General features: G+C 34.9%; 56 protein-coding genes and 3 tRNA genes (1 of these 59 running past the window's edge). 40 read left to right on the top strand and 19 right to left on the bottom strand.

Annotation, left to right across the window (positions count from 1 at the left end; translation table 11 throughout):
• The 15 genes from V7P73_RS00785 to V7P73_RS00715 all read left to right on the top strand — a co-directional run.
• Positions 1-1,516: the 3' portion of a hypothetical protein gene (locus V7P73_RS00785; RefSeq protein WP_333850630.1), read on the top strand. The gene continues 38 nt to the left of window position 1, outside the view; 1,516 of the gene's 1,554 nt are visible here — the last part of the coding sequence; the start codon falls outside the window, past its left edge; its stop codon occupies positions 1,514-1,516.
• A gap of 5 nt (positions 1,517-1,521) precedes the next feature.
• Positions 1,522-2,592, top strand: coding sequence for a formimidoylglutamase (locus V7P73_RS00780; RefSeq protein WP_333850629.1), 1,071 nt, complete (start codon positions 1,522-1,524; stop codon positions 2,590-2,592).
• 4 nt (positions 2,593-2,596) lie between these two features.
• Entirely contained in the window at positions 2,597-3,604 is a 1,008-nt protein-coding gene (locus V7P73_RS00775) for a glycosyltransferase family 2 protein (RefSeq protein WP_333850628.1), read from the top strand.
• Positions 3,605-3,624: 20 nt separating this feature from the next.
• Positions 3,625-4,734, top strand: a complete 1,110-nt coding sequence (locus tag V7P73_RS00770) for a glycosyltransferase family 4 protein (protein ID WP_333850627.1) — start codon at positions 3,625-3,627, stop codon at positions 4,732-4,734.
• A 31-nt stretch (positions 4,735-4,765) separates the two neighbouring features.
• Complete coding sequence (locus V7P73_RS00765; protein ID WP_333850626.1) at positions 4,766-5,650, top strand: polysaccharide biosynthesis/export family protein; 885 nt, start codon at positions 4,766-4,768, stop codon at positions 5,648-5,650.
• A complete protein-coding gene (locus V7P73_RS00760) occupies positions 5,650-8,136 on the top strand; it encodes an exopolysaccharide transport family protein (RefSeq protein ID WP_333850625.1) in 2,487 nt (828 codons plus the stop codon). Before V7P73_RS00765 ends, V7P73_RS00760 begins: the two co-directional genes overlap by 1 nt.
• Before the next feature lie 177 nt (positions 8,137-8,313).
• A complete protein-coding gene (gene porG / locus V7P73_RS00755; RefSeq protein WP_333850624.1) occupies positions 8,314-9,105 on the top strand; it encodes a type IX secretion system protein PorG in 792 nt (263 codons plus the stop codon).
• A gap of 4 nt (positions 9,106-9,109) precedes the next feature.
• Positions 9,110-9,856: an isoprenyl transferase gene (locus V7P73_RS00750; RefSeq protein WP_333850623.1), complete on the top strand. Its 747-nt coding sequence runs from the start codon at positions 9,110-9,112 to the stop codon at positions 9,854-9,856.
• 33 nt (positions 9,857-9,889) lie between these two features.
• Complete coding sequence (gene bamA / locus V7P73_RS00745; protein WP_333850622.1) at positions 9,890-12,424, top strand: outer membrane protein assembly factor BamA; 2,535 nt, start codon at positions 9,890-9,892, stop codon at positions 12,422-12,424.
• Positions 12,425-12,446: 22 nt separating this feature from the next.
• Positions 12,447-13,082, top strand: a complete 636-nt coding sequence (locus V7P73_RS00740) for an OmpH family outer membrane protein (protein ID WP_333850621.1) — start codon at positions 12,447-12,449, stop codon at positions 13,080-13,082.
• A gap of 34 nt (positions 13,083-13,116) precedes the next feature.
• Positions 13,117-13,617, top strand: a complete 501-nt coding sequence (locus V7P73_RS00735; protein WP_333850620.1) for an OmpH family outer membrane protein — start codon at positions 13,117-13,119, stop codon at positions 13,615-13,617.
• 72 nt (positions 13,618-13,689) lie between these two features.
• The gene (locus V7P73_RS00730; protein WP_333850619.1) at positions 13,690-14,175 is read left to right on the top strand and encodes an acyl-CoA thioesterase; all 486 of its coding nucleotides are present in this window, start codon (positions 13,690-13,692) and stop codon (positions 14,173-14,175) included.
• Complete coding sequence (gene rfbD, locus V7P73_RS00725; RefSeq protein WP_333850618.1) at positions 14,172-15,041, top strand: dTDP-4-dehydrorhamnose reductase; 870 nt, start codon at positions 14,172-14,174, stop codon at positions 15,039-15,041. Before V7P73_RS00730 ends, rfbD begins: the two co-directional genes overlap by 4 nt.
• On the top strand, positions 15,034-15,714 hold the full coding sequence (locus V7P73_RS00720; RefSeq protein WP_333850617.1) for a hypothetical protein: 681 nt from the start codon (positions 15,034-15,036) through the stop codon (positions 15,712-15,714). The genes rfbD and V7P73_RS00720 overlap by 8 nt, the downstream gene beginning before the upstream one ends.
• A gap of 158 nt (positions 15,715-15,872) precedes the next feature.
• Positions 15,873-17,243, top strand: coding sequence for a tetratricopeptide repeat protein (locus V7P73_RS00715; protein WP_333850616.1), 1,371 nt, complete (start codon positions 15,873-15,875; stop codon positions 17,241-17,243).
• A gap of 284 nt (positions 17,244-17,527) precedes the next feature.
• Here V7P73_RS00715 and V7P73_RS00710 read toward each other — a convergent pair whose 3' ends face one another.
• The 3 genes from V7P73_RS00710 to V7P73_RS00700 form a co-directional block, all read right to left on the bottom strand.
• On the bottom strand, positions 17,528-18,409 hold the full coding sequence (locus V7P73_RS00710) for a DMT family transporter (protein WP_333850615.1): 882 nt from the start codon (positions 18,407-18,409) through the stop codon (positions 17,528-17,530).
• A complete protein-coding gene (gene aat, locus V7P73_RS00705; RefSeq protein WP_333850614.1) occupies positions 18,406-19,053 on the bottom strand; it encodes a leucyl/phenylalanyl-tRNA--protein transferase in 648 nt (215 codons plus the stop codon). Before aat ends, V7P73_RS00710 begins: the two co-directional genes overlap by 4 nt.
• Positions 19,054-19,137: 84 nt before the next feature.
• Positions 19,138-19,518, bottom strand: a complete 381-nt coding sequence (locus tag V7P73_RS00700) for a DUF3127 domain-containing protein (RefSeq protein ID WP_312423055.1) — start codon at positions 19,516-19,518, stop codon at positions 19,138-19,140.
• Positions 19,519-19,687: 169 nt separating this feature from the next.
• Here V7P73_RS00700 and V7P73_RS00695 point away from each other — a divergent pair.
• From V7P73_RS00695 to V7P73_RS00685, 3 genes are all read left to right on the top strand, one after another.
• Positions 19,688-19,769 (top strand) — tRNA-Leu (locus V7P73_RS00695).
• Positions 19,770-19,808: 39 nt separating this feature from the next.
• Positions 19,809-19,884 (top strand) — tRNA-Gly (locus V7P73_RS00690).
• 5 nt (positions 19,885-19,889) lie between these two features.
• Positions 19,890-19,973, top strand: a tRNA-Leu gene (locus V7P73_RS00685).
• A gap of 122 nt (positions 19,974-20,095) precedes the next feature.
• On the opposite strand, the gene ypfJ is transcribed toward V7P73_RS00685, so the two are convergent.
• From ypfJ to V7P73_RS00660, 5 genes are all read right to left on the bottom strand, one after another.
• Positions 20,096-20,944 carry a KPN_02809 family neutral zinc metallopeptidase gene (gene ypfJ / locus V7P73_RS00680; RefSeq protein ID WP_333850613.1) on the bottom strand — a complete coding sequence of 283 codons (849 nt, stop codon included), beginning with the start codon at positions 20,942-20,944 and terminating at the stop codon, positions 20,096-20,098.
• Between the two features lie 194 nt (positions 20,945-21,138).
• Positions 21,139-21,627, bottom strand: coding sequence for a 6,7-dimethyl-8-ribityllumazine synthase (ribH, locus tag V7P73_RS00675; protein ID WP_333850610.1), 489 nt, complete (start codon positions 21,625-21,627; stop codon positions 21,139-21,141).
• A gap of 3 nt (positions 21,628-21,630) precedes the next feature.
• A complete protein-coding gene (locus V7P73_RS00670; protein WP_333850608.1) occupies positions 21,631-22,335 on the bottom strand; it encodes a tetratricopeptide repeat protein in 705 nt (234 codons plus the stop codon).
• A gap of 80 nt (positions 22,336-22,415) precedes the next feature.
• The gene (locus tag V7P73_RS00665; RefSeq protein ID WP_248874742.1) at positions 22,416-22,952 is read right to left on the bottom strand and encodes an adenine phosphoribosyltransferase; all 537 of its coding nucleotides are present in this window, start codon (positions 22,950-22,952) and stop codon (positions 22,416-22,418) included.
• A 9-nt stretch (positions 22,953-22,961) separates the two neighbouring features.
• Positions 22,962-24,131, bottom strand: a complete 1,170-nt coding sequence (locus tag V7P73_RS00660; protein WP_333850605.1) for an NTF2-like N-terminal transpeptidase domain-containing protein — start codon at positions 24,129-24,131, stop codon at positions 22,962-22,964.
• 257 nt (positions 24,132-24,388) lie between these two features.
• On the opposite strand from V7P73_RS00660, the gene V7P73_RS00655 reads away from it, so the two are divergent.
• From V7P73_RS00655 to V7P73_RS00640, 4 genes are read left to right on the top strand one after another with little or no spacing between them, the layout of a single operon-like run.
• Complete coding sequence (locus V7P73_RS00655; protein WP_333850603.1) at positions 24,389-24,820, top strand: RapZ C-terminal domain-containing protein; 432 nt, start codon at positions 24,389-24,391, stop codon at positions 24,818-24,820.
• Positions 24,821-24,865: 45 nt separating this feature from the next.
• Entirely contained in the window at positions 24,866-25,579 is a 714-nt protein-coding gene (locus tag V7P73_RS00650) for a nucleotidyltransferase family protein (protein ID WP_333850601.1), read from the top strand.
• Complete coding sequence (locus V7P73_RS00645; RefSeq protein WP_333850599.1) at positions 25,576-26,286, top strand: TIGR00730 family Rossman fold protein; 711 nt, start codon at positions 25,576-25,578, stop codon at positions 26,284-26,286. The genes V7P73_RS00650 and V7P73_RS00645 overlap by 4 nt, the downstream gene beginning before the upstream one ends.
• 58 nt (positions 26,287-26,344) lie before the next feature.
• The gene (locus V7P73_RS00640) at positions 26,345-26,818 is read left to right on the top strand and encodes a DUF6702 family protein (protein WP_333850597.1); all 474 of its coding nucleotides are present in this window, start codon (positions 26,345-26,347) and stop codon (positions 26,816-26,818) included.
• 202 nt (positions 26,819-27,020) lie between these two features.
• Here V7P73_RS00640 and V7P73_RS00635 read toward each other — a convergent pair whose 3' ends face one another.
• The 8 genes from V7P73_RS00635 to V7P73_RS00600 all read right to left on the bottom strand — a co-directional run bounded on the left by V7P73_RS00635 (position 27,021) and on the right by V7P73_RS00600 (position 35,873).
• Positions 27,021-27,758 carry a sulfite exporter TauE/SafE family protein gene (locus V7P73_RS00635; protein ID WP_333850595.1) on the bottom strand — a complete coding sequence of 246 codons (738 nt, stop codon included), beginning with the start codon at positions 27,756-27,758 and terminating at the stop codon, positions 27,021-27,023.
• Positions 27,749-28,198: a FixH family protein gene (locus tag V7P73_RS00630; RefSeq protein ID WP_333850594.1), complete on the bottom strand. Its 450-nt coding sequence runs from the start codon at positions 28,196-28,198 to the stop codon at positions 27,749-27,751. Before V7P73_RS00630 ends, V7P73_RS00635 begins: the two co-directional genes overlap by 10 nt.
• A 13-nt stretch (positions 28,199-28,211) precedes the next feature.
• A complete protein-coding gene (gene ccoG / locus V7P73_RS00625) occupies positions 28,212-29,663 on the bottom strand; it encodes a cytochrome c oxidase accessory protein CcoG (RefSeq protein ID WP_333850592.1) in 1,452 nt (483 codons plus the stop codon).
• Positions 29,664-29,786: 123 nt separating this feature from the next.
• Entirely contained in the window at positions 29,787-30,665 is an 879-nt protein-coding gene (locus V7P73_RS00620; protein ID WP_333850590.1) for a cbb3-type cytochrome c oxidase N-terminal domain-containing protein, read from the bottom strand.
• A gap of 21 nt (positions 30,666-30,686) precedes the next feature.
• Complete coding sequence (locus tag V7P73_RS00615) at positions 30,687-30,884, bottom strand: CcoQ/FixQ family Cbb3-type cytochrome c oxidase assembly chaperone (RefSeq protein WP_333850588.1); 198 nt, start codon at positions 30,882-30,884, stop codon at positions 30,687-30,689.
• A 12-nt stretch (positions 30,885-30,896) separates the two neighbouring features.
• On the bottom strand, positions 30,897-33,182 hold the full coding sequence (gene ccoN, locus V7P73_RS00610; RefSeq protein ID WP_333850586.1) for a cytochrome-c oxidase, cbb3-type subunit I: 2,286 nt from the start codon (positions 33,180-33,182) through the stop codon (positions 30,897-30,899).
• Between the two features lie 15 nt (positions 33,183-33,197).
• Positions 33,198-33,383: a cbb3-type cytochrome oxidase assembly protein CcoS gene (ccoS, locus tag V7P73_RS00605; protein WP_074236302.1), complete on the bottom strand. Its 186-nt coding sequence runs from the start codon at positions 33,381-33,383 to the stop codon at positions 33,198-33,200.
• A gap of 111 nt (positions 33,384-33,494) precedes the next feature.
• Positions 33,495-35,873, bottom strand: coding sequence for a heavy metal translocating P-type ATPase (locus V7P73_RS00600; RefSeq protein WP_333850583.1), 2,379 nt, complete (start codon positions 35,871-35,873; stop codon positions 33,495-33,497).
• 95 nt (positions 35,874-35,968) lie between these two features.
• Here V7P73_RS00600 and V7P73_RS00595 point away from each other — a divergent pair, with 95 nt between their 5' ends.
• The 6 genes from V7P73_RS00595 (at position 35,969) to V7P73_RS00570 (ending at position 40,320) form a co-directional block, all read left to right on the top strand.
• On the top strand, positions 35,969-36,682 hold the full coding sequence (locus tag V7P73_RS00595) for a Crp/Fnr family transcriptional regulator (protein WP_333850581.1): 714 nt from the start codon (positions 35,969-35,971) through the stop codon (positions 36,680-36,682).
• An 86-nt stretch (positions 36,683-36,768) separates the two neighbouring features.
• A complete protein-coding gene (gene panB, locus V7P73_RS00590) occupies positions 36,769-37,584 on the top strand; it encodes a 3-methyl-2-oxobutanoate hydroxymethyltransferase (RefSeq protein ID WP_312421307.1) in 816 nt (271 codons plus the stop codon).
• A 55-nt stretch (positions 37,585-37,639) separates the two neighbouring features.
• Entirely contained in the window at positions 37,640-38,413 is a 774-nt protein-coding gene (locus tag V7P73_RS00585) for an alpha/beta fold hydrolase (protein ID WP_333850579.1), read from the top strand.
• Complete coding sequence (locus V7P73_RS00580) at positions 38,413-39,105, top strand: RluA family pseudouridine synthase (RefSeq protein ID WP_333850578.1); 693 nt, start codon at positions 38,413-38,415, stop codon at positions 39,103-39,105. Before V7P73_RS00585 ends, V7P73_RS00580 begins: the two co-directional genes overlap by 1 nt.
• 242 nt (positions 39,106-39,347) lie before the next feature.
• Positions 39,348-39,923 carry an RNA polymerase sigma factor gene (locus V7P73_RS00575; RefSeq protein WP_312421319.1) on the top strand — a complete coding sequence of 192 codons (576 nt, stop codon included), beginning with the start codon at positions 39,348-39,350 and terminating at the stop codon, positions 39,921-39,923.
• Between the two features lie 10 nt (positions 39,924-39,933).
• Positions 39,934-40,320 carry a hypothetical protein gene (locus V7P73_RS00570; protein ID WP_333850574.1) on the top strand — a complete coding sequence of 129 codons (387 nt, stop codon included), beginning with the start codon at positions 39,934-39,936 and terminating at the stop codon, positions 40,318-40,320.
• A 57-nt stretch (positions 40,321-40,377) separates the two neighbouring features.
• On the opposite strand, the gene V7P73_RS00565 is transcribed toward V7P73_RS00570, so the two are convergent.
• Both V7P73_RS00565 and V7P73_RS00560 read right to left on the bottom strand, forming a co-directional pair.
• Positions 40,378-42,648 carry an aconitate hydratase gene (locus V7P73_RS00565; protein ID WP_333850572.1) on the bottom strand — a complete coding sequence of 757 codons (2,271 nt, stop codon included), beginning with the start codon at positions 42,646-42,648 and terminating at the stop codon, positions 40,378-40,380.
• A gap of 287 nt (positions 42,649-42,935) precedes the next feature.
• Positions 42,936-45,713 carry a bifunctional aconitate hydratase 2/2-methylisocitrate dehydratase gene (locus V7P73_RS00560; protein ID WP_442896949.1) on the bottom strand — a complete coding sequence of 926 codons (2,778 nt, stop codon included), beginning with the start codon at positions 45,711-45,713 and terminating at the stop codon, positions 42,936-42,938.
• Between the two features lie 218 nt (positions 45,714-45,931).
• On the opposite strand from V7P73_RS00560, the gene V7P73_RS13950 reads away from it, so the two are divergent.
• The 12 genes from V7P73_RS13950 (at position 45,932) to V7P73_RS00505 (ending at position 57,183) form a co-directional block, all read left to right on the top strand.
• Positions 45,932-46,429, top strand: coding sequence for a DUF2752 domain-containing protein (locus V7P73_RS13950; protein ID WP_442896948.1), 498 nt, complete (start codon positions 45,932-45,934; stop codon positions 46,427-46,429).
• A 14-nt stretch (positions 46,430-46,443) separates the two neighbouring features.
• Positions 46,444-47,112: a WG repeat-containing protein gene (locus tag V7P73_RS00555; protein ID WP_333850570.1), complete on the top strand. Its 669-nt coding sequence runs from the start codon at positions 46,444-46,446 to the stop codon at positions 47,110-47,112.
• Positions 47,113-47,353: 241 nt separating this feature from the next.
• Complete coding sequence (locus V7P73_RS00550; RefSeq protein ID WP_333850568.1) at positions 47,354-49,456, top strand: TonB-dependent receptor; 2,103 nt, start codon at positions 47,354-47,356, stop codon at positions 49,454-49,456.
• 157 nt (positions 49,457-49,613) lie between these two features.
• Positions 49,614-50,282, top strand: coding sequence for a T9SS type A sorting domain-containing protein (locus V7P73_RS00545; protein ID WP_313098667.1), 669 nt, complete (start codon positions 49,614-49,616; stop codon positions 50,280-50,282).
• A 91-nt stretch (positions 50,283-50,373) separates the two neighbouring features.
• The gene (locus V7P73_RS00540) at positions 50,374-51,051 is read left to right on the top strand and encodes a hypothetical protein (RefSeq protein ID WP_333851527.1); all 678 of its coding nucleotides are present in this window, start codon (positions 50,374-50,376) and stop codon (positions 51,049-51,051) included.
• Complete coding sequence (locus tag V7P73_RS00535) at positions 51,023-51,550, top strand: acyl-CoA thioesterase (protein ID WP_313098669.1); 528 nt, start codon at positions 51,023-51,025, stop codon at positions 51,548-51,550. Before V7P73_RS00540 ends, V7P73_RS00535 begins: the two co-directional genes overlap by 29 nt.
• A gap of 66 nt (positions 51,551-51,616) precedes the next feature.
• Positions 51,617-52,549 carry a 2-hydroxyacid dehydrogenase gene (locus V7P73_RS00530; protein ID WP_333850564.1) on the top strand — a complete coding sequence of 311 codons (933 nt, stop codon included), beginning with the start codon at positions 51,617-51,619 and terminating at the stop codon, positions 52,547-52,549.
• Positions 52,550-52,652: 103 nt separating this feature from the next.
• On the top strand, positions 52,653-53,912 hold the full coding sequence (locus V7P73_RS00525) for a serine hydrolase domain-containing protein (protein WP_333850562.1): 1,260 nt from the start codon (positions 52,653-52,655) through the stop codon (positions 53,910-53,912).
• Between the two features lie 202 nt (positions 53,913-54,114).
• Positions 54,115-54,633 (top strand): sigma-70 family RNA polymerase sigma factor, encoded by a 519-nt coding sequence (locus tag V7P73_RS00520; protein WP_333850561.1) that lies wholly within the window; start codon positions 54,115-54,117, stop codon positions 54,631-54,633.
• On the top strand, positions 54,599-55,321 hold the full coding sequence (locus V7P73_RS00515) for a hypothetical protein (protein WP_333850559.1): 723 nt from the start codon (positions 54,599-54,601) through the stop codon (positions 55,319-55,321). The genes V7P73_RS00520 and V7P73_RS00515 overlap by 35 nt, the downstream gene beginning before the upstream one ends.
• Positions 55,322-55,399: 78 nt before the next feature.
• A complete protein-coding gene (locus tag V7P73_RS00510) occupies positions 55,400-56,647 on the top strand; it encodes a DUF4252 domain-containing protein (protein WP_333850558.1) in 1,248 nt (415 codons plus the stop codon).
• A gap of 11 nt (positions 56,648-56,658) precedes the next feature.
• Complete coding sequence (locus V7P73_RS00505) at positions 56,659-57,183, top strand: DUF4252 domain-containing protein (protein WP_333850557.1); 525 nt, start codon at positions 56,659-56,661, stop codon at positions 57,181-57,183.
• Between the two features lie 2 nt (positions 57,184-57,185).
• On the opposite strand, the gene V7P73_RS00500 is transcribed toward V7P73_RS00505, so the two are convergent.
• The gene (locus V7P73_RS00500) at positions 57,186-57,569 is read right to left on the bottom strand and encodes an iron chaperone (protein ID WP_333850555.1); all 384 of its coding nucleotides are present in this window, start codon (positions 57,567-57,569) and stop codon (positions 57,186-57,188) included.
• Positions 57,570-57,671: the final 102 nt, after the last annotated feature.

The raw sequence follows: 57,671 nt of genomic DNA, 5'->3' as shown, positions 1-57,671 counted from the left end.
TCTTGGATTATTGATTTTTTTCAATATTCAGGTGGTTGTGGATTTTGCAGGAAGATATATTTATCCTTTGGATGATGCTTATATTCATTTGTCAATGGCGAAGAATTTTGCTGAATTTCAAACGTGGGGAATTACCCAATATGAGTTTTCTTCCACAACGTCCTCTCCACTTTTTACATTTTTATTGGCGGTTTTGATTAAAGTATTCGGAAACTGGGAGTATCTTCCGTTGATTGCTAACAGTGTAGCCGGAGTTGGATTAATTCTAATTTTTCATCGTTATCTAAAACAGTTTTCTCAAACAACTTATATCATTGTTTTATCTTCAGTCGTTTTATTAATGCCGTTGCATCTTATGATAATGACCGGGATGGAGCACGTTTTTCATACATTAGCGATGATTTTGGTTTTACTCCAATTTCAAAAATATCTTGAAGTTAAAACGCCGAGAAACTTCTCGAATCTTGCTTTGTTTTCTATAATTGCAGTAGGTTTCAGATATGAGAGTTTGTTTTTCATTTTCTTTATTTGCATTTATCTTTTCTTTCTTAAGAGAGATTATGTTATAAGCATTGCTTTAGGACTATTTGCAATCATTCCAGTTGTGGTTTACGGTTGGATTTCAGTGGATCACGGTTCGTTTTTTCTTCCCAATTCTTTAATTTTAAAAGGAAATACAAATGATGGCATTGTTGGATTCTTGACAAGAGTTGCAGGAAATGCCTATCGCGGAATTTCTGTTCTGATATTGGTTTTAATTTTATTAACTCAGATTATCCGATCAAAGAACCAGAAAAGTTTTTCAGAAAAGCTTTCAAAAAACGCCATTCCGATTGTGGTATTTTGTGGATTTGTGATTCATCTTTTATTTGCAAACTTTGGCTGGCTGATTCGGTATGAATCTTATTTAGTTGTGATTATTTTATTTGCAATTACGCCTTTTGTTGATGAGGTTTTTCAGAAGAATTCAATCAACAAAATTCTAAAATTCGGAACCGTTTTTCTTTTATTGATTACACTTTATATGAGATTCGGAACAATGTTGGAAAAACAGCCTATTGCTTCCAAAAACATCTTTGATCAGCAGATTCAGTTAGCAGATTTTCTTCATCACTATTACAGAAATTCAAGAGTTGTAGCTAATGATATTGGCGCAATTACTTACTTCAGTAACATTCATCTTTTGGATACTTATGGTTTGGGAAGTATTGAAGTTGCAAAACTCAGAAAGAACGATCACGGTAAATTTTTGGACAATAAAAACCTTCAGAATTATGTTGCTGAAACCGCAAAAAATCAAATGTTTGATGTAGCTTTAGTGTATGATAGTTGGGTAAAAATGCCGGATTATTTTACAAAAGTTGGAACTTTGACGATTCAGGACAATTATATTTGTGGAGGTACGACTGTTTCTTTTTATTCTGTGCAGGAAGAAAATACGCTTAGACTTAGAAATCAATTGATTGAATTTTCCAAAAAGATACCAAAAGACGTTATTATAAAAATTGTAGATTAGAAATTATGGACTTCGAAGACTTTATTATTGCGCCAAGACAATTCCGAACAGAGAAATGGCAAATCGGAAACAAAATCACGAACGAAATCAAAGAAAATAGTATTGTTCTACTTTTTGTTTCAGATTATCGTGGTGCGAATGGCGATGCAGAAAGTCAGGACTTCACAGGAATCAGAAGAGAGTTTTACAAATTATCACAACTTGATTTCGATATTCCTATTATTGATTTGGGCGATCTGGTTTCCGGAAAAACGCCTCAGGATTCGCATTACATTTTGCAGGAAGTTCTCTCGGCTTGTCATCAAAAAGGCGCGGTTCCGTTAATTATTGGTGGAAGCAATGATTTGGCGTTTTCACTTTTCTCTGCTCTTAATTATCATCAAAAAGATATTAATTACACGCAAATCAGCAATGTTGTTTCTCTTAAAGAAGACGAACAAATCCACGAATCGACTTTCTTAAGCAAAATATTGGGTTCCAAAGATTTCTCCATAAAAAATTATCATCATTTGGGTTATCAGAAACATCTGAACGAAATGGATTCTGTGAAACTCATCAAGGAAGTTCAGTTCGACATCATTCGTTTGGCGGAGATGATGAATTCCACCGAGAAAACTGAACCTTATTTCCGAAAAGCAGATTTAGTTACAATTAATTGTGACGCGATCGAGACTTTTGCCGAAGCTTTTTCTATGAATCCACAAGTGAATGGGTTGAATAGGAGAGAGATTTGTGCTTATATGAAAGAAATCGGGTTGAGTGAAAGACTGAAATCTGTTGGGATTTTCAATTATAATATCTATTCTGATTCTCAGCTTAATCATCAGCTTTTGGCACAAATGATTTGGTATTTGATCGAGGGAATTAATATCCAAAAATCGCATCCTAAAGAAAAATCTTACGAAACTTTTTATGTTCTGATTAATGACGAGCAATACGCCTTCAAAAGAGAGGTTTTCAGCAATCTTTGGTATTTTGGCGAGGATGAGAATATTGATAATTGCATCCCGTGTTCGCGTTCTGATTTTGATGAAGCAAAGAGAGGATTTTTAGGACAGAGATTTACAAGAAATTAAATCAATGAGTTTGGATTCTGACATCAAAGTTTCAATCATCGTTCCGGTTTATAATGTTGAGTTATATCTGGAAAAATGCCTGTTATCATTAGTTAATCAAACTTTGAAGGAAATCGAAATTCTTGTTGTGAATGATGGAAGTAAAGATCAATCTCAACCAATCATTGAGAAATTTCAGCAAGATTATCCGGACAAAATTTTTGGATTTACCAAAGAAAACGGCGGATTAAGCGATGCAAGAAATTTTGGAATTGACAGAGCAAAAGGAAAATATCTAGGCTTTGTAGACAGCGATGATTATGTCTCCGAAACCATGTTTGAAGAGATGTACAATCTTGCCGAAAAACATACTGCAGAATTGGCAATTTGCAATCTTCAAAAGGTTGATGAAAATGGAAATATTACTCAGAAACTAACGCAACTTCCGGATTTTCCAGAGAAAATTGTGTTAGAAAATAACCTTTCTGTTTTTTCTGATATTTCTTATTTTGCCTGTAATAAGATTTTCAGAAGAGAATTATTTCAAGATAAAAGATTCAAAAAAGGAATTCATTTCGAAGATATAGAGTTGATTCCGCAGTTGTTGCTAGAGTGCAAAACTTTGGCATTCACTGCAAATTATCATTATCAATATTTGGAAAGACAGGATTCTATTAGTAAAAGCCATACAACGAAAGGTTTGGATATTTTGAGAGCCGTGGAAACTGTAAGCGTAAATTTTAAGCAAAGCAAGTTTTCTACTCAGACAAAAGCTTTAAAAGCATTTCAAATTCTGGAAGGCGTTTATACTTTTTTGGCATATTTGGCTTTCGTTAAAGATGCTGACGATTTTGATAAAATGTCGCAAGAACTAGATAGTTTTATGAAAAATAGCAGCTTAAAAAATAAAGATATATTGCAATATAAACGGTTTGGTAAGAATTATCTACTATCTTTGCCCCTGAGAAAAAAAATTTATTACATCTTAAGTCTGTTGAGGTTGAGGAAGCTCGTCAGGTTATTGACAAATTAAATAACAAGCCAAAACACTGAATGAATAATAGTTTCGAAACTTTTTTAGAAAGCACCGGAATATCTTTCTTTTACTTTAAGCTGCTCTTCGGCTTTGCATTTTCCTTTCTCATTACTTACATCGCAATACCTACAATCATAAAAATTTCCAGAAGAAAAAATCTGATGGATGAGCCTGGCGCAAGAAGTTCTCATTTGAGAAAAATCCCGAACTTGGGCGGAATTGCTATCTTTTTTTCATTAGGAGTTTGCGCTCCAATCTTTGCATACGAATTATTTGAACGTTACAAATTCTTATTTGCCTCCTTCATTATTCTGTTTTTTGTGGGCGTGATGGATGATATCATGGTTCTGCGAGCTTATAAAAAACTTTTGGCTCAGATATTAGTTTCGGGATTGCTTGTTGTTGGTTCCGATGTTCGTATCACAAGCCTTTTTGGCGTGTTCGGAGTTTATGAGATTAATTATTATGTGAGTGTAGCTTTCAGTCTTCTTACGTTTATTATTTTGATTAATGCTTTTAATTTGATTGATGGAATAGATGGATTAGCAGGTAGTTACACCGTTGTTACAAGTGCTTTGTTCGGAATTAGTTTTTTTAGATTAGGAAGTCATAATGATCCCTTGGTTGTCCTTTGCGGAATCTTAATTGCTGCTTCTTTAGGTTTTTTAGTCTATAATTTGTCCAATAAAAGAAGTAGCAAAATCTTTATGGGAGATACAGGTTCTATGATATTGGGCTTCTTGTTAGCATTTACCGGAATATCTTTTATTGATATTTTTATTGCTAAAAGGGATGATGTGTTTTATCATTTACAATCGGCTCCGGTAATTGCAGTGGCTATTTTGATTTTACCAATTATAGATACGCTTACGGTTATTATTACCAGAATTTATCACAAAAAATCGGTATTCTCTCCGGATAAAAATCATATCCACCACAAATTATTGAATCTTGGATTGACACATCGTAGATCCACCGCTTATATCATTATCTATTATATTTTTATAATTTTGGTAGCTTATTTTTTAAGGCATATAAACATCAATCAATTATTATTAATAATAGTCTCGTTAGGCTTTTTAGGGGCTTATCTTCCGATATTTTTACTCCGATTCAAAAAAGATTAAAATTGTTATATTTTTGCAAAAACAAACATTGATGAAACACCGTTATATTTTTAACATATTTTTATTACTTATCTTAGTTGGATTCTGCTCTTCCTGCATTTCCAAAAAAGATATCAGATATCTACAACCAAGCGAAAGCCTTACAATCAACGAAGAAGGATTGGTTCCTTATAATGTTCCAGAATACAGAATTACAAAAGGTGATATCTTAACTCTTAATGTTGTCACAACACCTAAAGGTGATGCTGCACAATTTTACTCTTCTCTCAACGCATCTGCAGCTGGAGCTAATAATGGCGCACAGGCAGGAGGTGCGGCTGGAGGTCAGACTGGTGGAGGTAATGGTAATGGTAATGGTAATGGAGGGAACGCAACTTTTTATTTTAACGGATTGAAAGTGGATTCTAAAGGTGATGTTAATATTTTTGGAATCGGCTATGTGAAAGCGGAAGGTAGAACCTTGGAAGATATGACCAAAGAGATCCAGGAAAAAGTTAATGACAATTTCTTACAAGGTAAATCAGAAGTTAGACTAAATCTCGATGGGATCAGATACTATATCCTAGGAGATATGGAGACGACAGCAATCACTGGTGAGAAGACGGCATACGTAACACAACTTAACATTATGCAAGCGTTGGCAATGAATGGTGGACTTAACCGTACTGTCGATCGTAAAAACATAATGATTCACAGAAAGTATCCAGAAGGTATAAAGACAGCTAGATTGGATCTCACAAGGGAAGACGCTATGAATTCGCCATACTATTGGTTACAAAATGGAGATATCATTTACCTTAATACCAATGGGAAAAGTATCAATGGATTCGGAAAAGAGCCGCTACAGACTTTGACTACAGGAGTGTCATTGATTACGACGGTGATGTCTATTTATCTAATTATAACTAGATTATAATGATTCCAGATAAAAACGGTAATAACGCACAAGATACAGCGCAGGTTGCTGAAAAAATGGGATCTTTCAGTTTGTTTGATCCTGCCCATTTTGTACAACGAGTTATAAGAAACTGGTATTGGTTTGTGATTCTAGGATTTATAGGTTACTGTATTTCGTATGTTTACAGCAAGTATTATGCGCAGAGAGTTTATTCTTCAAGTTTATCATTAAGTATTTCTAATAATACAGCAAGTTATTTTACACCCAACCAGTCTATCAACTTCATTTGGGGACAAGGCGGGAATCAGGATGGAGTTTATCTGAAGAAAATATTATTGTCAAGAAGCCATAATGAATATTTGGTTAAAAAACTGAATTTAATTACCAATTACACTACAAAAGGATTAATCAAAACAACTTATCTTGATCAGGAAGATAGTCCTGTGTTTTTGGAAATTGACAGAAACCACCTGCAGCAGGTTAATTATCAAATTAGCCTGATACCTAAGGGGAATAATAAATATGAAGTTGTTTTGCCGGAAGAAGGGCAGTCGCCATATTTGTATAATTATGACACGGAAAGTATGGAAGTTATACCTTCTTATCCAAGACCAAAAAACAAAATTTTGGGATTGAATGAATGGTATGAATCTCCTAACCTTAAATTTAGGTTAGTTCAAAATCCAACAGCGAGCAATCTGGGACTAGATAATATTATTGTCACTCTTGTTCCAGTAAATCAGGCCGTTAATGGGATTGTTGGTAGTTTGGCTGTAGAATTTGACAAAGAGTTGAGTTCTATAATGGTAATTACTAAAACTGGCTATAACCTGAACAGCACCGTTAATTTCCTTAATAATTCTGTTCAGGAATTAATCAAAAAAAGATTGCTGGACCAAAATACAGTTGACCAAAATACGGTTGAATATCTTAATGAGAATTTATCATTAATCAGAAAAAAACTGGATTCCAGTGGTACAGTTCTCAACAATTTGAAGATCAACAACCGTCTTTTCGATATGGAAAATATCGATTCCAAAACCTTGGAAAAATTGACGACACTTGAAACTCAAAAAGCAGAGCTGGCTAAAAAAATCAATTCTCTGAATGATATCAGATCTTCTGTAGGTACCAATAACATAGAAAAAATTATCAATCTAAATCTTGCAGGGATTGAGGACGGAAGTTTCAATGCTTCTGTTTCTGAACTGAAACAGCTCTACGCAAAACGCAGAGAAATGGCGCAGATTTATACACCAAATTCAGAGCCGATGCGCGAAATTAATCGATTGATTAATGAAGCCAAATATACTTCCCAAGATGGCTTGAAAAAATATTTCCAAGGTTATAACGACAGACTTGCTGATATCAATGCCCAAATCGGAAAGATAGATCAGGAACTTGTTACGCTTCCTGAAAAACAAAGAATTTTCTTAGATGCCCAAAGAGGATATAAGATTATTGAAAATACGTATAATACTTTGTTAACAGAACAGGCAAAATCTCAAATGCGTGTTGCGACCAATCAAAGTAACCTCAATATTATTGACAGCGCAAAAAATCTTGGACAAGGTCCTATTGCTCCGGATGTAAAGAGTACAAAAATGCAGATTATTGGAGGATTGTTATTGCTTCCTCTTATTTTTCTTCTTCTTGCCGAATTATTGGATAGTAAAGTCAGAAATCTTAAAGAGTTGTTAGCAGTAACTAAAATCCCATTGCTAGGGGTTATTGGCCATAATAGTTATGATAATAATTTAACAGTTTTAGAAGAACCAAAATCTTCCATTTCAGAAGCATTCCGAGCTGTGAGAGCTAACCTCAGATTCTTATTTGATGAAGAACAGAAAAGTAAAGTTATTCTGGTAACATCTTCGATCAGTGGAGAAGGTAAAACATATGTTTCGATTAATATTGCTTCGATTCTCGGGTTAAGCGGAAAGAAAGCAGTTTTGCTGGGAATGGACCTTAGAAAACCAAAGATTTTTGGTGATTTTAAAATCAACAACAAGAATGGAATTTCTAATTATCTCACAGGTCAGGTTGAACTGGAAGAGATCATCAATCACACAAGTATTCCGGGATTGGATGTTATTACTTCAGGTCCCATTCCACCAAATCCTTCAGAATTATTAATGAGTGATAATAACATGAAGTTCATAGAAAGATTGAAAGAAATCTATGAGTATGTTATTATAGATTCGCCACCTGTAGGATTGGTTGCCGATTCTTTTGAGTTGATTAAAAAAGCGGATACTACAATATATGTTGTTCGTCACGAGTATACCGAAAAATATATGTTGAAGATGATTACCGAAAAATACTTCAATAAAGAGATAGCGAATCTGGGGTTGGTTTACAACGATTTTGTTGTGAAGAAAGGTTATGGTTACGGCTATGGCTACGGTTATGGCTACGGCTACTTTGATGAAGATAAAAATTATAAAGAACCAACAATAATAAAAATAAGGAATAAGCTAAAAATGTTTTTTAATAAAAAATAGAAGTCTTTATCAAGGCTTTTATTTTTTTATAGACTATTTTGGGAATAAGTTCGTTTTTATAACAATAAATTATATTTTTTTGTTTTTATTTAACTAAACTTTAAGAAGTTCCTTAATCTAAAAATGTTTTATATTTGCACCAAATTTTTGAGTAATAGACGTTTCAGTATATTGAAAATGAAGAGAGAATTAACCTATGCCCTTGTCGCTATATTTTGTTTTTTGAGTTTTGCAAAAGCTCAGAGACACGAGATTGGGGTACAATTAGGAATGAGTAATCTAGTTGGAGATATCGGGAGAACAAACTATATTCTACAGAAACCTCTGGGAAACGTGTCTCAGAATGGACTTCCTTTTTATGGTGGCGTAATGTACAGAATGAATTTTAATCCTTATCAAACCGTTAGGCTTAATGTGGGATTTAGTAACATTCAATTTGATGATAGATATGCGAAAGAAGATTATCGGAGAATTAGACAACTGAGAGGAACCAACTCGGTGATATCGGCTGATTTACTTTTTGAGTATAATTTCTTACCAGTCAATGATGAGCAGATTAGTATGATAAGTCCGTATATTTTTGCAGGTGTTTCGGGGTTGTATATGGATGCCACAAAAGCAGACTTAACAATCACAAATACAAGCGTAGAAGCGAGATACACACAAGGGAAAGCCTTTACAATGGGACTTCCTTTTGGTGTAGGACTTAAATATAAATTTAATTATAACTGGGCATTGTCTGGGGAGTTCACTTTCCGTCCGACATTCTCAGATCAGGTGGATTATAGTATGTTGAAGGATGGAGATGTGACGGTGAAAAGTTCTCTTGGAAAAGATGATACTGCAATCCTTGTTCAAAAATTTATGGATCAGAGAAATGTTGGCAATTTAAATTCTAAAGATTGGGTTAATTCTGCAACGTTAATTTTGTCTTACTCCTTTGGAAGACCACCTTGTTATTGCAAATAAAGTTATGCAGGACTTAAAAAAGTTAATAAATAAAGATAAATTACCGAAACACGTTGCTGTTATAATGGATGGAAACGGTAGATGGGCAAAATCCAGAGGAGAAGAAAGAACCTTTGGACACAAAAATGCTATCACTGCCGTTCGTAATGTTATTAATGCCTGCAACGAGATTCATATACCGTATCTTACACTTTATACATTCTCTTCAGAAAATTGGAATCGTCCTAAAGATGAAGTAGATACTCTTATGAATCTTTTGTCAGAAACATTATTGTTGGAAGCAGAAGAGATTTTTACTAAAGGATTGAGGATGCATGTCGTTGGAGATATTACCCAACTTCCGGAATTAGTAAGAGATCAATTGCTTAATGTGATAGAATTAACTAAAAATAATGACAAAGGAAATCTGATTTTAGCACTGAATTACGGTTCGCAAAAAGAAATCCTGAAAGCCGTAAAAGAAATTAGTCAGGATGTGAAAGATGGGAATGTAAATGTTGAAGATATTGATGAAAAAATGTTCGAGAATCATCTTTACACCAAAGATTTTCCAGTGGTTGATTTGATGATTAGAACAAGTGGCGAAGTCCGTATCAGTAATTTCTTGCTTTGGCAGATTGCTTATGCAGAACTTCAGTTTTTAGATGTACTTTGGCCGGACTTTACAAAAGATACTTTTTTTCAGTGCATATTAGACTATCAAAATAAAGAAAGAAGATACGGGATGACTAGTGATCAGATTTCTTCATAAAATATATTAGAAAAGAGAACAACTTCAATAAGAATGAAATTAAGATTTATACCCATTATTTTGTTGACAGCTTCAGTGTATTTTCACGCTCAGGTTGTTCCACAGGGTAACAATGCAGAAAGCACAGAACTTGCAGGAAACCAAAAACAAGAGTATGTTCTGAAAGATATCGTTGTAGACGGTGTCAAAAGATACACACCAGCTCAGATTTTGCGTTTTACAGGTCTTGTGAAAGGAGAGAAGTTAGAAATTCCGGGGCAGAGAGTCAGCAATGCTGTCAAGAAACTTTGGGAAACCCAATCTTTTTCTAAGGTTGAGGTCTATATTCAGGATGTTGAAGGGCAAAATGTTGTCCTGCAATTTTCGTTACAAGACCTTAAAGAATTAGGAGAAGTCAAATTCACGGGTAAAGGAATTGGAAAATCCAAGAATGAAAAACTTATTAAGGATAATAACTTGAAGCCAGGAACCAAGATTAATAATAATCTGGTTTCCAGTTTACAAAATAAAATTCCTCAGGAGTATATTGCAAAAGGATTTGCTGATGCAAAAATCAATATTCAGGAAAAAGCAAATGGTACAGATGCTAATCTTGTAGATTGGACCATTGAAGTTGCAAAAGGCAAAAAAGTCAAAATCGATAAAATCGAGTTTGATGGTAATGAAAGTGTATCTGACAGAAAACTTAGAAAAAAAGGATTCAAAGACACCAAGCAGAAAAGATTCTTGTTAGGTATTCTTAAACCTTCCAAATTTATCCAGGATAAATATGATGAGGATAAGAAGAACTTGATAAGTTACTATAACTCCTTAGGTTTTAGAGATGCTACGATTGTTTCGGATTCTGTAACTAGAAACGAAAAAGGTTATAACATCAATGTAAAACTGAATGAAGGTAAAAAATACTATATCGGTGATATCAACTTCATCGGAAATACGACTTTTACTACAGAGTTTTTACAGAAAATTTTAGGCTACAAAACAGGAGATATCTATGACGCAGTAGGATTCAACAAAAAAGTTGGAGAAGACGGCGGAAAAGAAGATGATTCTGATTTGAAGTCCATTTATATGAATAATGGTTTCTTGTTCTCCAACGTTACGCCGATTGAAAAATCGATTAAAGGAGATTCTATCAATTTGGAAATCAGAATTAATGAAGGAGAAAAAGCAACTTGGAACCGTGTAACCTGGTCTGGAAATACTACGACACACGATCACGTAATTTTGAGAGCGCTTAGAACTAAGCCTGGAACATTGTTCGCAAAATCTGATATCAAGAGAACTTACTTCGAATTAGCTGGGATGCAGTTTTTTGATCCTCAACAAATTGGAACAGATGTAAAACCAAATCCACAGGATAACACGGTTAATATGCACTGGACACTTGTAGAAAAAGGTTCTTCTCAGGTGCAATTACAAGCTGGTTATGGTGGAGGGTCATTCATCGGAACATTAGGATTAACGTTCAATAACTTCTCTTTGAGAAACTTTTTGAAGTTCAAAGATTTCAAACCGGTTCCTCAAGGTGACGGACAAACTTTATCACTACAAGCTCAGGCAGGGCAATATTTTACCAATTATGGAGTTTCTTTTACAGAGCCTTGGATTTTTGGGGCAAGACAAACATCATTGAGTGTTGGATTGAATTACTCTAATGTGAATTATTCCTATTCAACGGGGGATCAGAAAATGAATATTTTCTCTGCGACAGCAGGTCTTACAAAATTATTAAGATGGCCAGATGATTATTTCTCTCTTTATACTGGGATACAGTATCAAAGTTATGATTTCAGTAATTATCCATTCTATTTTGGAGATGCGTTGGAGTACAATGGTAGTACAAAATCATTCAGTTTCAATATTGGTTTGAGTAGAAACTCAGCTGGTTTGGATCCTGTTTTTCCAACTTATGGTTCTAATTTAGAAGCGTCTTTGAAGTTTACACCGCCATATTCTTGGTTCAGTAACAAAGATTATTCTACAATGAGTACTTTGGACAAGTACAAGTGGATGGAATTCTATAAAGTGAAGTTAAAAGCTGATTTCTATAACGAAGTTATTGGGAAATTGGTTCTTAGAACTACTGGAGAAATGGGATTCTTGAACGGATACAGCAAAGAATTAGGTCCACCACCTTTTGAAAGATATTATGTTGGAGGTGTAGGTTTATTCAATGGTAGATTTGATGGTAGAGAATTGGTGCCTTTGAGAGGTTATGAAAATGCTTCTTCTACAGGATTCAGTTCATCATCAACTTACGATATCACGCCTTATGGTGGAGCAACAATTTATAATAGATTTGCTGCAGAGTTAAGATATCCAATTTCTATGAACCAAACAGCGAAAATCTTTGTATTAACCTTTGCAGAAGCAGGTAATGCTTGGAATAGTTTCGGAACATACAATCCTTTCAAATTGAAAAGATCTGCAGGTTTAGGTATCAGAGTATCGATGTCAGCATTTGGATTGATTGGATTTGATTTTGCTTATGGATTTGATAAAACATTAGGAAGCTCAGAACCATCAGGATGGCAACAACATTTCTTGATGAACCAACCATTATAAAATAAAATACTATTTTTATAGGATGAAAAAATTAGCATTAATTGTAACAATTCTTTTTGCTACCACACAAATCTTTGCACAGAAGATTGGTGTGGTAGATACAAACTATGTGTTGAGCAAATTGCCTCAGTATAAAGAAGCGGAGAACAGACTCAATACACAGGTGGAGCAATGGCGTTCTGATTTGCAAAAATTACAAGCAGAATATGAGAGAAAAAAAGAAGCTTTTGAAAATGAAAAAGTTTTACTTGTTGGTGATCAGTTAAAGCTAAGAGAAAAAGAAATCGTAGATTTGGAAGCAAGTGTACGTAATACAATTGGTGCAAGATTTGGAACAAATGGTGAGGTTAATCAATTACGTTCTAATTTAACTAAACCTTATCAGGATCAGATATGGAACGCGATTAAAACTGTTTCTACAAAGAATAATTTAGGAATAGTTCTTGATAAAAGTAATAATATTAGTGTGATATTTTTGGATAAGAAATATGACTATACTGATGCTGTTTTAGCGTTATTAGGAAAAACCTTACCTAAATCAGATGAAAAAAATAATGCTGTTCCAAGCTCTGGTAGCAGAGGTAAAGCTGGAGATAAAATGACACCTAGAACACGTGCTCAAAGAAAAGGTGGTGGTATAGAAGCAGTCACAAAATAAAAATTAATATAAATTATAAACATAACTTTTTAAAATGAACAAATTAAGTGTATTATTAGTAGCAGTTGTAACGGTTTTTGCAACAGGATTTGCAAACGCTCAGAAAATTGCTTCTGTAGATGTTAATGCAATTTTCACTTCTATGCCAGAAATGAAAGCTCTTGATCAGCAATTGCAAAATCTGCAAACTGCAAAACAAGGTGAACTAGAAAAGCAAGGAAAGTCTCTTCAGGACTTGATGAAAAAATATCAGGATGAGGCTCCTAAACAAACAGCAGCTATCAATGAGCAAAGAAGCCAAGAAGTTCAGAAACTTCAGGAAAACCTTCAGCAGATGTATTCTGCAGCTCAAAAAGATATCGCAGAAAAAAGAGATGCAGGTTTAGCGCCACTTGAGAAAAAAATCAATGATGCTATCTCTAAAGTAGCTAAAGCAGCAGGTTATGAGTATGTGTTTGATGCTTCTACACCAGCTTTAGTTTACAAAGCAGGAACAGATGCTACACCAGCAGTTAGAAAAGAATTAGGTCTTTAATCAAACTAAGACAATTAATATCTAAAACCGTCTCGTTTCTTTTAACGGGACGGTTTTTTAGGAATAGTAATTATGGAAAAAGAATTCTCATCAAGATTTAAAATCCGTTTTGCAGATTGTGATCCAATCGGGCATCTCAATAATGTCAAATATTTGGAATATATGCTCAACGCAAGGGAAGATCATGTGGAAGAGAACTATGGTTTCACTTATGAGCAATACACAAGAGAAACGGGATGTACTTGGGTTACCATCCAAAATGAGATTGCTTATCTGAAAGAAGTGAGATACAATTCTACAGTTGAGATTACCAGCAAAACAATTGCGATGAATAATATGACATCGGTTGTGGAATTATTGATGAAAGATGAAAATGGTATAGTCCATGCCGTTTTTTGGTTAACAGTCATTTACTTCAATATGAAAACTAGAAAAGCTGAGATGATGTCGGATGAAAGCTTAGAAAAGTTCTCGAATTTCTTGGTTGAAATCGATCACAAAACATTCAAGGAAAGAGTCGGTTATTTGAGACTTCAAAATAAAACAAAATTGTTATGAAAAGAATACTTGTTATAGGAGGAAATGGTCAGTTGGGACATTGTCTGCAAAAGTTAGCACCAAAATACCATGATCAATACGATTTCAATTTTACGGGATCATCCGTTGTAGATATCACGAATTTTGAACAAGTAGATACTGTTTTTGCAGAATATCAGCCGGGTTTTGTGATTAATGCTTCTGCTTATACAGCTGTAGATTTGGCAGAAAAAGAAACTGAAAAAGCGTTTGCGATTAATGCGGAAGGTGTTGGGAATTTGGCTCAGGTTTGCAAGGATAACAATGCAATATTGATTCACGTTTCAACAGATTATGTTTTTGATGGAGAAACTAACCTCAGCTACTCAGAAGATGATTTTACAGATCCCATCGGTGCTTACGGTGCTTCTAAAAGAAGAGGCGAAGAATTAGCTTTGGAAAACAATCCGGAGACTGTGATTATTAGAACATCTTGGTTGTATTCGGAATTCAACAAGAACTTTGTGAAAACAATGCTTCATTTATTTGAAATTAAAGATGAGTTGGGAATTGTAGGTGATCAATTTGGTCAACCAACCAATGCTAATGATTTGGCTGAAGCGATTTTAGAAATCATCGAAGCAAAAAATAAAACCTTCGGAATTTATCATTTCTCTAATTATCCGGAAACAACTTGGTTTGATTTTGCTAGTAAAATAAAAGAATTCTCAGGTTCCAACGTTATATTAAAATCAATCACAACAGAAGAGTTCCCGACGCCGGCAAAACGCCCGAAAAGGAGCACAATGTCTCTGGACAAAATCGAAAAAGATTATCAAATCGAACCAAAACATTGGGAAAATAGCCTGAGAGATTGTGTAGAAATTTTAAAATTAACGAATGCGTAAATTATTATTTTTAATTTCAGTTTTTTGTTTTCAGTTCTTTTATCTTCAGACGGTTATTCTTAACAAAGTTGATAAAACGAATGATAACAAAGACAAAATTTTCTATAAGATATCGGATGTTTCAAAATCAGAGTTTTTAGGAGAAATATTGGTGAATGGATTTTCTAATGATGATGTAAAAATGTTTGGAGAAATTTATAAAAAAGCCAAACAAGTAGGAGCTAATACATTTTCTATGAAACCAATTGAGAGTGTGGATGGAACAATACAAAAGTTTGATCCAGCTTATTATATTCTGAATTTGTATTACACGAATGCCGATGAAATCCCAGATGAGCAGAATGTCGCTTTCCTAATTTCTTCAGCAGACAAAACTCAGAAAATCAATATCGATAACAAAACCACCGACGTGAAGCCAAGAAGCTTTCTTAAACTAAAATTAGTCGATAATGAAGTTATGACAGTTTCTACCCGAAAGTTATTGGGCTCAACGGTAAAATTGTCAGGAAAAGAGGGACAGCAATCTTTGTATTTTTCTTTGTCTAATTTCAAAATTCGTAGTAATGATAGTATCTACGGTGGAGTGAACCTGAAATCCGGAGATATTACAGGATTGGAAAAGTCTTTTGGTATGTTTTTGACTACAATCTATTCTGAACAGAAAAAGGATTAATGTTAATAAATTGTCATACTGAGATAGTTTATTTTCAAAATAAAATTGAGTAACTTTATAAAAGAAGATTTAAGACCGGGCAATTGTAATTCATTTACAGATCTCACATTGCAAAAACAATCTGAGCGGAGCTGAATCTCAAATCTAAATCACACATATTGGAAGAATTTTTTGAAAACGAACTTGCTAAAAAGTTCGAAGAAATGATAGAGAATAATGATGAATTCTATTTCGATACCGAAGAATATATAGAAATTATCATCTATTATCTGGAGCTTGGAGATTACAGTTATGCAGAAATGGCCGTGAATCACGCTCTGAAAATACATCCTAATTCTTTGGAAATCAAAACTAAGCAATTAGAAGTTTTCTTGGAGTTAGAGCGCTACGCGAAAGCAAAAGAATTGATTGATGAATTGCATCAGTCATCTCTGGAAGATACAGACTTTTTGGTTTGTTGTGCTAAATATTATTCCAACCTTGGAAACCCGAAAAAATCAATTGAATATTGTCAGAAAGCTTTGGAACTAGAGGAAGAAGAAAATTTCCTTCACAATTTCATTGCGGACGAATATGTCAATCTAGATGATCCATTCAATGCGCTGAAACATTATACGTCAGCTTTAGAGCACGATCCTTATGACGATTATTCTTTGGAAAACGTAATGGTTTGTTATAGTAAACTGAACCGTCCACAAGAAGCGATAGACTTTCTTAATCAATATCTTGATAAGTTTCCATTCTCGGAAACCGCTTGGTATGAGTACGGGCAGTTTTACTTCAACAAAAAGAATTACGACGAAGCCATCAAAGGATTCGATTATATTTTGGCTATCAACTCAACGGCAGTTGGTGTTTATGCAAACAAAGCATCTTGTTATGAGGCAATGGGCGAGTGGGACAAAGCGATTGAGGTTTATGAAGAAATGCTGGAGTTAGAATATACAAAAGCATTCACATTCTATAAAATTGGGTTGTGCTACAAAGAAGCTAAGAAATTGGTTCCTGCACTCACGTCTTTCCAAAAATCTTTGAGAGAAGATCCTCAGTTTTATTTGGCAATGATGGAGCAGTCCAATATCTACGAAGAGATGGGCAATACCAAAGAAGCGCTTTATTTTGCTCAGGAAGCAGTTGCTCTCAATGTCGGAAATCTCGAATATCAGAAGCGCTTAGCTTTTCTTTACATCACTTGCGGTGAGTATGAAGAAAGTTTGACTTGCCTGAAAAAATTGGTCGATACAGAATCAAGCAGGTTTTACAACTGGTATGCTTATTCGGAAGTTTTGATGTTGATAGGCGAATACGAGGAAGCGATTACAATTTTGGAAAAAGCTTTACAAACGCATCAACGTGCCGAATTATATTATCAGTTGAGTAATTGCTACTTCAACCTGAAAAATGATTCAGAAGGCATTGCTAAGCTGGAAAAAGCATTGGAGTTGGATCCTTCGCTCAGCAAAGATATGCAGCAGAAATATCCCTTCATCAAAGAACAGGTCAAAAAAATAAAGACCAAAAAGAAATAAAAGAAAAGCTCAGATAATTCTGAGCTTTTTATTTTTTAGGAGCCGGGAACCTGCTTTCCACTATATCTTTTGCTCTTCGTTCCTCATCACAAAAGGATGCCGTTACAATCAGGGCTATGGGTTTTGTAATCCAATCAACATTAAACCAAAACCACAATATTGTAATTCCGCAGGGTATCAAACTAATTCTATCTATTTCTTAGCAGAGTTTTATTCCTTTGCGAACCTTAAAAATATTTTCAATAACCTCAATAAGATCTTTGCGCGCTTTGCGTTAAAAAAATTTATGCAGCCTTTGGCTTACTTCTTAAAAATATTAATCCAGCCAAAATAATCAAAGCTCCGACAGATTGCATCGTAGTTAAAGTTTCTCCATCCAAAATTCCCCAAATAATCGCAACAATTGGCATTAACAAAGTTACAGTTGATGCAAATAACGGTGTAGAAATACTCAATAATTTATAATTCATCATCATTGCCAGCCCAGTTCCAAAGATGGATAACATCGCTACAAAACCAAGTCCTTCAAACGTACTTTGATTAAAACTGAAATCATTGAAAAATCCTGAAAATACCAAAGCAATTAATGAAGGTAAAGACAACACAAAAGAAAAAATAAAAGCAGACATCAAAATTGCTGGAACCTCCTGTAGTTTTGATTTTATGGTCGTTGTACTGATAGCATACATTAGAACTGCTAAAACCAGCAAAAGAATAGGGTAGATTTTGATTTCGCCACTTTCACCACTTCCCAAAGCTAAAATACAAGCACCGATAAAACTAATTAAAACGCCAATCATTTGCCTTTTGGTAGTAGAGAACTTCCAAACCAAAGAACCCACAATAATCACGAATATTGGCATCATAGAGTTAATAATTCCAGCAATGCTGCTGCTAATTTCAGTTTCTGCTAATGGAAACAGAAACATTGGAATAAAACTTCCTGTCACAGCAGCCAAGATTAGCCATTTTGTATGTTGCTTCGGAAATTGTTTGATTTTAGTAATAGCGTAAGGCATTAATACAATTCCGGATATCAAAACTCTTAAAGCCCCCACTTCATAAGGATTGAAATGTTCTAAAGATTTTTTTATTAATATGAAGGATGATCCCCAAATCACAGATAATGTGATGAGAAGGATCCATTTTTGTTTTTCAGTATTCAAGGTTTTTGTTGTTTTAAGATATTTAAATAATCAATTTTCGGAATCATTTTTGCGCCTAGACTTTCAAGATGTTCAGAGTGGATTTGACAATCGATAAGTTCCCATTGGTTTTGATATTTGGTCGTAAAATGGATAAAGCCGGCTTTAGAAGCATTGGAAACTTTGGAAAACATACTTTCGCCACAGAAAACATTTCCGACTAAAATTCCATAAAATCCACCAACCAAATTGCCGTTTTGCCAGACTTCAAAACTTTTAGCTTTTCCATAATGGTGAAGTTTTACAAAAGATGCAATGAGTTCTTCATTAATCCAAGTTCCATCTTGTCCTTTTCTTTCTAATGTTTTACAATTTCTCATCACTTCTTCGAAGCATTGGTTTTCTGTAAATTCAAAAACCTCATCTCGCAGAATTTTTCTCATCGATTTTGAAATTTTAATTTCATTTGGGAATAAAACAAATCTCGGGTTCGGACACCACCAAAGAATTTCTTCTCCTTCATTATACCAAGGAAATAATCCAATTTGATAAGCAAACCAAAGTCTTTCTGGTCTCAAATCACCGCCAAAAGCCATTAATCCATCCTCCGAATCATAATGTTCCGGATCTGGAAAAGAAATATCATTAGGATCAAGTCTAAGCATTAGATGATTTTGGGTTTATAAAAAATAATCCCCGCACTTTATTTTAAAATGCAGGGAGATTTATGTGATATTATTCTATTAATATTAGAAAGGCAAATCATCATCTTCATCCTCAGCAAAAACATTTTTGTTTTCTGTTGAAGGCGAATTTTGAGAAGGTGCAGCTTGAGTAGGCTCATTAAAATCGGAAGAAGCATCTTTTTCCATTCTCCATCCAACAATAGAGTTGAAATATTTCACTTCACCTTGTGGACTTGTCCATTCTCTTCCTCGTATGTTGATATGAACTTTCACTTTATCACCCACTTTGTGAGCATTCAACAAATCAACTTTATCTTGAGTGAATTCAATATTAATTGGCTGCGGATACTGTTCTTCTGTCAAAAGAACTAGTTCTTTTTTTTGAAATCCACTTGCAAATGTTTGTAAATCAGAAATTTTCTTTATCGTTCCTGTTAATTCCATATCTCGAAAATGTTTTAAGGTTGTAAAGGTAATAAAAAGTATTGATGTTATTGAAAAAACGGCTGATCAAAAAACTTTAAAAAAATGTTGAATTTATTTTGGAGAGAATATAAAAGAGTTATATATTTGCACTCACCAAAACGAAAGAAAAGGAGTTCTTAAAAATAATGCGGATGTGGTGTAATTGGTAGCCACGCCAGACTTAGGATCTGGTGCTTCACGGCGTGGGGGTTCGAGTCCCTTCATCCGCACAAAGAAAGAATTTCTAAGAAATTAGAAATTTTTTTTATGCGAAAATAGCTCAGCTGGTAGAGCACAACCTTGCCAAGGTTGGGGTCGCGGGTTCGAGTCCCGTTTTTCGCTCCACCGTCGCCCTGGTGGTGGAACTGGTAGACACGCAGGACTTAAAATCCTGTGTCCGCAAGGACGTACGGGTTCAAGTCCCGTCTGGGGTACATAAAAAGACTGTTAATCATTGATTATCAGTCTTTTTTTTTGTTTTTTTCATTAGTGAAGAAAATATAAAAAACCAGCAACTCTTAAAATTGCTGGTTTTTATTTTATAATTTGGATAAATTTATCTTAGTAATGCGCTAAAAGTATCTCCCTGTCTGATATCTCCGGTATTGTAACCTTTCATAAACCATTCTTCTCTTTGTGCAGAAGAACCGTGTGTGAAGCTTTCTTGATTCACGTAACCTTGTCCTCTTTTTTGTATGTTGTCATCACCAACCGCAGCAGCAGCACTCATTGCTTCCTGAATATCACCAGCTTCTAAGAACTTTTCGCGACTATCAGTTTCTTTTGCCCATAATCCAGCATAGAAATCAGCTTGTAATTCGTTAGCGACAGAGATTTTATTGGCTTGTGCTTCGCTTCCACTTTGTTGTAGCTTGCTTACTTGGTTTAATGTTCCCAGTAAGTTTTGAATATGGTGACCATATTCGTGGCCGAGAACATAAGCTACTGTAAATTGTCCAACTTTTGCTCCAAATTTTTGCTGCAGCTCATTGAAGAAACTCATATCCATATAGATAGTTTGGTCTGATGGACAATAGAAAGGTCCCATTTCTGACTGTGCAGTTCCACAGCCTGAACTTGTTATACTTTCAAATAAGACTACTTTTGCAGGTCTGAATTGGATTCCGTTTTCCTGAAAAACCTTTTCCCACGTTTGTTCATTTTCTTTAGCGAGCATACTAACCATTTGACCAATACTAAGTTCTTCTTTGGAAAGTTGTCTCTGTTCAGTCTGTTGTGGTGCAGAAGTACTGTTATTGAGGATGGCAGATGGGTCGCCTCCCAGAAAGAAAACAATGGCTGCAATAATGATAGTTCCTAAGCCACCACCAACTAGCATTCCGCCGCCTCCACCAGAACCACGTCTGTCATCTACATTGTCACTTCTGTCGTTTGTCCATTTCATCTTGTAATATTTTGTGTTTTAAAATTAGGAATTTATTTTTGGATTGAGAAGTTTTTTTAGTGTGCTTTATGCATAGACCTGATGTGAACGGCATCCTTTTTTGCAGCTGGATTTAGCTTTTGGGAAAAGATACAGCACTTCGACTTCGCTCAGCATAAATTACCAGCTGAATTAAGCTCCTAAAAAATTAATGCTTAGAAAGAAAACTTCGTGTTGAAATCTATCATTTTCAATGCAGTAACTGCAGCTTCTACGCCTTTGTTACCAAGATTTCCGCCGCTTCTTGCGATAGATTGTTCTTTGGTATCGTCTGTCAAAACGCAGAAAATTGCTGGTGTATCTGTCAAAATGTTACAGTCTTTAATTCCTTGCGTTACACCTGAACAAACAAACTCGAAATGAGGTGTCTCGCCACGAATCACATTACCAATTGCAATGACTGCTGCGAACTTGTTGGAGCGGCAAAGTTTCATCGTTGCAAAGCTCAACTCGAATGCGCCAGGAACGTAATAGATATGAATGTTTTCTTCTTTGATACCTTCTGCTTTCAGCGTTTCGATAGCGCCGTTGCGAAGGTTGTAGGTTACGAAATCGTTCCACTCAGAAACAACAATGCCGATAGAATATTCATCGGCATTGGTTATATTGAGTGGCTTATAATCTGAAAGATTAGTTGTTGCCATTGTTTAGTAATATTTTGTCATTTCTATGAAAGCGTCAGATTGACCGTTGTCATAATCTTGATATTTCTCTTCAATCACAGAGAAATATTTTTTAGCATCAGCATTTTTCTTAAGTGCCAAAGCCAACATTCCTGCTTTTTTTGTGAAATAATAAGAAGTGTATGCGTCATCTGAAGCTGAAGAAGCTTTGTCTGCCATTGCTAAAGCATCGTCAGCTTTGTTTAGGTTTGATAAACAGTCTGCCATCGCACCATATTTAAGAGCTACCAAAACTTTGTTGCCAGAACTGAATTTGTCTAACAAATCGTAAGCTTTCTGATAGTTTCCTTTTTTGAATTCTATAAGACCAGCGTTGTAAGCAGATAATTTTCCAGCTTTTGTGCTTCCGTATTCCTCGTAAGTTCCTATGAAACCTGGATTTGCAACAGATTTTCCACCTAAAGCCAAATCTTCTTTACCATCTGTCAAATTTTTCTGAGCTGCCAAATAACTTTTTGTAGCTTCCTCATTTTGAGGGCCCAAAATGAACTGCTGGTAACCAAACCAACCAAGAACTGCAACGATAAGAATACCGAAACCGATACTCAACGTTCTTGCATTTTTTTCTAGGAAAGATTCTATGTTCAGTGCCTCTTTATCAAGGTCTCTGAAGAATTCTACAGTTTCTTTTCCTTCTTGTTCGTTCTTTTTGTTATGTGAATCTGCCATAATTTTTTAGTAAATGAAGTGCAAATTTAATGCTTTCCTTTTGATTTGCAAAAACTTATTTTTCTGATGGATGAAATATTTTAATATTGAAGTATCGAATAGACTTCTGAATTAAATTTCTTCAGCCTTTCAACACCATTTAAATCTTTCAAATCAATTAAAAAACTGAATTGTGTAGGGATTGCGCCTTGCTTTGCAACTAATTTTGCAGCTGCTTCTGTTGTTCCGCCTGTTGCCAAAAGGTCATCGTGAATCAAAACACGTTGTCCTTCTTTCAAATGTCCGGTTTTCATTTCGATTTCAGCTGAACCATATTCCAAATCATATTTTTCTCCGATGAAAGGTGGCGGTAATTTTCCAGCTTTTCTGATTAATACAAATGGAACGTCCAAAGCTACTGCAATCGCGATTCCGAAAAGATAACCTCTGCTTTCTATTCCACAAACTACATCAATTTTGCCTCGACTGAAATTAGCCAAATCTGCGATGACTTCTTCATATAATTTTGGTTGAAGAAAAATAGGACAGATATCCTTGAATTGGATTCCCGGAATCGGAAAGTCTGGGATATTGTCTATTGTTTCTTCTAATTTCTTGATTAATTCCGCAGATGCCATTTTTTATTTTTAAGGATTGTTGATTTTGTAAGTAGTGATTTTCCAATTGTTGTTTACAGATTTCAGTCCGTAAGTCACGTTCAGAGAAGTGGTTTTTCCGTTTTTGTCAGTAACATCGTAAGTGACGTTCACGTTTGCAGAATTATCTTTGTTGTAAGGAACTGCAATATTTTTTACGTTGATATTCTTAACCGACCCAAAACCAGAGATTGGATTAGAAAATTTGTCGTAAGAACCCCAATTTGGATTATCAGCAGATTCGTAAGCGGCTTTGAAATTCTGTGAAGACAAATTATTCAGGAATTTTGTAACCGTAGCTTTTGGATCAGTCGTTGCTGGCTTTGGAGCTGGTGGTGACGTTACAATAGTCTCGCCTGTTTGCGGATCAACTGTAGATGTTGAAACCTGAAGTGAATCTGATACAACTGGCGGAGGTGGCGTGTAAAGAGCTTGCCCGTTTACAGCAATTCCTGTTTTTATCATTTGTAGTAACTTCTTCGTTGTCTTAACGCTTAACTTTATATCGATTTTTTCTTCAAAGATTTTCTCTTTCGGAAGTTTAGCATATAAAACAGTGAATCCTCGGAACGAAGGGTCTTGCATCAAGTTTTTAGAAGTAGAAATCTTGTTGCCACCACTAGAAATCTCCATAATGGTTTCCAAGGCTGCACCTTCGAAATCGACCTTTTTTCCGTTGTTGTCTAATAATTGTGGTGTGATAATCAAACCTTTTGAACCGGTTAAACTGTCGCCAGCGATATTTCTAACATTAATACTAAGACTTGCAGCGTCAATATCATTTGGATCTTTTTCAGAAGCAACTGTATTACCAAAAATATTCATCTCGCCAAGACTTGGTGGCGCTGTACTGCTCCAAGTGATTCCGTTTTTCTGAGCAACTTGGTCTGCCAGAGCGAAAATCTCAGCCGTTTTTTTACCATCTAGAAGTTTTCCAAGTGCGGTGATTTCTGCAATATCGCCGTCAGCTTCTACACCAAAAGTTTTAAGAATATACAAGGCTTCGTTGAACTTCACTTGTTTCAATGTTGGTAAGCTGGAAGCCATATCATTGATGCTTTCTTGAAAGCTTTTACGGCTGCTCCCATCAACACTAGTTTTTTTACAACCTATCATAAAGAATAATAAAGTTGCTAAGAGACAGTATTTTATAAATTTCATTCTGTGTGATTTATTTCTAAAAGTAAGGAATATCTTTGATTCGCAAATCTTTATATCAATTAATATGCAAAATTAAATTTTAAAACCACATTGTCACATAGGAAAATTGATTTTTTTAATTAGAGAAAAGAAAATAGTAATATTTTTGGTCTGTCTTTTTTTAAAATTCTCTTATTTAACAAAAAAACTATGTGTCTTTGTGGTTATATTTTTTCAAAGAAAATTAAAAAGGGTAACTTTACGGAAAATTAAAGTTAATGCAGAACAAATTGGTTATTGATATTCACAGTTTTTCTTATAAAAAGAAAGGAATTCCTAAAGATGATTCTGGAAACGGGGGTGGTTTCGTTTTCGATTGCAGAGGAATCCTGAATCCTGGAAGAATTGAAGAATACAAATCTCAAACGGGAAATGATATTGGCGTGCAGGAGTTTTTGGAACAAAAAACAGAGTTTCCGAAGTTCTTTGATTCGGTAAAATCTCTTTTGTCAATCAGTATAGAAAATTATTTAAGTCGAGGTTTTGAGAATCTGCAAATTAATTTTGGTTGCACTGGCGGACAGCATCGTTCGGTTTATTCGGCGATTAAAACTTTGGAATTCATCAAAGAAAAATATCCTGAAGCAGAGGTTAAAATCCACCACGATGAGCAATTACACCTTAATTTGTCATCGATAAATGATAATTAATTTTAAGATTTATCATCCATCATTAATTAATTACCATTTATAAGTATGAAAGCATTAATATTTGCTGCGGGAATGGGAACCCGACTAAAACCTTTCACAGACAATCATCCCAAAGCTTTGGCGCAAGTCAATGGCGTTGCGCTTTTGGAAAGAAATATAAAATATCTCCAGAGTTACGGGATTAATGATTTTGTTATTAATATTCATCATTTTGGAGGACAGATTTTGGCATTTTTAGCGGAGAATGATAACTTCGGCGCTAATATCGAAATCTCCAACGAATCAGAAGAACTTCTGGAAACGGGCGGTGGACTTTTATTCGCCAAAAAATTCTTGGAAAAAGAAAAGACATTCCTGATAATGAATGTTGATATCCTGACAGACCTTAATATTACTAATTTCATCAAGCTTCACGAAATCAAAGGTGGAATGATTACCTTGGCGGTTTCTGACAGAGACAGTTCCAGAAAACTGATGTTCAATGATAAAATGTTTTTGAAAGGCTGGAAAAACCTTACTACAAACAAAAAGACTGTTGTTGGCGGGATTTTCAAATTAAGAGAATTGGCGTTCAGTGGTGTACATTGTGTCAATTCTGAGATATTTGAGAAGATGACAAGAACCGGAAAATTCTCTATTATGGACGAATATATGGACCTGATGAAAGAAGATATCATCATTGGTTATCAACATACAGCGAACCTGATAGACGTTGGAAAACCAGAATCAATTAATGAAGCAGAAAGACTATTCAAATGACACAACAAGACGAAGATAAAAGATTACAGGAAAGTCTGAGACAAAAGACTTGGGACGAAACAATTACGAAAGACAGCTGGATGGTTTTCCGAGTGATGTCGGAATTTGTAGATGGTTATGAGAAAATGGCGAAAATTGGACCTTGTGTTTCTATTTTCGGTTCTGCAAGGTTGAAAGAAGACAGCTATTATTATAAAATGGCTTCTGACATCGCACAGAAAATCACAGAAATTGGATTTGGTGTCATCACTGGCGGTGGACCTGGAATAATGGAAGCCGGAAACAGAGGCGCCAGCGGACAGGGAAAATCTATCGGTTTGAATATCGAATTGCCTTTCGAACAACATTTTAACCCTTATGTTGACAAAGGTTATAATATCAATTTTGATTATTTTTTCGTTAGAAAAGTAATGTTTGTTAAATATTCTCAAGGTTTTGTAGTAATGCCTGGGGGTTTTGGAACATTGGATGAGTTGTCAGAAGCTTTGACCTTAATTCAAACCAATAAAATAGGGAAGTTCCCCATCGTTTTGGTTGGAAGCGAGTTCTGGAGCGGATTGTTGGATTGGTTCAAAGAAACTTTGTTGAAAGAAGGTTTGATTGCAGAAAAAGACTTATTACTTTTCAGAGTAGTTGATACGGCGGAAGATGCGGTGGAACACATCAAAGCTTTCTATGACAAATATTCTGTAAGTGTGAATTTCTAATATCTGGCATATAATTTGACCAAATATTTATGTTAAAAGTTATCAAATATTATATAAAATGAAAAAATCATTATTTATATTATCTCTGGGAATTTTGTTAATCAGTTTTTTCAGTTTTAAAGATTTTGACTTCTTCTCGTCAATGACCAAAGTGGATTATATTGATGGAAGCAAGACGCTGAAGTTTACAACTAAATTGAATACTAATCATATTTCCCAAGCTGTAAAGATTAATCCGGCTACCGCTGGCTTCGAAGCTGAAGTGAAAAAATATGTGAATAACAATGTGGATGTTGCCATCAACGGCTCAGCGAAATCTTTGACTTTCACAGGAAGCCAAGTGAATGGAGAATCTGTTTGGGTTTACTATGAAGTCGCGAATGTTTCTGATATCTCCAGTTTGAAAATCAAAAACAGCATCTTGATTGGACAGTTTCCCAAACAAGTCAATATTATGAATATTACTTACAAAGGCGCTCTGAAGACGCTCAACTTCCAGAAAGGGAAAGAAAGTTCAGAAGTTACTTTCTAGATAAAATTAAAGTCGGCAATTAGCCGACTTTTTTGTATTTATTTCCTTACTATTTTTTAACTTAAAATATTTTTCTTGGAGTTTTGCAAAAATTTCAAAAGAAATACATGTCATTCTTTTCTTTTTTTTTCAAGTCGAATTTTAATAAACTTTGTTAAGAAAAAATTAGATGTCGATAGAAAAAAGAGATAGATTTTTTAATCTAATGACAATTAGTATGATCCATATGGAAACCATCTTTAGAATGATTAACGTGCAAAGCTTCGGAATGTGGTGAAACATAAGGAATTCCCAACTCCAAACCTCTAAAAACGAATAATCCGCCCAAGATAATCATCATTATAGGAATCACTCTTAATATTTTTACCCGGAAAGTGGTTGTGATGAAGTTTCCCAAGAAAACTACGGCGAACATAAACGGAAAAGTTCCCAACCCGAATAACAGCATAAAAACTGAACTTTGCCAGATTCCGCCTGCAGCTAATGAAGCGGTTAAAGCCATATAAACCATTCCACAAGGTAAGAATCCATTCAAAATTCCGGTAGCGAAACGAGATTTGTAATCTGGTCTTTGTAGGATTTTTCCCAATTGCATCTTAACTCTCAACAAAGCTTTTGAAACAAAAGGAATTTTAGAAGCAAAGTCTTTTCCTCCGAAAGAAAAAATTGCCATTATAATTAATAAAACTCCAACAAAAATCGTTAAGTATTTTTGAAATCCAGCTAACTCAAAACTTTGACCAATGATTCCCAACACTGCTCCTAAAAAAGAATAAGTGAAAATTCTGCCAAACTGATATGTTATATTCTGTAAATAGAAATTAGCTTTCTGATTTTTGGTAAGACCCATAGATAAAGCGATAGGACCGCACATCCCAATACAATGGAAGCCGGAGGCAAAACCCAACCCAATCGCTGATATTATGAAGGTCATTTCCATTGAATATCGTAATCTATTTGATATGGTTTTTTATTTGATGTCCATTTCAGTTTCAAAGTATAAGAACCTGCAGATAATACTTTTTTAGGGATCAAGAAAACATTATGCTGTAATCCCACTTCTTTTTTTACATCTAGATTGGAATCTTCGGTTCTGAATAATACAAAATTCACTTTATCATTATCTACTTTGATGGTCTCTGGAAAAGAAATCATCATTCCTTCACTTGTTACTTTATAAACTGGTTGTTGTTCCAATTGTGCTGCATTTTTTTTTGCATCAATGATATCTTGATATTGCAACTCTTCTTCATAGTAATTGTTGGAAATCATTTCTGCATTTTGTTTTCCCATTGGAAAGATGAAAATCAAAAACAAAATGAAAAATATAAAACATCCTAAAGCTATCGCCAAACCGTGTCCCCAATGTAATTTTTTCATTCTAAAGTTAGATTTAAAATTGAAATTTGAAAGGTCCTTCAAAGTAAGTATTGTAAGAGTCTAATAATTTTCCGTTCATATCATAAACGCCCAATTCCAGATTTTGTTTGGACAATTTGATTTGACTTTCCGGGAAACTTACATTGATGGTTCCTTTTATCATCGCATCTCTCTTCAGAATAATTTTGCTTGTCGTACTTGAAGATATTTCTCCGTTTTTAGGTTCGATGATTTTGATGATAACGGTTTTCGTTTCGTTCGATTTATTGAGGAAAGTATAATTATAAGTATTCGTGATTTTTCCTTCCCTTACAAAGAATGTTGATCCAGGAGGTTTCAGGAATTTAGCTTCCATTTCGCCTCTGTTGTAAAGCAAGAATCCAAGGAATCCCACTAATAAAACCAAAATCACAGAATAGATTTTCATCTTCCCAGAGAATTTGAATTGGCCTTGTTCTTCAATTTCTTTCTCCGATGCATAACGAATCAATCCTGGTGGAAGACCCACTTTTACCATTACTTCATCACAAGCATCGATACAAGCAGTACAATTCACGCATTCCATTTGCAATCCATCACGGATATCAATTCCTGTCGGGCAAACTACAACGCATTGTTTACAGTCGATACAATCCCCTTTTCCTTCTGCTTTTCTATCTTCTCCTTTTTTCCATTTGGAACGGTTTTCTCCTCTTTTATAATCGTAAAAAACGTTGATGGTTTCTTTGTCAATCAATACACCTTGCAATCTACCATAAGGACAAACCATCGTACAAACCTGTTCTCTGAACCAAGCAAATACAAAATAGAATGCTGCCGTGAACATTATCATTACCAAGAAGTTGGTTGGCTTCGCAAACGGACCTTCTTGCATTATTCTCAAAACTTCTTCATAACCTACAATGTACATAAACATAATGTGAGTTATAACTAATGAGATGATGATGAATATTGTCCACTTTAGAGAACGTTTCCATATTTTTTCAGAATCCCAAGGCTGGTTGTCTAACCTTATCTGCTTATTTCTGTCACCTTCTATTGCGTATTCTATTTTTCGGAAAATCATTTCCAAAAAGATTGTCTGCGGACAAATCCATCCACAAAAAATCCTTCCAAATGTTACAGTAAAAAGAATAATGAATACTAATGAACCAATTGCGCCTAAGGCTAAAATAAAGAAATCTTGAGGGTAAAATGGCTGACCAAATATGAAGAATTGGCGTTCTATAATGTTGAATAAAAGAACTGGATTGCCATTGATTTTAAGAAAAGGAATTACAAAATAGATTGCTAATAATATAATACTAACGAGAACTCTGTAATTGGTGTATTTGCCCTTTGGTTTCCTTGGAAATACCCATTTTCTTTTTCCGGTATTGTCCATTGTTCCAACTGAGTCTCTGAATGTCTCAGCTTCTACCACCCAGCTTTCAGCCTCGTTGTATTTTTTTTCTGTCCCACTCATAATATTTAGATAAAAAAAGAGATTGCCCGAAAAACGAATCGTATCAATTCATTTTCCAAATATCATTCCTATATAGAACAATATTCTTTTGACAATCTCTTTGTATGTTAAGTTGTTTACTACTTATTTTTCCCAGTGTGCTTCTTCTCCTTGAGGAGCAGCGCCACCTTGTGCTTCAGTAATTGGAGCCTGTTCTTGGTTGATGTGATAAACATAAGCAGATACAGCTTGCATTTCAAAACCATTAACAATACCATTTTTACCCCAAGCCTGCATTGTTGGGTTATTTTTACTACCATTTTCTACCATATAGAAAACATTTTTGAATAACGTTTTCTCAGGCTGATTAATCCAGAAATTATCTGTCAAGTTAGGACCAATTCCTCCTTTCCCACCTTCACCGTGACAAGAAACACAGTTGGTTTCGAAGACAGCTTTTCCAGCCTCTACATTGTCTTCTGAGAAAACAGCAGTTTCTATAGTTGGCTGAGTGACTGTAGACATATACTCAGTAATAGCAGCAGTTTGTTCCCTGTATTCTTGTTCATACTCTTTATAAGGATTTGCAAAATCTGTCAGGAAATAAGATGAGATATACAATACACAATATGCAACACCAAAATAGAAAAGGCCCAACCACCATTTTGGAAGCTGATTGTCAAGTTCCATAATTCCATCGAATCCGTGGTCGATAAGAATATCTTTCTCTTCTTTTTCGCCTTGGCTTTTGAATGCTCCGTTCCACAAATATTTGAAATATGGAACTTTAGTTTCGTTAAGATAAGTTGCTTTTTCAGCGTCAGTTAATTTCTTGAATTTTTCGTTTTCAATCAAATCACCAATTGCTGTTTGAATGAATACGACTATAACACTGATTAAAGCTGTTCCCAAGAAGTATCTGGACGTTAAAAAGTCAGATGACTGCGAGAACATATAAAATACTACCAGTAATAATCCTAAAACAATTAGAATATTAATATAAACAGGTGTTCTTCTTTTCATAGTTAATTATCTTTAATAGAGTTACAAAGTAAACTTGTCATCGTCGTGGTCTTTTTCCAAAGGCGCATTTTCTTCTTCGTTATAATATTTCTTTGGTCTGTTGATTACTATATAAACCACAACTACAAAGAACAAGATGAAGATTATCATTGCTAAAGTTTGGAAAAAACCAGTGTTTTCCACATTGGAGACGATGTCTTTAAAACTTTGCGGAATCATTTGTTTTATATTTTAATTACTAGCGGTTTTGACTTCAGTTGTTTTGATATCAGTTCCCAATCTTTGTAAGTAAGAGATCAATGCTACGATTTCTCTCTTCTCAAGTGGTACAAATTGCTCGCCAGCTTTTGTTTTTGCTTCTTTAGTTTCTGCAAAAGATTTTTTAACATCGGCAGCCTCTGAGAATACATTCTTCACAATCGCGTTGGCTTGGTTATTCATCCAGGAATCCATCGTATCGATTTGAGCTTTTGTATAAGGAACATCAAAAGTATTTTTCATCAATTCCAACTTAGCTTTAGATTTGCTTCTGTCAAGTGTATTTTCAATCAACCAAGGATATCTAGGCATAATAGAACCTGCAGATGTAGACCTTGGGTTATACATATGTTTGAAGTGCCAAGAATCTGGTCTTGCGCCACCTTCTCTCTGCAAATCCGGACCTGTTCTTTTAGAACCCCAAAGGAATGGTCTGTCATAGATGAATTCTCCAGCTTTAGAGTATTGTCCATTTTTACCGTTGAATCTTACAACCTCATCACGGAAAGGACGAATCATCTGAGAGTGACAAGCATTACAGCCTTCTCTAATATAAATGTCTCTACCTTCTAACTCTAACGGAGAATACGGTTTAACTGCAGAAATTGTAGGAACATTGTCTTTTACAAATATGGTAGGAAGGATTTCCAAAGCCCCACCAATTGCTAATACAATGAAAGATAATATTGATAAATAAAGGGGTGTTCTTTCTAACCAAAGGTGGAAAGTTTCGCCCTCTTTTCTTCCTTTTTTTACATTTGCCAAAGCTGGTGCTTCTGCAGAAACTTCTTTTTGGAATGAACCTTTTCTAGCTGTAGCAACTAAGTTCACAACCATAAGAATTGCACCAGAGAAATATAACAATCCACCAACGAATCTCATTTTGAAATATGGAAGAATTGCAGTTACGGTATCCAACCAGTTTTTATAAACTAAAGTCCCATCTGGATTAAATTGTTTCCACATCAAACCTTGTGTAAATCCTGAGATGTACAATGGAACTGCGTAGAAAATAATTCCGAATGTTCCTAACCAAAAATGCCAGTTGGCTAATTTTACAGACCACAATTTGGTTCTCCACATTATTGGAACTAAGTAATATATAACACCAAATGCCATAAATCCATTCCATCCAAGGGCACCTAAGTGAACGTGACCAATAACCCAATCGGTAAAATGACCAACTTTGTTTACTGTTTTCGTTGCCAAAAGTGGACCTTCAAAAGTTGCCATACCATAACAAGTTACAGCTACTACAAAGAATTTAAGAACCGGATTTTCTCTTACTTTATCCCAAGCTCCTCTTAGAGTAAGAAGCCCATTCAACATACCACCCCAAGATGGTGCAATCAACATAATAGAGAAACCTGTTCCTACTGCTTGAGCCCAAGCTGGTAGAGAAGTATATTGTAGGTGGTGTGGACCAGCCCATATATATACAAAGATTAATGACCAGAAGTGGATAATTGATAATTTGTATGAGAAAACTGGTCTGTCAGCCGCTTTTGGTACAAAGTAATACATCATTCCAAGAACTGGCGTAGTCAAGAAGAATGCAACCGCATTGTGACCATACCACCATTGTACTAATGCATCTTTTACACCTGCGTAAGCAGAATATGATTTCCATCCTGTGAAAGATAATGGAACTTCTAAGTTGTTGAAGATATGAAGCATTGCTACTGCAACCCAAGTTCCGATATAGAACCAAATTGCAACATACAAGTGTCTTACTCTTCTGATTGCTATAGTAGCAAACATATTGAAACCAAAAACCAACCAAACCAAAGTAATCAAGATATCGATTGGCCACTCGTGTTCTGCATATTCTTTTGAGGTATTAATACCCATAAAGAACGTAATAACAACAGATACAAGCATTAACTGCCAGCCCCAGAAGTGAATCCAAGATAACGTGTCACTCCACATTCTTGTTTTTAATAGTCTTTGGATTGAGTAATAAAATCCGGAGAAGAAGCTGTTTCCAACAAATGCGAAAATTACTGCACTTGTGTGAAGCATTCTAATACGTCCGAATCCAAATGCACCTTGAGAGTTAATCAAGCCCTGCATGCCTTCGCTACGCAAAGTTTTGATTGTTGGGTCGTCTGTTCCCAAGAAAAATTCTGGTAATTCAGGATAAAATAGTAACAACGCAGCTGTAAGTCCCAATAAAAAACCTACTAAACCGAAAACGACTGTCGCAATAAGAAAGGCGCGAACAATCCCGTTGTCATAACTAAATTTTTGTGTTTCCATATCTACAAATAGCAATTATTCATTTTCATTTTTAGGAGTTTCTGTCTCCTTATCTGTCTTTACCTCGTCGTCAAATAAAATTCTAACGGCAGGCGATTCATCATCTTCAAACTGTCCTTTTTTTGCTCCAATTATAAAGATAACCAAGAAGATAGCAGCTAAAGAAACGCTGCAAATAATCATTAAATAGAGAATCTCCATATCTGCTCGCAAATTTAAGATAAAACAGTCGTCAAATTTAGTGAAAATTACTGACTTTGGTCAGAATGGTCAAAATATGGATAATTTATAATCACTCTAAATAAAGCTGTTCTAAATGTTTATCTTAAAATATTTAGAACTTCTAAGCCAAGTTGAAAGTGTTGTGAATGTAACTACAGTTACAGAACTCAAAGGCATAAAAATCGCAGCAAAAAGTGGATGCATATGTCCTGAAACTGCAAACCCCACTCCAATAACATTGTAACATAAACTAATTATGAATGTGAATTTTACAATTTTGATAGCATCTTTGGAAAGCTTCAAAAATTTATCCAGTTCAGGGATTTTTTCGCCGTTCATAATCACATCAGAAGATGGTGTAAAAGAGTTACTGTCATCTGCGATAGCGATTCCAACATTGCTTTGTTTTAAAGCGCCTGCATCATTCAATCCGTCGCCAAGCATCGCTACTTTTTTACCTTCGTCTTGTAGTTTTTTGATGAAATCCAGTTTGTTTTCAGGGTTTTGATTGAATTTCATTTCAGAAATTGATGGAATCAGTTTTTCCAAAATTGGTTTTTCTGAAGAATTATCACCACTCAAAATATTGATTCCGTAATTTTTCAGGTTGATAAAAAGCTGAGCCAGATTATTTCGATATTCATTTTTGAAGATAAATTTCCCGATGAATTCTCCATTTTTGCTAATGTAAACCGCAGTTTCCATATTCTGGGATTTTTCTCCCGTGAAACTCGCAGAACCAATTTTATAAATAATTCCTCTTACCTTTCCTTGGTAACCTTTTCCGGAAATCTCTTCAAAATCTTCAATTTCAAAATAATCGTCATTCACTTCAATGAAATCGTAAAGCGATTTTGAAAGCGGATGATTGGAGTTTTTAAGCAAAGATTTGATGTTTTTCAAATCAAATTCCTCGATTTTTGTTCCAATGAAAGTGATATTCGTCTTTTTATTCTCAGTAATAGTTCCTGTTTTATCGAAAACCAAAGTGTCAACTTTTGCCAGTCTTTCTATAGTTAAAGTGTCTTTTACATAGAATTTATTTCGACCAAGAATTCTCATGATATGACCGAAAGTAAACGGCGCAGACAAAGCTAATGCACAGGGACAAGCAACAATTAAAATAGCAGAAATCACTTGGAACATTTTTTCAAAATCAATAGTTGACCAATATATTCCGGCAATTAAAGTGATTCCTAAAATGATGAATGTGAAATATTTACTAATCGTATTGGTCATAGTGTCAAGACCGGTTTCGAACTTTTTAAACGCTTCTTTGTTCCAAAGTTGAGTCAGGTAACTTTGGTCAACACTTTTAATCACTTCAAGTTCCAAAATCGAACCTGATTGTTTTCCGCCGGCAAAAATTTTGTCGCCAGGTTTTTTGGAAATATGAGCAGATTCTCCAGTGATAAAGCTGTTGTCAATATTTCCTTCGCCTTTAATTAAAATCGAATCTACTGGAATGATTTCCTGATTTCTAACCATAATTCTGTCGCCAACAGCCAAATCGGACAACAAAATATTTTCCTGCTTTCCATCAAAGTCAACTTTGGTAACGGCAATTGGATAGAAAGATTTGTAATCTCTGTCGTAGGATAATGAGTTGTAAGTTCTTTTCTGGAACGTTTTTCCAAGCAACATAAAGAATAATAATCCGCAAAGTGTATCGAAATAGCCTGGTCCATAATCGGTTACGGCTTCGTAGATACTTCTGCCATAAAGAACAAAGATTCCCAAAACAATCGGGACATCGATGTTAATGATTTTATTCTTTAAACCATACCAAGCGGATTTGTAATAATCTGAAGCGGAATAAAATACAACCGCTGTTGCTAGGCAGAATAAAATAATTCTGAATAAATGTTTGAAAGAATGAAACCAAACGTCATCTCCAGAAACATATTCGGGGAAACTGAAAAACATTCCATTTCCGAAAGCGAAACCAGCAACAGCTAATTTGATTAATAAGCTTTTGTCAAGTTTATCCTGTTTTTTTTCTGCCGTTTCTAGATTAATCACTGGTTTGTAACCAAGATTGGTCAGGAATTTTGCAACTTCACTCAGTTTTATTTCATCTTCTTTGAAAGAAATTTGAACCGTCTTTCTTGTGAAATTAACCTGAGAATATTTGATTTTGTTATTGATGGTATGAAGGCTTTCCAATAACCAAATGCAAGAAGAACAATGGATTACAGGAATTTTGAATGTGACAAGCGTAGTTCCGCCTTCGGAAAAATCAACAACTTTAGTGAAAATTTCAGGCGTGTCCAGATAATCGAACTGAGCATTGTTCTCATTGCTCGGTCGGATTCCGGAATTTTTATTGATATTGTAAAAATTGTCGAGATTGTGAAAATTCAGAATTTCATAAACCGATTGACAACCGTTGCAGCAAAAGATTTTCTCATCGAAAAGAAGTCTTTCTTTGTCGATTTTCTGACCGCAGTGAAAGCATTGTTCTGCCATTAAAAAATACTCAGATATTTGGATTGCAAAATTACGTCAAAAATCTTGGTATGTAGTGTTAAAAAGTCTTATTTTTGCTGACAAATGTCATAGGTATGTCTCTTGAACAACAATTGGTTATAGAAGAAAATTTCTCAAAAGCATTTAACAAAGAATCTTTGCGCGAAAGTCTTAATCCCGAAGATTTTGAAGTTTACAGCAATGCCCTCAAAGTTCTGGAATTCTCAAAAGGTGATGTCGTCTTCGACGATGGTGAGTCGCCGAAAGGTGTCTATTTTATCGAAAAAGGAACTGCAAAATTATCGAAATCAGGTGTTTATGGTAAAGACCAGATTCTTAGATTCTGTAAAGAAAACGATTTGATAGGTTACCGTTCTTTGCTTTGTGGTGAGAATTTTCAAGCTAAAGCAGAAGCAATGACACCAATGAAAGTTCAGTTTTTACCGTCTGATATTTTCCTAAAATTGTTAGAAGTTGACCCAAAATTGTCGTATGCAATGCTTCAAAAAATCGCTTACGAATTAGGCGAATCTGCAAACACAGTAACTTTCTTAGCACAAAAAACTGTAAGAGAAAGACTAGCAGAAATCCTAGTTTTGCTGGAACAAAAGCTGGGAACTGATCCAGAAGGTTTCATCAAAATCTCTTTGACCAGAGAAGAAATCGCCAACCTGATTGGAACTGCAACCGAAAGTGCTATCAGATTGATTTCCGAATTCAAACAAGATGATTTGATTTCTGTAGAAGGTAGAAATATCAAAATCCTTAACAGAGAAAAATTAATCAAATTGGGTCACGTGGTTATATAAACGATAAAGGATAAGTGATGGTTGATTTCAATCATCATTTTCATTTTTAATCATTTATAACTTATAATTTATCATTAATAATTCTTATGTCTGTACATTCTGAAATTAAAAAAATCACGACTGAAACCTTACGAAAAATGAAATTCGATAAGGAAAAGATTACAATGCTGACAGCTTACGATTTTACAACAGCGAAAATGGTAGACGCAGGCGGTGTAGATTCTATATTAATCGGAGATTCTGCAGCGAACGTAATGGCTGGTCACGAAACGACTTTGCCAATTACACTTGACCAAATGATTTATCATACACAATGTGTTGTTCGTGGTGTAGAAAGGGCTTTGGTTGTGGCAGATTTACCTTTCGGAACGTATCAGAGTAATCCTGAGAAAGCTTTGGATTCTGCAGTGAGAATGATGAAAGAAGGTGGCGCACACGCCATCAAAATAGAAGGAGGAAAAGAGATCGAAGAATCTATTAGAAAAATCGTGAATGCAGGAATTCCGGTTTGTGGACATCTAGGTTTGACACCTCAAAGTATCTATCAATTCGGGACTTACAAAGTAAGAGCTAAAGAAGATGCTGAAGCTGAGAAATTGATTGCTGACTGTAAATTATTGGAAGAATTAGGATGTTTCGCTGTTGTTTTGGAAAAAATTCCTGCAGCGCTTGCCAAAAAAGCTTCGGAAAGTATTTCTATTCCTACTATTGGAATTGGAGCTGGACCAGATTGTGACGGGCAGGTTTTGGTTTACCACGATATGGTTGGGATGAATCAAGGTTTTTCTCCAAAATTCTTGAGAAGATATCTTGACCTTTATACAGAAATTACAGGAGCAGTTTCTCAGTATGTGAAAGATGTGAAAAGCTCAGAATTTCCAAATGACAAAGAAAGCTATTAAACTTTTAATAATTTTATTTGGATTCCTATTTCTATTTTCCTGCACATCGCAGAAAATGAAGTATGGAACTAAAACGGAGATTCACGATAAAGCTGATTCCTTACAATCACTAGTCAGAATCAAATATATCAAGAGTTTGGATTATTCTGATTTCAAGGCTGGGAAATTTGATAATGGAAAAGTCGCTGTGAATTATCGTTTTCTGAAACCACAAACAATTGAAAAGAATAAAAAATATCCATTGGTTTTGGTATTTCATGGTTCCGGCGCAATTGGTATAAATAACACTTCTCAAATGGGCGTTTTGTCCAAAATGTGGCTGTTGCAGGAAAACAGAGAACAATACCCTGTTTATGTTTTAGCGCCTCAATTTCCGATCCGTTCATCTAATTATCATCTCGACGAAAACAGGAATGTCATAGTTTCTGAGTCTAATGAACATTTGGATTTAGTTTTGAAGTCAATTGATTCTTTAATCATTAATGAAAATATTGACCGAGACAGAATCTACGTAATGGGTTTCTCAATGGGAGGCGCTACAACTTCCAACGCGATTTCCAAAAGACCAGATTTGTTTGCTTCAGCGATTAATGTTTCCGGAATTTCTCAGTTTGATAAAATGAATGAACTTATTGATATACCAATTTGGATTGTTCACGGAAGTTTGGATACAGATAATTTTCCTCAGAGTAATTTCAAGTTTTTTGATGAAATGAAATCTAAAGGCAAAGTTTTTCTTTGGGAATACAAAGACAAATATCACAACAATATTCTTTCGGCAGAGCTCGTGGACGAGATTCCGAAATGGCTACTAAAACAACATCAATAATGAATCAAAATTTTAACGATTCCCAAATCGTTTATGAAGACAATCATATGATGGTCATCAACAAAAAAGCCGGACAATTGGTTCAAGGCGATAAAACCGGTGACTTATCTTTGCTTGAATTGATTAAAGATTTCATCAAAAAAAGAGATGATAAACCGGGCAGTGTTTTTCTTGGTTTGGTTCATAGAATTGACAGGCCAACTTCGGGATTAGTCATCTATGCAAAAACTTCCAAAGCGCTTTCCCGATTGACTCAAATGGTAAAAAATCGGGAAATCAAAAAAACGTATTGGGCAGTTGTAGGTAAAGAGATGATTCCGAATTCTCAAAGATTAGTTCATTATCTCAAGAAGAATGAGAAAAACAACAAAGCGATTGTCTATCCAAAAGCAACAGAAGGCGCGAAAGAATCGATTTTGACTTATAATTTGATTAAATCCTTAGATAATTATCTTTTGCTGGAAGTTGATTTGGAAACAGGAAGACATCATCAGATTCGTGCGCAACTTTCAAAAATGGGAGTTCCGATAAAAGGTGATTTGAAATATGGTGCGCCACGTTCCAATTCTGATGGCGGGATTTCGCTTCACGCAAGGAAATTACAATTTGTACATCCTGTGACCAAAGAAAATATCGAAATCATCGCGCCAGTTCCGCAGAATGATGCAGTCTGGCGAGCTTGTGAAAAATAAATTAAGAACAACCGAAAGTATTTCTTTCGGTTGTTTGTTTTATAAAGTAGAAGTTTCTTCTTTCTTCTCTTAATTGAGCAAATTCGGAGCTTCTTTGGCCAACTTGAAAAATATCTCCATAAATTCTGAAATAGAAATCCCAATCGGAGTAACCTATAAATCCGAATTTTTCCTGAAACTGAAAAAACAATGATTTTACAAAAAATTTTAAGGTAAAAATTTTTCTGCAGCGTCATATTCATATGGAGTCGCTATCTTTACAGCCAATGGCCGAAAAAAAATCTGCATCGATTACGGAAGTCGTGAAAAATTACGGTTCACAGCTCTTGCGCTTTATCAATTCTAAAGTAGCAAAGACAGAAGATGCAGAAGATATTCTGCAGGAAGTTTGGTTTCAAACCAGCCGATTGACTAACTTAAACGAGCTAGAAAATGTTGGCGCTTGGTTGTATTCGGTTACCAGAAACAAAATCATCGACAGTTACAGAAAAAAGAAAAGTGAATCTCTGGAAGATTTTGTTTATCAGGACGAAAATGGCGAACTGAACGTCAAAGATATTCTGTTGGCTGATGATAGTAATAGTCCGGAACTTGGTGTTTTCAAAGAAATGTTTTGGAACGAGCTGATGAAAGCTCTGGATGAATTGCCAGAAAAACAAAAACGAGTTTACATCCAAAACGAGTTGGAAGATAAAACTTTACAAGAAATTGCTGACGAAGAAGGCGAGAACATAAAAACAATCATTAGTAGAAAATCATATGCTGTAAAACATTTGCGCAAAAGATTACAAAGTCTTTATGATGATTTGAAAGATTAATATTAAAGAAATGAACAGAAATAAAAAGAAATTTTGGTTAGTAATTCCTTGTATGGTTGCTGCAATGGGATTATTTGTATGGTTTTTCCAATGGCTTTGGAATGCGCTACTTCCTGATATTTTAGGTGTGAAAGCTATTAATTATTGGCAATCTTTGGGATTATTATTGTTGTCAAAGATTTTGTTTGGTGGCTTCAGTGGTGCCAAAGAAAAGTTCAAAAGACGCAATAATTTTGAACCAGATCAGAATATGAGAGAAAACTGGAAACAAAAATTCGAAACACAGTTTTGTGTAAGCGAAGAAGAACGTGAAAAGTTTAAGGAAATGTGGAAACAGAGATTCGAATCTAAGTTCTGCAGACCGGAACAACCTCAAGCAGAAGAAAATAAAGCGTAAAATAAAAGTCTCACAAAATCTGTGAGACTTTTTTTATCTGTGTAAAAAAAGAGTTTTTTAACTTTCTTTTTCCATTGCTTTAATTAGATTAAGTGCGGAGCCTGCTTTGAACCAAGCAATTTGCCCAGTATTATAGGTATGGTTGGTTTTTACAATATCCTTAGTTCCATCAGCGTGAACAAACTCCAAAGTCAATTGTTTATTTGGCGCAAATTGATCCAGATCTAAGAAATTAATGGTGTCATCTTCCTGGATTTTATCATAGTCTTCCTTGTTGTCAAATGTCAACGCCAGCATCCCTTGTTTCTTAAGGTTCGTTTCGTGGATTCTGGCAAAAGACTTAACCAAAACCGCTCTTACACCAAGATGTCTAGGTTCCATCGCAGCGTGTTCTCTGGAAGAACCTTCACCATAATTCTCGTCTCCTACAACAATAGTTGGAATTTCTGCTGCTTTATATTGTCTTGCAGAATCTGGAACTGGTTTGTATTGGCCGTCCAATGCATTTTTGACCTTGTTGGTTTCCATATTGAAAGCATTTACGGCACCTATCAACATATTGTTGGAAATGTTGTCAAGATGTCCTCTGTACTTCAACCAAGGTCCAGCCATAGAAATGTGGTCGGTAGTACATTTGCCATAGGCTTTGATTAATAATCTTGCACCTGTGATATTCAATCCGTCCCAAGCTGGGAATGCTTCTAGAATTTGCAATCTGTCAGATGTTGGGGAAACAATAACTTCAACATTAGAGCCATCTTCAGCCGGTGCAATGTAACCCGGATCATCGACATCGAATCCTAATTTTGGTAAATCGTCTCCACTTGGCTGATCCAAAAGAACTTCGACGCCATCTTTATTTTTTAATTTATCTGTTAAAGGATTGAATCTTAAATCTCCTGCAATTGCCAAAGCTGTTACCAATTCCGGCGATCCTACGAAAGCATAAGTATTTGGATTTCCATCTGCTCTTTTTGAGAAGTTTCTGTTGAAGGAGTGAACAATTGTGTTTTTTTCTTGTTTTTCAGCACCTTCACGAGCCCATTGTCCAATACAAGGTCCGCAGGCATTAGCGAAAACTTTACCTCCAATTTCGTCAAAAGTTTTCAAGAAACCATCTCTTTCTACCGTAAATCTAACTTGTTCTGAACCTGGAGTGATTGTATATTCTGCTTTTACTTCAAGATTTTTTTCTTTAGCTTGTTTAGCCACAGAAGCTGCTCTTGCGATATCTTCATAAGATGAGTTGGTACAAGAACCAATCAACCCCACTTCGATTTTTGTTGGCCAACCGTTTTTCTCAGCAATTTCTTTCATTTGCGAAATAGGAGTTGCCAAATCTGGTGTGAAAGGTCCATTAAGATAAGGTTCCAAAGTATCAAGATTAATCTCAATCACTTCATCGTAATATTTCTCTGGATTAGCGTGTACTTCTGGATCGGCTTTCAAAACGTGAGCAACAGCATCAGCTGCATCAGCCAAATCTTCTCTATCTGTTGAACGTAGATATTTGCTCATATTTTGGTCGTATTCGAAAATAGAAGTTGTTGCCCCGATTTCTGCACCCATATTACAAATCGTACCTTTTCCAGTACAAGAAAGCGAGTTTGCACCTTCTCCAAAATATTCTACAATCGCACCTGTTCCACCTTTTACAGTAAGAATTCCAGCCACTTTTAGGATAATATCTTTTGGAGCAGTCCAACCATTAAGTTTTCCTGTCAATTTAACACCAATCATTTTCGGGAATTTAAGTTCCCAAGCCATTCCTGCCATTACGTCTACAGCATCTGCGCCACCAACTCCGATCGCCACCATTCCAAGTCCACCAGCATTTACAGTGTGAGAATCGGTTCCAATCATCATTCCACCAGGGAAAGCATAGTTTTCTAAAACTACTTGGTGAATGATTCCTGCGCCGGCTTTCCAAAATCCAATGCCGTATTTGTTGGAAACGGATTCTAAAAACTGATAAACTTCGTTGTTTTTGTTATTGGCATCTACCAAATCAGTTGCAGATCCAACTCTTGCTTGAATCAAATGATCTAGGTGAACTGTTGAAGGAACTGCGACTTTTTTCTTTCCTGCCTGCATAAATTGTAAAAGCGCCATCTGAGCCGTCGCATCCTGCATTGCCACTCTATCTGGAGCAAAGTCTACATAAGATTCTCCTCTTTTAAAAGCTTCTTTTGTCTGTGAAGAAAAAAGGTGGGCGCAAAGAATTTTTTCGGAATAAGTAAGAGGTCTTCCCATAAAAGCTCTTGCTTCGTTTACTCTGTTTTCGAAATCAGAATAAACTTTTTTGATCATATCCAAGTCAAAAGTCATATCTCGATATTTTTTATTCTTATTGGTTCCGCTTTTTTATAGTAAAGCAGGAAATTTTAATTCAATACAATTCATCAAATTCCATTCCTATACTCGTAAATAAAGGATTAATTATAATGAATGATATTAATATTTTGAAAGTATGAAGTTAAGGAAAAAATAAAGTCTTTGATCTTGACCTAGGTTAAAAAAATATTAAAGCAATTAAAATAGAAAGATTCTAAACAAAAAAAATGGAAGACTTCAAAAGAAATCTTCCATTATATATTAAAACTTTAGTCTAAAAATTAATGACCAACTGTCACCAATTCTTTAATTGACGGAACGAAAGTCGTTAAATCAATTCCTTCAACAGCTGTTTTGTATTCTTCAATGCTTGGAATTCTCCCGATAATTGCAGAAAGTACAACAACCGGAGTAGATGCCAATAGAGATTCTCCTTTTTTACGTTCAGAATCTTCCACAACTCTTCCTTGGAAAAGACGGGTAGAAGTTGCTAAAACTGTATCTCCTTTCTCAGCTTTTTCTTGGTTACCCATACAAAGGTTACAACCTGGACGCTCAAGGTACATCATATTTTCATACTGTGTACGAGCTTCGCCTTTTGGAGCTGCATCGTTGAATTCGAACCCAGAATATTTTTCCAATAATTCCCAGTCACCTTCAGCTTTCAACTCGTCAATAATGTTATAAGTAGGAGCCGCAACTACCAATGGAGCTTGGAATTCTACTTTACCATTTTGCTTTTCAAGATTTCTCAACATCTGAGAAACGATTTTCAAATCGCCTTTGTGAACCATACAAGAACCTACGAAACCAAGGTCAACTTTCTTTTCGCCACCATAATAAGTAAGGTCTCTGATAGTATCGTGAGTATATCTCTTAGAAACGTCATCGTTGTTTACATCCGGATCAGCAATCATTGGCTCAACGATGATGTCTAGGTCAACAACAACTTCAGCATAATATTTAGCATTAGCATCCGGAGTTAAAGCAGGTTTGTCACCTGTTCTGATTTCCTCGATTCTCTTGTTTGCTTTATTGATTAGGCCTTGAAGAACGTGATTGTGATTGTCCATTCCTTTGTCAATCATAATCTGGATTCTGCTTTTCGCAATTTCCAAAGATTCAATCAAAGTATCGTCTTCAGAAATACAGATTGAAGCTTTAGCTTTCATTTCTGCAGTCCAGTCTGTGAATGTAAAAGCTTGGTCAGCAGGAAGAGTTCCGATGTGAACCTCAATGATTCTTCCTTGGAAAACATTTTCTCCGTCAAATTGCTTCAACATCTGAGCCTGAGTTGCGTGAACCACATCACGGAAATCCATATGCTCTTTCATATCGCCTTTGAACGTTACTTTTACAGATTCAGGAATAGGCATTGAAGCTTCACCTGTTGCCAAAGCCAAAGCTACCGTTCCAGAGTCAGCTCCGAAAGCTACACCTTTTGACATCCTTGTGTGAGAGTCACCTCCGATGATGATTGCCCATTCGTCAACCGTAATATCGTTAAGAACTTTGTGAATAACGTCTGTCATTGCGTGGTATTCACCTTTCGGGTCACGAGCTGTGATAACTCCGAAATCGTTCATAAATTTCATTAATTTAGGAATATTAGCCTGCGCTTTTTTATCCCAAACCGAAGCCGTGTGACATCCTGATTGATAAGCTCCGTCAACAATTGGAGAAATTACCGTTGCAGCCATAGATTCCAATTCCTGAGAAGTCATCAAACCTGTCGTGTCCTGAGAACCAACGATGTTTACTTCTACACGAACGTCAGAACCTGCGTGCAATAATTTACCTTCAGTCACACCAACTGCATTTCTGTTGAAGATTTTTTCAACAGCAGTAAGACCTTGTCCTTCGATAGAAATTTCTTTAGAAGGTGCGAAAACCGTTGGAGCTGTAATTCCTAAAGTTTTAGCCGCAAAAGTCTGGATTTTTTTACCAAAAACGATCGCATAAGAACCACCAGCTTTGATGAATTCTAATTTTTGCGGAGTGAATGATTTTGAAATATCTTTCAATTCAGTTTCTCCGTTGTATAATTTTTTTTCTTTAGTGTTGATTGTAAGAACAGTTCCTGTAGCCACAGAATATTTTTCTTCCAAAACAATATCGCCATTTTCATTACGAATAGGATTTCCGTTTTCGTCAGTTTTCTTAACCCAGTTTTGTAAATCGATTCCGATACCTCCGGTTACATCAACAGTTGTTAAGAAAATTGGCGAAATACCGTTTGTTCCAGCTACGATTGGAGCGATGTTTACGAAAGGAACATAAGGGCTTGCCTGTTTTCCTGTCCAAAGTGCTACGTTGTTTACACCAGACATACGAGATGAACCAACACCCATTGTCCCTTTTTCTGCAATCAGCATTACGCTTGCGTCTGGATGTTGAGTTTGAAGCATTTTGATTGCGTCCTGAGCTTCAGGCGTAATCATACATTTACCGTGCAGTTCTCTGTCTGAACGCGAGTGCGCTTGATTTCCTGGAGATAATAAATCTGTTGAAATATCTCCTTCACCAGCGATGAAAGTAACCACTTTAATTTCTTCTGCAACTTCAGGAAGCTTCGTGAAAAATTCTGCTTTTGCATAGCTTTCTAAAACTTCTTTAGCAATTATATTACCCGCTTCATAAGCTTCTTTCAAACGTGCTGTATCAGCATCATATAAGAAAACCTGAGTTTTAAGAACTTCAGCTGCTTGTTGGGCAATGTTTTCATTGTTACCTAAAGCTAAATCAAGTAACACTTCTATAGAAGGACCACCTTTCATATGAGATAATAACTCGAATGCGTAAGATGGCGTGATTTCTTCTACGGCAGATTCGCCTAAGATGATTTCTTTTAAAAACTTAGCTTTTACGCCTGCAGCACTTGTAGTTCCCGGTAAAGTGTTATAAATAAAAAATTTAAGAGAATCTGCTCTGTATTCGTTATTCGTGTCTTTGATTTGTGAAATGATCTCGCTTAATAAATCAGCGCTATCAATTGGCTTTGGATGAAGCCCTTGGTTTTTTCTTTCTTCAATCTCTTGGATGTAATCCTGATAATTCATAATAATAGAAGTCTTTTCATTCTTTAATTAGAAGATTTGTTACTATTGAAAGCTTGGGATAGGAACAAAATCTATGTGCAATGAGATAGTTTCAGTTTGTTATTTTAAATAAATTTCTGATTCTATCAATGAAATTTAATTTCTCATTAAATTTGCCCAAATTTACGAAATTCTGCGCTTTTTTAAGAGTAGAATAATTTAGATTGGAAATAAATTAGATGTCTTTTATCTATATTTTATATTTTTATCATAATAATTTCTATTTTGAGAATCGAAATATAATAGGTTTTATTATTTTGGAAATCAATCAATTAATTAGAAATAGAAAAAAAGAAATAGGCATTTTTGTCTTTTTCCTGATTTTGATTTCTGTTTATTTTTTCTTTGATCCGTCAAAAAGTTCATATTTTCTAAAATGTCCGTTAAAAGAATTAACTGGTTATGATTGTGCGGGTTGCGGTGTGCAGAGAGCTTTTCACGAGTTGCTTCATTTTAGATTTTTAAAGGCATTCTGCTACAATCCTCTATTTGTAATAGCAATTCCTTTTGTATTATTAATCTTGGTGTTTAAGTTTACCAGAGCTTATACTAAAACCAGCAAGTTTCATCGTTTAATGAAAAGTAAATTGTTTTTTTTAGTATTATTAATAATAGTTTTATTATTTTCGTTACTCAGAAATACCGATTGTTATAAGGGTATTTTCGAAAATTTCTAACTCACAAACCAACGATGAAAAATTTATTAAGCTTATGTCTAACAGGCTTCTTTTTTGTGGCATATTCTCAAATAAAGGATACGGCTATTCCTGCGCTTATTCCTCAAACAATCAATCAGAAAAAAGGTTACATCAACCAATCCGGTAAAATAGTAATACCTGCTGAATATCAAATAGCAATGTTCTTTTCCGAAGATTGTAACTTACTGAATTCTCCTAACAAAAAAGTTAGAATTTATGGTTCGTCTGATTATGCAATGGTTGAAAAAAATCAAATTTCCTACAGAATAGACAGAAAAGGAAAGCGAGTTTATCGGTATAAAAAAGAAGATTTAGGCAAATGTGTTTCCCCTTATGAATCTCCCAAGTATAAAGCTTTTGTAATGAATGGTTTTTATGGTTTAGTAAGCAAAGAAAGTGTTGATTATAAAAATTATAAAGAATTTGAAATCTATCCACAATATCAGATGTTATATGTTTTGGATAGTGACAAAGAAAATCCAATGATCGTAGCTGTTTTGGATAATAAGTTTGGTGTAATTAATAAAAATAATCAAATCGTGATTCCATTTATTTACGACGATATTAAAACTAATTTGAGCTGGAAAACTGCTAATTTGTTTGAAGTTTCAAAAGATGGGAACGAGTATTTTTACATCAATAAAAATAATCACGCATATTAATTAAAATTTTTCTAATTTCGCGGTCAGAAATTTAAGGGGTGCTGTAACAAGCTGAGATTATACCCAATGAACCTGGAACAGATAATGCTGTTTAGGGAAACATTCATTATTAATGATGAATGATAAAAAATAAATGATTAATAATAACGTTATAAAAAATCATTTATCAATCATCACAAATCATTTATAACCATAATCGCCCCTTTTATTCTCATAAATTTTAACAATTAAATTTAAAAGAATGAAAGGATTTATTTTTTTAGGAGTATTTGTTACTCCATTTTATTTTTCTCAAACTACAGATTCTACACAAGTTACGAATATCCAAGCTGTAGAATTTACCAAAAGAACGCCAACTGCAAAAGCAATTATTAATGTCCAAAAAGATTTGGCAGATAAAAATCTTGGGCAAGATTTACCGATTCTTTTGAAAAACCAAATGTCTGTAATCTCTACTTCTGATGCAGGTAATGGCGTTGGTTACACAGGATTCAGAATTAGAGGTACTGCTGGAACGAGTGTCAATGTGATGATGAATGGTGTTCCGTACAACGATTCCGAATCTCAAGGAACTTTTTTTGTGAATGTTCCGGATCTCACAAGTTCTGCTTCACAAATTGTAATACAGAGAGGTGTAGGAACTTCTTCTAATGGGGTTTCTGCCTTTGGAGCTAGTGTTAATGTGATTTCCAAAGATCCCTCAGATGAATTTTCAGTAAAATCTGATGACTCTTATGGTTCATTCAATACGTACAAATATTCTGCAGAAATCAATTCTGGGAAATTTTGGAAAAACCGTTTGTCTGTGATGGGAAGATATACACATATCCATTCCGATGGTTATATAGACAGAGCTTTTTCTAATCTTCATTCCTATAATTTTTCTGCTTTGTTTCAAGAAAAAAATACGGAGCTGAGGTTCTTGGCTTTCGGAGGAAAGGAGAAAACATATCAAGCTTGGAATGGAGTGGATAAAGCTACTTGGGAAACAAACCCTAAATTCAATTATTCTGGAGCAATCTATGATGCAAACTGGGAAAATATTGTTGATTTTTATGATAATGAAACAGATAATTACAAGCAAAATCATTATCAGTTATTATGGAACCAGAGATTTTCTGATGATTGGAAATTAGAAACCACAGCACATTATACCAAAGGAAAAGGTTATTATGAAAATTACAAACAAGATGCTAAGTTCTCTAAATACAACTTGCCTAATATCATCGACAACGGAATAGAAATTAAAACCTCAGATTTCATCAGAAAAAAATGGCTGGACAACGATTTTTATGGCGTGATTTCTACTTTATATGGGAAATTAGGTAATCTTGATTTGAATTTCGGAGCAGTTGCCAATCAGTATTACGGAAGACATTTTGGTAATGTAACTGGCGTTTTTCTACCCCAAATTGATGAACACGAATATTACCGAAATAATTCGGTGAAGAACGAAGTTTCTGGATTTGCCAAAGCTATTTATAAATTAAACCAATTAGAATTTTTTGGCGATTTGCAACTAAGAAACATCAATTATGATACAAAAATTGTCCAACAAGGCGATGGTGAAGGTGCAGACCTTTACAGAAAATGGACTTTTTTCAACCCCAAAGTTGGTGTCAATTTCAATATTGAAAACGGAAAAGTATTCGTTTCCTATGCCAATGCGCATCGCGAACCAAACCGAGATGATCTTTTTGCAAATCCGACCACAAAAGAAGAAACCTTACACGATTTCGAAGCAGGTTGGGAACAGCAGATTGGAAAAGTTGCTGTGACTGCCAATGCCTACTATATGTATTACAAAAATCAGTTGGTTTTGAACGGTCAAATCAATAACGTTGGAGAATTCATTAGAACAAATAGTGGAAGAAGTTACCGATTAGGACTAGAATTGGGAGTTTTGTCCAAAATTACTGACCAGCTTCAGATTTCGGCCAATGCGACCATCAGTGAGAATAAGAACCAAAATTTTTACTCGGAAACAGAAGATGGTTTGAAAGACTACGGGAATACTGATATATCTTTCTCCCCAAGTATCATTGCCAATGCCAATATTCAATATTCGCCTGTTAAGAATTTGAATTTTGGAGTTACTGGACAATTTGTAGGGAAGCAATTCTTGGATAATACTGGAGACCTTGAAAATCAGCTGGATTCATATTTTGTTCCGGACTTCAATGTTTCGTACAAATTGCCTTTTCAGAAACAAGAAGTGACTTTGAGGTTCTTGTTAAATAATTTCACCAATACGAAGTATGTCAACAACGGTTTTAGTGGACCATATTACTTCGCGCAAGCCGGAATTAACTTCCTTTTTGGGGTTTCTTTGAAGTTTAGATAAAATTTTAAATACTGAAAATCAATAAGTTGTATATTTTTAAGGTCTATTTGTAAACTTTTTTATTGTTAACAAAAAATTAATATTAGATTTACAGAGATTTCTTTGATGAAGAATAAAAATCATTGAAATCAAATATAGACCTTAAAAATTTACATCAATGAAAAAAATCTATTCTTTAGCACTTGCGGCTTTTGCAAGTGTTGCACTTTCTGCACAATTAACTTATACCGTGACGAATGGTGTTTATAAATTAACTTACGGAAAATCAGGAGACTGGAGTTTCTACGATCCGCAAAGTAATCCAACATTCTATGTCCACGTTTGGTCTGCACAGTCAGATGGGGATAATGACAAAGGAAACTTCGACGATTCTTGGAATAACTCAAACACCATGATGAACTGGGATGCTACAGAAAATGCCTACGTTGGAACTATTGACCTCAATTCCAAGCTCTTTACCAATTCCAACTCTACAATGCCACAGGGAACTGTAGTGCAAAGAATTGGTGTTGTTTTTAAAAACAAATCGAATGGAGCCGACTTTCAATCTGGCGACAGAGATCTTGAAGGGCCAACAACTTTGACAACCTTAGCCGTATCTGAAGTTGGTTCAAAAACAAAATCTCAGGTTGCAGCTGGAAAATTATTTACTTCTGCAAAAGGAAATCTGGATATCACAGTTTATGATTTTGGAGGAAAAGTAATCAAGACCTTAAAAATAAACGCAAATGGAAGTCCAATTGACTTGAACCTTTCTCAAAAAGGAATGTTCTTGGCTACGATTTCTGGTAACAACATCTCAGAAGTTGTGAAATTTGCATACTAAGTTTAGTTAATTCATATCAAATCAAGAAGGTTGCTGTAAAAGCAACCTTTTATATTTTCTTTAACATCAAAAATTATGTAGTTTTGTGGCGATGAATTTTGAATATCTTTTATATCAATATCTTCTGAAGCATAATAGAGCAGAAGTTCCGGAATTTGGTGTCTTTGAACTTACCAAGGAATCTGCAAAAATTGATGCAGAAAATTCTATTATTATTCCTCCGAAAGAAACGGTTACTTTCGAATATAATCCATTTGGTTACGACAGTCAGTTAGCGAAACATATTGCTAATGAAACCAACACGAATCTTTTTATAGTTCAAATGAACCTTAAAAATGAAGTGGCAAAATGGTTTCAGAAATTACAGACTGAAACCGTTCTGAATCTTGAAAATCTTGGTCAATATCAATTAAACGAAGATAACAAGGTTATTAAAGTAACAAATAATGATGAAGATGTTTTTGGTTTTGAAAAAGTGGATTTGCAACATCTTAAAACTTTAAAATCAAAAAATAATTTTACAGAAGATTATACCCTTAATAAAAGTGTTATTTGGGCTTTTCTAAGTGTAATTGTTGTTGGGTTAGTAGCATTCTTTCTTTTTGGAGACCAAGAACTGATATTCGGAAAATCATCAAATATCCCGACAAAACAAATTGTCAAAACAGTTGAGAAACCAAAAGTGTTGGTTGCTCCCAAACAAGATTCTATAAAAACAGATAGTATAAAACCTACAACTAATGCAAAAATCCAAAAAACCAATAGATAGCCTTACGGTAATGACGAACATCGTCCTGCCCAACGAAACCAATTCATTAAGAAATCTTTTCGGAGGCGAGCTGTTGTCAAGAATGGACAGAGCGGCTTCTATCTCAGCAACAAGACATTGCGAAAGAAGAGTTGTAACCGCTTCTGTGAATCACGTTTCTTTCAATCATCCGATTCCGGAAGGTGGAATTGTAGTTTTGGAATCCAAAGTTTCCAGAGCGTTTTCTACATCAATGGAAGTTTACGTGGATGTTTGGTTGGATGATCCGATTAATCAGACAAAAATCCATACAAACGAGGGGATTTATACTTTTGTTGCGGTGGACGAGTTCAATCGTCCGATTCCGATTCCTACAATTGAGCCGGAAACAGAAGATGAACTAAAACGTTTTGATGCAGCGCTCAGAAGAAAAGAATTATCACTAATTCTTTCTGGAAGAATGAAACCAACAGATTCTGTAGAATTGAAAAAATTGTTTGCAGGAGAAATTGAGATATAAATGACAACGGAAGATTTTTCTTCCGTTTCTTTTTTATCAATTATGAATTATCATTTATAATCAATTATGAAAATCTTATTATTAGACACCAACCATCCATTAATAGAAGAACAACTTTCTGAAAAAGGTTTTGTTTTTGATGCAGATTATACTTCCAGTTATGATGAGGTTTTGGAGAAAATCCAGAATTATGAAGGAATTATTATCCGAAGCAGAATCCCATTAGACGAAAATTTTCTGACTAAGGCTTCTCATCTCAAATTCATTGCGAGAGTTGGCGCAGGAATGGAAAATATCGATATTGAAACGGCTGCTGATTTAGGAATTAAATTAATTAATTCGCCGGAAGGAAACCGAGATTCTGTGGCGGAACACGTTGTCGGGATGTTGTTGATTCTAATGAACAGATTATTCATAGCGTCTAATGAAGTGAAAAACGGAATCTGGAAACGCGAAGAAAATCGTGGCGATGAATTGCTTGGGAAAACTTTCGGAATCATCGGTTACGGCAATATGGGAAAAGCCACGGCGAAAAGACTTTCAGGTTTTGGAGTCAAAGTTATTTTCTATGATATTTTACCTAATCTCTCTGACGAATTTGCAACGCAAGTTTCTTTGGAAGAACTTCAAAAAAGAGCAGATATTCTGAGTCTTCATATTCCTTTGACAGATGAAACTCATTATCTGATAGATGAGGAATTCATTTCAAAAATGGAAAATAATTTCTATTTCGTCAATACCGCTCGTGGGAAAAATTTAAAAACTAAAGCTTTAGTACAAGCAATTGAATCAGGCAAAGTTTTAGGTGCTTGTCTGGATGTTTTGGAATACGAAAAGTCATCTTTTGAAAATCTTGAAACAGAAAATCAAGATTTGAAATATTTATTAGATTCTGAAAAAGTGATTGTTACGCCACATATTGGAGGTTGGACGCATCAGAGCAAAGAAAAATTGGCTCAGGTGATTGTTGATAAAATTCTTGCGGATTTTAAAAATTAAGTCTCGAAAAATTTCTCCACATTTAACAATTCTTAAGAAAATTGGTGTCTTCTAAAGACTCATTTTATGTTAACTTGCGAGCCTTAACGAAGTTTGGATAACAATGAATTTTAGAAAAATAATTACAGTTAGTTTAGCAGTTGCAACCATCATTTCCTGCAAAAAACAAAAAGAAGAAACAGCAGAAATTTACCAATCCAAACTTCCCAATTACAGTAATGTAGATTTATCAAAAGTATTTACACCGGCAGAGTCTACTTTAGAAAATGAGTCTACAATTCTCCCTCTCATCGATAATTATTATCAGAAAGTTTGGGAACAAGGTGATCTAAGTGGTGGAATTCTTGTTGCGAAAGGTGATAAAATTATCTTCGAAAAATACAGAGGTTTTGGCAGAGAAAATATGCAAATACCAATTGATGAAAATACGCCACTTCACGTAGCTTCGGTCAGCAAAACGATGACAGCAATGGCTGTTCTGAAATTGGTTGAAGCTGGAAAGCTGAAGCTGGAAGATGATTTGACTAAGTTTTTTCCAAAATTCCCTTATAAAGATATTACGGTTTTCAGTTTGTTGTCCCAAAGAAGTGGACTTCCGAAATATGAACATTTTGACCAAGGCATCAAACCAGCTCCGGAGGAATTGAAAAAAGAATTTTTGACGAATCAGGATGTTTTGGATATGTTGATTAAATACAAGCCCGAATTAGCGCGAGTTTCCAACACTGGTTTTATGTACTGCAACACCAATTTCGCTTTGTTGGCTCTGATTGTAGAAAAAGTGACTGCAACAGCTTTTCCGGAAGCGATGCAGGAGATTGTTTTCAAACCGCTGAAAATGAATCATACGTTTATATTCCAGAAAAAAGATATTCCGACGGCTTCACAATCATTCTACAGCGGTTTCAGATTGTATCCATTGGCAAATCTGGACTTGATTTATGGCGATAAAAACGTTTATACCACACCAAAAGATTTACTTAATTTTTCAGTTGCATTATTTTCAAAAGATTTCTTGAAGCCTGAATTAGCCAATAAAATATTCGAACCTTACAGCAACGAGAAAAAAGGAATCAACAATTATGGTTTAGGTTTCCGAATGAAAGAATTCGATAATGGAGAAAAATTAACTTATCATAATGGTTGGTGGCACGGGACCAATTCTGTTTTTGCACATCTTCTGAAATCTAAAGTGACGATTATTGCTATTGGAAACAAATATTCACAAAGAGTTTATTCTGCATTGTCATTATCTGGATTGTTTGAAAATTTCCCTTTCGAAATGGAAAAATTCAACAAAACAATGAATCCTAACGGAGCTTCGGCAGAAACCGATTCGGCAAATGTTAATTCTGGAGAATAAATAACCACACAACATAACGGCAGAAATATAAAAATATTTTATTTTAAATAAATTGATTATCAGAACTTTAATAATTATTAAAGTTCTTTTTTTATTTTTGATGTAATAAATTCTGATTGACAAATGTCTTACTTTTAAACAACCAAGAAATTAAAAGGTTTCAAGAATAAATGCTTTTAACCTCAAACATTAACCTGAATCTATGACTCAAGACAACTTTAAACAAACGGTCTACATTCTCAAAGATGAGATGTATCGTTTTGCGAAAAAGTTTTTGATGAGCGCAGATGAAGCCGAAGATGTTGTAATGGATTTGATGATGAAGTTCTGGCAAAAGAAAAATGAATTAATGGTTGTAGAAAATCTGAAAAGTTTTGCGCTGCGAAGTGTGAAAAACGAATGTCTGAACCGCTTGAAACACCACGAAGTGAAACTCGGATTTGCAAGCCAGACAAGACATCAGTCAGAACTTTATCAGATAGAGACAAATAATATGAGAGAGCAGATTTTGGGATTTATCAACCAGCTGCCCGAGAAACAAAAAATGGTCATTCACTTGAAAGATGTCGAAGAATATGAGATTTCGGAGATTTCTGAAATTATGGAGATGGAGGAAAATGCAGTCCGCGTGAACCTGATGAGAGCCAGACAAAAAGTGAAAGAATCAATTAACCAACTTTATGAATATGAAAACAGACAGATACAAGGATTGGGAATCTAGATTCTTCGAAGGCGAAGAGCTGACGCCGGAAGAACATCTGTTTCTCAAAAACGAAAGCGATAATCCTTATTTTTCTTTTCTGAATGAAGAGAAACAGGATAAATTGGATATAAGCTTCGAGGATTTCTTGAAGAAAACTGAAGAGCCAAAAATAGTTGCACTTCCAATTGTTAAGAAAAAATCTTATGCCCAGTATTGGATGGCTGCGAGTTTGGTTCTGTTGATGGGAATAACAGGACTTTGGATGTTCAATAATCCTGAAAATATAGCACCTCAAGTTGCTAATCATACTGTAAAACCTAAGAAAATTGAAGCTCCAAAAGTTGTTCCAGTTGAAGAAACTCAGACTCAACAGTCGGTTTTAGCTCAGCAAGATGTACAGCCAGAAAAGCCAGAAATAGAGAATAAAAATACAGTTGATAATCAACAATCAACAACACAATTGGCGCATCATCAGCCGAAACAAATTAAAACTGATTATCAAACCCATAATCAAGTAAACTCAGATTCAGATTATAATCCGAATTATGTTATCATCAATGGAAAACCAATCTACAATGAGCAGGAAGCTATTGCTATAACAGAGGATACTTTTAATTATTTCGCAAGTAACGTTACCCAAACCATAAATCACGCAGAATCTGCCCAAAATCAAACTGTTGATTTTTATAAGATTCTTAATTTTTAACATTAATTAAAATCGCTGTCAAAGAAAATTCTGAAAATTAGTACTAATAAAATAGCGATTGCATAGACCAAAATTATTATGAAAAAAATATCAATATTCATCGTATTATTTCTTCTGTCCACTAATATTTTCGGACAAACAGAAGAACTTAATAAGCTCTTTGATAAATATCAGGACACAGAAGGTGTGACATCTATCAAGATTGCGAAGCCTATGTTCAAATTATTGAATAATCTTAAAATAGATGATGAAGAACTAGGCAAGATCCAACCACTTTTAGGCAAAGTTAACGGACTGAAAATGCTTGTTCTTGAGAAATCCGGAACATCCAAAAACCCGATTGTGAACGAAGGAAAAATTGAGAAAGATATCGCCGCATCGCTTAAAAATATGAAGTATGAAGAGCTGGTAACTGTAAACAGTAAAGATGCGAAGATCAAGTTTATGGCTCAGGATATTACAGCCAATGTGATGGACAATCTGATTCTTAACATTATGTCAGATGACAGCTCAGTTCTGATGATGCTGGACGGAAAAATCTCTATGGATGATGTCAATAACCTGATGTCTGAAACAAAAAATGTCACTTCATTAAATCCGGTGTCTACTATCAAATCAGACAATGTCAATGTTGGAAGCGAAAGAAATGTTCCTGCCTTTAACGGAATAGAAACTTCTTCAGGTGTTGATGTAGAATTCACTCAAAGCCCAAAACAAAGTGTGGTTGTAAAAGTAGAGCCAGAAAAACAACAATACGTTATAACAGAAGTTGAAAACGGTATTTTGAAAATATTTGTAAGAAACAAAGGTATTAAGAATTTGAATTTCAATAGTCTAAAGGTAATTGTTTCCGGCCCAAAATTATCAAAATTGATTACCAAATCTGGTTCGACTTTCAAAGCGATAAATCTGGTTAGCGAGACTACTTTTGCCGCAAGTTGTTCATCTGGTTCACAGGTTTCAGGAAGCTTTAAAGTTTCTACAAACACGGCATTGGATGTTTCTTCTGGAGTAAGCGTGAAATTCAATCTTGAAACTAAATCTCTAGCGTTGGAAGCTAGCAGCGGAAGCTCAATCAAATTGACAGGAAAAGCAGATTCTGGAGTTTACAGCGCAAGTAGTGGAAGTTCTATCTCAGCAGGAGATTTCGTAACCAAATCTGCAGTTGTAGATGCTTCTTCCGGCTCAAGTGTGAAAATTAATACAACCGAAAGTTTAACAGCAAGTGCAACATCTGCCGCGTCTGTACAATACAGAGGGAATCCTTCTAAAGTGACCAAATCTGCCAGCGAAAGAACAGGTTCAACAATAAACTCAATCAACTAAAAACTAAAGCTATGATACGATTCTTATACATCATTATTTTGACGATTGTCGGTTTTTTTCTTCAGTCGTGTATGGTTTCTCAAAATAAAGTTCACACAGACTTTTTTGATAATACAGGATTTAAAGAAAGTTCGACTTTTGTCAGTATCAATGTTCCTACTTTCTTGGCGAAATCCTATGTGAAAAATGCTTTGAGAGAAGACGGAGAAAGTCAGGAAGTCATAGACTTGGTAAAGAAAATCAGCGATGTAAAAGTTCTGATTGTAGAAAGCTCTAAAACACCTGTAAAAGCAGAATTCCAGAAATATTTGACTAAGAATAATTACGAAGAATGGATGTCTTTAAAACAACAAGGCCAACTAATTAGCATCAATGCGCAACAATCAAGTGACTTAATCAAGAGAATGATAATTACCGTAAATGATGATAATGATCAAAATATTTTCGTAGATGTGAAAGGAAAATTTTCGACGGATGACATCTCAAAAATTATCAACGCCACGGAAAAAAACCAAATCAAAATTCATAGAAACTAAATTTAAATTGAACCACTAATTTGTAGTGGTTTTGTGCTTTGGAGAATCTTGGATTTTCTGTAATTCGCAATTTTATTAATTAATTCTAATGGAAGCTCTGAAGATAAAGGAATCTGAATAGAACCTTTTGAAGTCTTATAATTTTCCAATTCTTTTTCAAAAACTACAATCGCTTCTGAACCAGGATAAATTCCAATATGATTTTTGTAAGCCGCAAAATGAATTAAGTTCTTAATCTTAAAAGTAAAAGTTGGCATTGCATATTTGATGCATTCCTCAACTTCTGGAATTTCGTTCTTAATTTCAGTTCTGATTTGTTCTAATTTCTCAATAATTTCTTTATCGAAATAAGAAAAATAATCCTCAAAGTTTTTATAGGTTTTCATTTTAGAAATGAACTTTAGTCACTTTATCGTGAGATTTTAAATAGAGTGGAAGCGCGGCAGAGCCATACCATTTATAAATTTCCATATCAAAAATTCCTGACT

Source organism: Epilithonimonas sp. (genome assembly GCF_036780765.1).
Classification (GTDB): domain Bacteria; phylum Bacteroidota; class Bacteroidia; order Flavobacteriales; family Weeksellaceae; genus Epilithonimonas.
Note: the sequence above shows the minus strand (reverse complement) of the source record. Positions and strands in the feature narration are given on the sequence as shown.

Excerpts from the sequence above, each read along its gene's own strand:
- V7P73_RS00730 (WP_333850619.1), top strand. The coding sequence starts at position 13,690 with ATGGAAAAAGAATTCTCATCAAGATTTAAAATCCGTTTTGCAGATTGT.
- ccoG (WP_333850592.1), bottom strand. The coding sequence starts at position 29,663 with ATGAGTGGGACAGAAAAAAAATACAACGAGGCTGAAAGCTGGGTGGTA.
- V7P73_RS00750 (WP_333850623.1), top strand. The coding sequence starts at position 9,110 with ATGCAGGACTTAAAAAAGTTAATAAATAAAGATAAATTACCGAAACAC.
- V7P73_RS00765 (WP_333850626.1), top strand. The coding sequence starts at position 4,766 with ATGAAACACCGTTATATTTTTAACATATTTTTATTACTTATCTTAGTT.
- V7P73_RS00670 (WP_333850608.1), bottom strand. The coding sequence starts at position 22,335 with ATGGCAGATTCACATAACAAAAAGAACGAACAAGAAGGAAAAGAAACT.
- V7P73_RS00720 (WP_333850617.1), top strand. The coding sequence starts at position 15,034 with ATGCGTAAATTATTATTTTTAATTTCAGTTTTTTGTTTTCAGTTCTTT.
- panB (WP_312421307.1), top strand. The coding sequence starts at position 36,769 with ATGTCTGTACATTCTGAAATTAAAAAAATCACGACTGAAACCTTACGA.
- V7P73_RS00640 (WP_333850597.1), top strand. The coding sequence starts at position 26,345 with ATGAAAAAATCATTATTTATATTATCTCTGGGAATTTTGTTAATCAGT.
- V7P73_RS00700 (WP_312423055.1), bottom strand. The coding sequence starts at position 19,518 with ATGGAATTAACAGGAACGATAAAGAAAATTTCTGATTTACAAACATTT.
- V7P73_RS00775 (WP_333850628.1), top strand. The coding sequence starts at position 2,597 with ATGAGTTTGGATTCTGACATCAAAGTTTCAATCATCGTTCCGGTTTAT.
- V7P73_RS00770 (WP_333850627.1), top strand. The coding sequence starts at position 3,625 with ATGAATAATAGTTTCGAAACTTTTTTAGAAAGCACCGGAATATCTTTC.
- V7P73_RS00570 (WP_333850574.1), top strand. The coding sequence starts at position 39,934 with ATGAACAGAAATAAAAAGAAATTTTGGTTAGTAATTCCTTGTATGGTT.
- V7P73_RS00780 (WP_333850629.1), top strand. The coding sequence starts at position 1,522 with ATGGACTTCGAAGACTTTATTATTGCGCCAAGACAATTCCGAACAGAG.
- V7P73_RS00535 (WP_313098669.1), top strand. The coding sequence starts at position 51,023 with ATGCAAAAATCCAAAAAACCAATAGATAGCCTTACGGTAATGACGAAC.
- V7P73_RS00575 (WP_312421319.1), top strand. The coding sequence starts at position 39,348 with ATGGAGTCGCTATCTTTACAGCCAATGGCCGAAAAAAAATCTGCATCG.
- ccoN (WP_333850586.1), bottom strand. The coding sequence starts at position 33,182 with ATGGAAACACAAAAATTTAGTTATGACAACGGGATTGTTCGCGCCTTT.
- porG (WP_333850624.1), top strand. The coding sequence starts at position 8,314 with ATGAAGAGAGAATTAACCTATGCCCTTGTCGCTATATTTTGTTTTTTG.
- V7P73_RS00525 (WP_333850562.1), top strand. The coding sequence starts at position 52,653 with ATGAATTTTAGAAAAATAATTACAGTTAGTTTAGCAGTTGCAACCATC.
- V7P73_RS00505 (WP_333850557.1), top strand. The coding sequence starts at position 56,659 with ATGATACGATTCTTATACATCATTATTTTGACGATTGTCGGTTTTTTT.
- V7P73_RS00635 (WP_333850595.1), bottom strand. The coding sequence starts at position 27,758 with ATGGAAATGACCTTCATAATATCAGCGATTGGGTTGGGTTTTGCCTCC.
- V7P73_RS00540 (WP_333851527.1), top strand. The coding sequence starts at position 50,374 with ATGAATTTTGAATATCTTTTATATCAATATCTTCTGAAGCATAATAGA.
- V7P73_RS00650 (WP_333850601.1), top strand. The coding sequence starts at position 24,866 with ATGAAAGCATTAATATTTGCTGCGGGAATGGGAACCCGACTAAAACCT.
- V7P73_RS00660 (WP_333850605.1), bottom strand. The coding sequence starts at position 24,131 with ATGAAATTTATAAAATACTGTCTCTTAGCAACTTTATTATTCTTTATG.
- V7P73_RS00545 (WP_313098667.1), top strand. The coding sequence starts at position 49,614 with ATGAAAAAAATCTATTCTTTAGCACTTGCGGCTTTTGCAAGTGTTGCA.
- bamA (WP_333850622.1), top strand. The coding sequence starts at position 9,890 with ATGAAATTAAGATTTATACCCATTATTTTGTTGACAGCTTCAGTGTAT.
- ccoS (WP_074236302.1), bottom strand. The coding sequence starts at position 33,383 with ATGGAGATTCTCTATTTAATGATTATTTGCAGCGTTTCTTTAGCTGCT.
- ribH (WP_333850610.1), bottom strand. The coding sequence starts at position 21,627 with ATGGCAACAACTAATCTTTCAGATTATAAGCCACTCAATATAACCAAT.
- V7P73_RS00600 (WP_333850583.1), bottom strand. The coding sequence starts at position 35,873 with ATGGCAGAACAATGCTTTCACTGCGGTCAGAAAATCGACAAAGAAAGA.
- V7P73_RS00550 (WP_333850568.1), top strand. The coding sequence starts at position 47,354 with ATGAAAGGATTTATTTTTTTAGGAGTATTTGTTACTCCATTTTATTTT.
- V7P73_RS00655 (WP_333850603.1), top strand. The coding sequence starts at position 24,389 with ATGCAGAACAAATTGGTTATTGATATTCACAGTTTTTCTTATAAAAAG.
- V7P73_RS00585 (WP_333850579.1), top strand. The coding sequence starts at position 37,640 with ATGAAGTATGGAACTAAAACGGAGATTCACGATAAAGCTGATTCCTTA.
- V7P73_RS00615 (WP_333850588.1), bottom strand. The coding sequence starts at position 30,884 with ATGATTCCGCAAAGTTTTAAAGACATCGTCTCCAATGTGGAAAACACT.
- V7P73_RS00595 (WP_333850581.1), top strand. The coding sequence starts at position 35,969 with ATGTCTCTTGAACAACAATTGGTTATAGAAGAAAATTTCTCAAAAGCA.
- V7P73_RS00555 (WP_333850570.1), top strand. The coding sequence starts at position 46,444 with ATGAAAAATTTATTAAGCTTATGTCTAACAGGCTTCTTTTTTGTGGCA.
- V7P73_RS00560 (WP_442896949.1), bottom strand. The coding sequence starts at position 45,713 with ATGAATTATCAGGATTACATCCAAGAGATTGAAGAAAGAAAAAACCAA.
- V7P73_RS00500 (WP_333850555.1), bottom strand. The coding sequence starts at position 57,569 with ATGAAAACCTATAAAAACTTTGAGGATTATTTTTCTTATTTCGATAAA.
- V7P73_RS00665 (WP_248874742.1), bottom strand. The coding sequence starts at position 22,952 with ATGGCATCTGCGGAATTAATCAAGAAATTAGAAGAAACAATAGACAAT.
- V7P73_RS00510 (WP_333850558.1), top strand. The coding sequence starts at position 55,400 with ATGAAAAAAATATCAATATTCATCGTATTATTTCTTCTGTCCACTAAT.
- V7P73_RS00530 (WP_333850564.1), top strand. The coding sequence starts at position 51,617 with ATGAAAATCTTATTATTAGACACCAACCATCCATTAATAGAAGAACAA.
- V7P73_RS00580 (WP_333850578.1), top strand. The coding sequence starts at position 38,413 with ATGAATCAAAATTTTAACGATTCCCAAATCGTTTATGAAGACAATCAT.
- V7P73_RS00515 (WP_333850559.1), top strand. The coding sequence starts at position 54,599 with ATGAAAACAGACAGATACAAGGATTGGGAATCTAGATTCTTCGAAGGC.
- aat (WP_333850614.1), bottom strand. The coding sequence starts at position 19,053 with ATGCTTAGACTTGATCCTAATGATATTTCTTTTCCAGATCCGGAACAT.
- ypfJ (WP_333850613.1), bottom strand. The coding sequence starts at position 20,944 with ATGAAATGGACAAACGACAGAAGTGACAATGTAGATGACAGACGTGGT.
- V7P73_RS00630 (WP_333850594.1), bottom strand. The coding sequence starts at position 28,198 with ATGAAAAAATTACATTGGGGACACGGTTTGGCGATAGCTTTAGGATGT.
- V7P73_RS00645 (WP_333850599.1), top strand. The coding sequence starts at position 25,576 with ATGACACAACAAGACGAAGATAAAAGATTACAGGAAAGTCTGAGACAA.
- V7P73_RS13950 (WP_442896948.1), top strand. The coding sequence starts at position 45,932 with ATGTCTTTTATCTATATTTTATATTTTTATCATAATAATTTCTATTTT.
- V7P73_RS00520 (WP_333850561.1), top strand. The coding sequence starts at position 54,115 with ATGACTCAAGACAACTTTAAACAAACGGTCTACATTCTCAAAGATGAG.
- V7P73_RS00735 (WP_333850620.1), top strand. The coding sequence starts at position 13,117 with ATGAACAAATTAAGTGTATTATTAGTAGCAGTTGTAACGGTTTTTGCA.
- rfbD (WP_333850618.1), top strand. The coding sequence starts at position 14,172 with ATGAAAAGAATACTTGTTATAGGAGGAAATGGTCAGTTGGGACATTGT.
- V7P73_RS00740 (WP_333850621.1), top strand. The coding sequence starts at position 12,447 with ATGAAAAAATTAGCATTAATTGTAACAATTCTTTTTGCTACCACACAA.
- V7P73_RS00620 (WP_333850590.1), bottom strand. The coding sequence starts at position 30,665 with ATGAAAAGAAGAACACCTGTTTATATTAATATTCTAATTGTTTTAGGA.
- V7P73_RS00760 (WP_333850625.1), top strand. The coding sequence starts at position 5,650 with ATGATTCCAGATAAAAACGGTAATAACGCACAAGATACAGCGCAGGTT.
- V7P73_RS00565 (WP_333850572.1), bottom strand. The coding sequence starts at position 42,648 with ATGACTTTTGACTTGGATATGATCAAAAAAGTTTATTCTGATTTCGAA.